The sequence below is a fragment of the Nocardioides sp. YIM 152315 genome, assembly GCF_029210375.1.
GTDB lineage: Bacteria > Actinomycetota > Actinomycetes > Propionibacteriales > Nocardioidaceae > Nocardioides.
The window spans coordinates 169292-226962 of the sequence record NZ_JARGER010000015.1 but is presented as its reverse complement, the minus strand read 5'-3'; the positions used below and the strand labels follow the sequence as shown (position 1 = coordinate 226962).

The following is a 57671-nucleotide window of genomic DNA, read 5'->3' as shown; positions in this document are numbered from 1 at the left end:
CGACGAGACCGACGTGTGGCCGGGCCACGAGTCGGCCGAGCCGTACACGCTGGCCCTGCCCCCGGAGGGCGCCACCGAGCTCGTCGACGACCAGTGGGGCCGGGCGCGTCCCGGCCCCGCCGAGCGCCTGCGTCGCGGCACCCTGCTGGCCGGGCTCGCCCTGGCCGCGGGCGCCGGCTGCGCGGCGTACCCGTGGCTCACCGCCGGCCTCCTCCTGCTGCTCACCTGGCTGCTGCGCAGCGTCTCGCTGGCCGCGTCGGCCCACGACCAGCGGCGGCAGTACCGCGGTCGCAAGTGGTACGACGGCGTGCAGCTGCTCGTCGCGGCACCCTGGCACCTCGTGCAGTCGATCCCCGGCGCCCTCCTGCTCGGGCTGTGGGCGCTCGGCCTGGCCGCGGCCGCCGCGCTGGTCTGCTACGCCGTCGCGACCGGGGTCGAGCTCGCGCTGTTCGTCTGCGGCGTGGTGCTGGCCGGCTCGCTGTGGTGGGGTCCGGGCGGCTCGCGCCTGCGCGGCCCGGTGAGCGCCGTCGTCAACCCGGTGGCCGCGCGACCGCGGCGCTGGGTCGTCGCGCTGGTCGTCGTGGTCGCGGCCGTCGCCGTCCTCGGCTTCCGTGCCGAGCTCTCGGGGGCCAGCTGGAGCCCGGCCGGCGGCCGCCCGCATGTCGAGATCCCTGGCCGCTGATCCGCGCACCGTGGCACGATGAGCCCGTGCACCACCAGCCGATCATCATTCCCTAGCGCGTCGCCGCGCCCCACGACCCGGGGCGACCGACGCGCCAACCTCTCGTTCCCGAGAGGTTTTTTTGTTGCCCGGACCAGCACGGAAGAGAGCCCGATGGACCTCCACGGCGCGTTCCACGTCTACGACACCACCCTGCGCGACGGCGCGCAGCAGGAGGGGCTCAACCTCACGGTCGCCGACAAGCTCGCGATCGCGCGCCAGCTCGACGGCCTCGGCGTCGGCTACATCGAGGGCGGCTGGCCGGGCGCGAACCCCAAGGACACGGAGTTCTTCCGCCGGGCCACCCAGGAGCTCGACCTCAGGCACGCGAGGCTCGCGGCCTTCGGCGCGACCCGCCGCGCCGGGGTGAAGGCGGCCGACGACCCGCTGGTCGCGGCACTGCGCGACAGCGGCGCCCCGGTCGTCACGCTGGTGGCGAAGTCGCACGACCGGCACGTCGAGCTCGCCCTGCGCACGACGCTCGAGGAGAACCTCGCGATGATCCGGGACACGGTCGCGCACCTGCGCGCCGAGGGGCAGGAGGTGTTCCTCGACGCCGAGCACTTCTTCAACGGCTACCGCGACAACCGCGACTACGCGCTCGAGGTGCTGCGCACGGCGTACGACGCGGGCGCCGCGGTCATCGCGCTCTGCGACACCAACGGCGGCATGCTCCCGAGCTGGGTGGCCGACACGGTGCACGACGTCGTCGAGTCGACCGGCGTACGGGTCGGCATCCACGCCCACAACGACACCGGCTGTGCGATCGCGAACTCGCTCGCCGCCGTCGACGCCGGAGCCACCCACGTGCAGGGCTGCCTCAACGGCTACGGCGAGCGCACCGGCAACGCCGATCTCGTCGCGGTCGTCGCCAACCTCGAGCTCAAGCTCGACCGCCAGGTGCTGCCGCAGGGGCTGCTCGGCGAGGCCACCCGGATCGCCCACGCGGTCGCCGAGGTCACGAACTTCCCGCCCGCGTCGCGCCAGCCCTACGTCGGCAGCTCGGCCTTCACGCACAAGGCCGGCCTGCACGCGAGCGCGATCAAGGTCGACCCGAACCTCTACCAGCACATGGACCCCGCCGGCGTCGGCAACGACATGCGCCTGCTGGTCTCCGACATGGCGGGCCGCGCGTCGATCGAGCTCAAGGGCCGCGAGCTCGGCTTCGACCTCTCGGGCGACCGCGAGCTGGTCACCCGGATCACCGACCGGGTCAAGGTGCTCGAGAACCGCGGCTTCACGTTCGAGGCCGCAGACGCGTCCTTCGAGCTGCTGCTCATCGAGGAGGTCGAGGGGCAGCGCCCGACGTACTTCGAGGTCGAGTCGTGGCGCGTCATCACCGAGACGATGCCGCACGGCGACGCCCTGTCGGAGGCGACCGTGAAGCTGCGCGCGGGCGGCGTCCGCTACGTCGTCACCGGCGAGGGCAACGGCCCCGTCAACGCGCTCGACCAGGCGCTGCGAGCGGCGATCGAGCAGGCCTACCCCGAGGTCGCGAAGTTCGAGCTCATCGACTACAAGGTGCGCATCCTCGACCAGGGCCACGGCACCGACGCGATCACCCGGGTGCTGATCGAGACCAGCGACGGCGAGACGTCCTGGCTGACCGTCGGCGTCGGCGCCAACGTCATCGAGGCGTCGTGGGGCGCGCTCGTCGACGGCGTCACGTTCGGGCTGCGGCGCCATCACCAAAGCTGACCCGTCAGAAACTTTCGGGCGGGTCGGCGTCCCGGCCGACGATCCGGCGCGCCAGGTCGACCCAGCCGGCGTAGACGCGCTCGAGCGGGAAGCCCTCGATCGTCACCTGCTGGTCGAGGATCGGCGCCTCGAGGGGCGCGAGCAGCGCGGTCGCGAGGATCGGCAGGTCACCGGTCACCCCGAGCTCGGCGAGCAGGTAGCGCGTGTGCATCGCGACGAAGGAGTACGCCGCGAACGAGCGCATGCCGGCCCGACCCGCCTCCCGGATCATCTCCGCGTGCAGCAGCGTCGTCTCGAGCCGCGACCTGCCGAACGCCAGCAGGCGGTCCCACGGGTCGGCGCCCGGCCCGAGCGGCGGCGCGCCGGACATGACCTGCGCCTGCCACTCGGTCTCGGAGTGGTTGAGGACCGCCGCCATCAGTCCCTCGCGGGACTCGAACCGCCGGAAGACGGTGCCCTTGCCGACGCCGGCCGCCGCCGCCACGGCGTCCATCGTCACCGAGTGCGGCCCGTGTCGCTCGACGAGGCCCTGCGCCGCGTCGAGCAGCAGCTCGCGGTTGCGCGCCGCGTCGCGGCGCTCCGTCGGGAGGGAGTCGAGGAGGGGCAGCAGCTCGGGCTCGGACATGTCGCGGCCACACTAGTGAGCGGTGTGACCCAGCGCTCGCGAAAATCCCCCGCCTCGCCGGAATACGAAACGGACCGCGGTCCGTTTAGGCTCGCATGACAGACACCACGATCGCCGTCCTCGTCGGCAGCCTGCGCACCGACTCCGTCAACCGCAAGCTCGCGGAGCTGCTGGCCGCCCAGGCGCCCGACGGCGTCGCCGTCGACATCGTCGACGGTCTCGGCGAGGTCCCGTTCTACAACGAGGACCTCGACAGCGAGACCGGCATCCCGGCCGCGGCCGCCGCCCTGCGCGAGCGCGTCCGTCGCGCCGACCGGGTGCTGGCCGTCACCCCCGAGTACAACGGCACCATGCCCGCCGTCCTGAACAACGCCATCGACTGGCTCTCGCGCCCCTACGGCGCCGGCGCGATGGTCGGCAAGCCGTTCGGCGTGATCGGCGCGACCCCGACGCCCTACGGCGGCAAGTGGGCCCACGAGGACGCCGCCCGCTCCGCGCGGATCGCCGGAGCGACCGTCGTCGAGGACGTCACCATCTCCCAGTCCGCGATCGAGGTCGACGTGCTCACTGACCCCGACGTGCTGGCCCGGCTGACCAACGCCGTCCGGCTGCTCGCCGACCACGACACCGAGGTCGCCGTCGCCTGACGGGTGCACGGTCTCCGTGCCCCGGCTAGTGGTCGTGCCCGTTGATACGTCGGGGGTATCCGTGCTCAGCGTGCGTGCATCGCAAGGCGGCGGCGCGACGGCATACCGGGTTGTCTACCGAGCGTCGCCAACGCAGCGAGGTGCGTGCGCTGGGTGCGTAGATCCCTGGTGAATCAACGGGGATGACCACTAGCGTCGGGTCGTGGCCGCACTCCATGACCTGACCGCGCTGGAGCAGGGCGCCCTGGTGCGTCGACGTGAGGTGACGCCGCTCGAGCTGACCGACCACTACCTCGAACGCGCCGACCGTCTCGACTCCGGGGCCGACACGGTCGGCGCGTTCGTCACGCTCACCCCCGACCTCGCTCGCGAGCGCGCCCGGCTGCTCGGCCCGGGCGACGACGCCGGCCCGCTCTTCGGCGTGCCGACCGCCATCAAGGACCTCAACCCGACGGCCGGGGTGCGCACGACGTTCGGCTCCGCGGCGTTCGCGGACTTCGTGCCGGAGGTCTCCGACGGCGTGACCCTCTCGATCGAGGCCGCGGGCCTGGTGAGCCTCGGGAAGACGAACACCCCCGAGTTCGGCTCGCCCTGCTACACCGAGCCCGACGTCGCTCCTGCGGCGGTCACGCCGTGGGACCGCACCCGCACCGCGGGCGGCTCGTCGGGTGGCGCGGCGGCCGCCGTGGCGGCGGGTCTGGTGCCGGTGGCGCAGGGATCCGACGGTGGTGGCTCCATCCGGATCCCGGCGTCGTGCTGCGGCCTGGTCGGCCTCAAGCCCACGCGTGGGCGGATCAGCGGTCACCCGATGTACGGCGACCCCGTGGGTTTGGCGACGGCCGGGTCGATCGCCCGGACGGTCGCCGACGCGGCGGCGATGCTCGACGTGCTCGCCGGTCGTCGGGTCGGGGATCCTTCCTGGGCGCCACCTCCCTCCGAGAGCTTCCTGGCCTCCTGCGGCCGCGACCCCGGGCGGCTGCGGGTCGCTCGCTTCATCACACCAGTCATCACCGACACTCCGGTCGACCCCGAGTGCGCGCGCGCCTGGGAGGACGCCTCGCGGCTCCTCGAGTCGCTCGGCCACGAGGTGGAGGACGTCGACGTGCCCCTGCCGGCCGAGGCGGTGCCGGTCTTCGAGGTCTGCTGGGCGGTGCTGACCGCGCTCTCCGTGGTGCCGCCCGAGCGGGAGCACCTGATCCGCCCGCTCACGCGGTGGCTCTCGGAGCGCGGCCGCGCGGTCAGCGGACCGGAGTTCGGGCTCGCGATCGGCGCCATGCGCCGCCACGCCGCGGCCGCGCTCACCGCGCTCGCGCCGTACGACGCCGTGCTGACCCCGACGCTCGCCACCCCGCCGCTGCCGGTGGGCGCGATGCGCGACGACGAGCGTCCCGAGCGTGACTTCGAGGCGCAGAAGGCGTTCACCCCATGGACGTCCGCGTGGAACGTCACCGGCATGCCCGCCGTGTCCCTCCCGCTGCACTGGACCCCCGGCGGCCTGCCGGTCGGTGTCATGCTGGCCGCGCGGCCGGCCGAGGAGGAGCTGTTGATCTCGCTCGCGGCGCAGGTCGAGTCGGCCGCGCCGTGGGCCGACCGGAAGGCACCTGGATGGTGAACGGGATGTCCGTACGTCGCTGCCACACCGGCGAGCTGAGCCCGCGGGACCTCGCCGAGTCCCGCGAGCTGTGCGCCGGGTCGTTCCGCGACTTCACCGACGCCGACTGGTCCCACGCGCTGGGCGGCACCCACGCCCTGGTGCACGAGGACGGCCGTCTGGTCGCGCACGGGTCGCTGGTGCTGCGCCGGCTCATGGTCGACGGCCGGTGGCTGCGGTGCGGGTACGTCGAGGCGGTGGCCGTCGCCGACGACGTACGACGTCGCGGCCGCGGATCGGCGGTCATGGAGTCGCTCGAGGAGCTGGCGCCGGGCTACGACCTGCTCGCGTTGAGCGCCTCGGACGCCGGGGCGCCGTTCTACGAGGCCCGGGGCTGGGACCGCTGGCGCGGCCCGTCGTCGGTCGCGACGACCGTCGGCGTCGTGCCCACGCCCGACGACGACGGTGCCATCTACGCGCGCGGCGAGCGCCTGGACCTCGACGCGCCGATCACCTGCGACTGGCGTGAGGGTGACGTGTGGTGAGCGAGCTGACGCCGTACCTCTGCGTCGCGGACGCCCGGACCGCGATCGAGTGGTACGTCGAGGTGCTCGGCGCCGAGGTCACCCACGAGCCGATCGTGATGGACGACGGCCGCATCGGGCACGTCGAGCTGGCCGTCGGCGGTGCGGGCTGGATGATGTCGGACGAGTTCGAGTCGGCGGGCGTCGCCGCTCCCGACCCCGCCCGTGGTGCCGCGGTCTCGCTGCACCTGACGGTCGCCGACGTCGATGCCGTCTGCGCACGGGTGACGGCGTGGGGGATCGCGCTCGACCGGGGGCCGGAGGACAGCCCGCCGGCCGGGCGCGTCGCGGTCTTCCGGGATCCCTTCGGGCACCGCTGGTTCCTCGACCAGCCGAGCTGACGCATCTCCGCCGGCGCCGCTGGCTACGGTGGCACCATGAGTCGTCCGGTCGTGGTGATCGTGGGAGCAGGTCCGGGGGTCAGCGGGTCGGTGGCGCGCCGCTACGCGCGTGAGGGGTATGACGTGGCGCTGCTCGGCATCGACGAGGAGCAGCTCGCCTCGCTGGCCGGCGAGCTGCAGCAGCTCGGTGTCGCGGTCGGGCACGCCGTCGCCGACGTCACCGACGGGGACGCCGCGACGGCCGCGATCCGCCGGTTCGGGGAGCACGCCGGCCGCATCGACGTGCTCCACTTCAACCCGAGCGCCTTCCGCGAGAAGGATCCGCTCGAGCTCGGGGTCGACGAGCTGCTCGCCGACGTCGCGCTCGGCGTCGGCGCGCTGCTCACGAGCGTGCAGGCCGCGCGGCCCTTCATGACGACGGGTGGCCGGATCACCGTCACCGGCAGCATGGCCGCCGACAGGCCGTGGCACCGGGCGGCGTCGCTGGGCGTGCAGAAGGCCGGCGTACGCAACCTCGTGCGCAGCCTCGACGCCACGCTCGAGCCCGACGGCATCCGCGCGGTGTCGGTGACCGTGCGCGGCACCCTCGGTCAGGAGGGCCCGTTCACCCCCGACCGCGTCGCCGAGGTGCTGTGGGACGCCGCGCACCAGGTCGAGGCCGACTGGCAGACCGAGGTGCCCTACTCGGGGTGACGCCGCGGCGATGAGCAGAGCACGGAAGGCGCGGGTCCAGGACGTCCACGAGATCGCCCTCGGGATGCCCCACGTCGAGATCGCCGACGGCACGACGGCCGAGCGGCCGGTCTACCAGGTCGGCCGGAAGTCGTTCGTCTTCTTCCGCACCCCGCGCCCCGACGCGTTCGACCCGCAGACCGGGGAGAGGTACGACGACGTCATCGTGCTCTGGGTGCCGTCCGAGGCCGACAAGCAGGCGATGGTGCTCGACGAGTCGACGCCCTACTTCACGACCCCGCACTTCAACGGACACCCCTCGGTGCTGCTGCGCGCCAGCCGGTTCGGCGAGCTCACCCGGGACGAGGTCGCCGAGGTCGTCCAGGACGCCTGGCTCGCGCGGGCCTCGAAGCGCCGCGCGACCGCGTGGCTCGCCGAGCACGGCCCGGCCTGACGGCTGCCGGCCCGAGTCGCGGGGCTCAGCGGCGGACGACCCGCACGCCGAGCCACAGCGCGGCCAGCACGACGACGCCGCCGATGAGCACGAGGCCGGGCGCGTCGTCCGCCTCGCCGTACGCGGCCGCCCCCACGCCGAGCAGCGCGACGAGGACGGCGAGGAGCAGCGGCGGGACCTTCGAGGCATCCATGCATCGAGGATCGCTGCTTATCTATCGAAAATCAATAGGTCATGCCGTCGTCGTCCCCGAGGCCACGTGCGTGGAGGGCGTCGCCGGTCTCGTGTGCCCGGGCGACCACGCGGATGACGAACGGCGTGAGGAACGCTCGCGGATGCCGTACGCCGCGGGCCCGGGCCGCGTCGCGGGTCTCGATCGCCAGGGCGACCGTGCCGGGCAGGGCCTGGATCGCGAGGCCGATCGTGAGCGCGACCCGGTCGGGATCGACGCCGACACGGCGCAGCGGCCCGATCCAGCGGATGAGGGCGTCGAGCATCGCATTGACCGGCGTGGTGGCCGAGACGACCACGGCCGCCACGGACAGCGCCACCAGGTCCACGAAGGTCTCGACCGCCTTGTCGCGGCCGTACCACCACCACTGCAGCGCGCCGACGAAGACCGCCAGCAGCAGCACGGTCCGGGCGGCCCGGGCCAGGGTGATGAGCCGGATCCGGGCGAGGAGGGCCAGCCCGAGTGCGGCCGCGAGGAAGACCCAGGCCGCCGGCATGCTGCGCACCAGCACGATCGCGAGGCTGAACGCCGCGAGACCACCGAGCTTGGCGCCCACGGGCAGGCGGTGCAGCAGGCTGGTGCCCGGTTGGTAGACGCCGACGAGCCCGGCGCCGCTCATCCGGTCCTCTTCACGACGTGCTCATCGGGCGACCGAGGCCAGGTAGTCGTCGACGGCGGCCTCCGCCGGTCCGTCGAAGCGGACCCGCGCGTCCTCGACCACCAGCACGCGGTCGCAACGACGGGCCAGGTCGAGGTCGTGGGTGACCAGGACGAGCTGCTGGTCGAGCCCGAGGAGGAGGTCCGCCACGCGGCGGGTGTTGGCCAGGTCGAGCAGGGTGGTGGGCTCGTCGGCGACGACGATCGCCGGGTCGACCGCCAGGACGCCGGCAAGGGCGAGCAGCTGCTTCTGGCCGCCCGAGAGCGTGTGCACGCTGGCGTCGGCGTGGTCGCCCAGGTCGTGGCGCTGCAGCACCGCGAGCGCGAGCTGGTGTCGACGGCGGGCGTCCTTCTCGCGGCGGCGCAGCGAGAGCTCGACGTCCTCGAGGCAGGTCGGCATCACGAGCTGGGCGGCCGGGTCGGTGAAGACGAACCCGACGGTGCGGCGCACGGCGGAGCCGTGGCGAGCCACGTCGACGCCGTCGACGAGCACGCGGCCGGTGGTCGCGGCCACGAGGCCGTTGACGAGGCGGGCGAGCGTGGACTTGCCGGACCCGTTGGCGCCGATGACGCCGATGCGCTGCTCGGTCAGCGTCAGCGTCGTGGGCTCTAGGATGACGCGGGTGCCGGCCGGTGTAGCGACGCCGACCCCGGCGGCGTCGAAGGTGATCGTGGGCAACGTCAGTCGATGCGCTGCATCCACGGGAACGCGCGGAACACCTCGGCGGCGATCAGCGCGACCAGCGTGGTCTTGAGCAGGTCGCCGATCCAGAACGGCGTGTCGTAGGTGAGCGCCTCGTGCCAGGACACGTCGAAGTACAGCTTCATGCCGACGATGCCGAGCGGGTGGATCACCAGGATGCTGCCCGCCAGCGAGCAGGCGAAGACCCAGACCGCACGGGTGCGGCGCTCGCGGGCGACGTACTTGACCAGGAAGCCGGCCAGCGCGGCCGCGATCGGGAACGCGTAGAGGTAGCCCGCGCTCGGGCCGGTGAAGACGCCCAGCCCCGACGAGTGCTCGGCGAAGACCGGCAGCCCGATCGCGCCCAGCAGCAGGTAGAGCGCGACGGCCAGGAAGCCGCGCACCGGGCCGAGCACGCAGCCGGCGAGCATCACGGCGAACGTCTGCAGGGTGATCGGCACCCCGGCGCCACCGACCGGGACCGCGCCGATGTAGGCGCAGGCCGAGACGAGCGCGGCGAACGCCGCGACCAGCGCGATGTCCGTGGTCGTCGAACGACGACGCACGCGAGGCGTCGCGCCGTCCGGGGGGCTCGCGGGGGAGGCGGGCGTCTCGGCCATGGTCATGCTCGGTTCCTTCTCTCCGCACCTGAACGCTGGTCAGGTGAACGCCGTTCAGGTTAGGGTTCGGGCGGCGCCGGGTCAACGGCTCCCGGCCGGGCAGGAGGATGTGACGTGCGCTACCACCGCGCCGACGTCGTCGACCGGGCACTCGCCGTCCTGGACGCCTACGGTCTCGCCGACCTGACCATGCGGCGCCTCGGCGCGGAGCTCGGCCTCCGGCCCAGTGCTCTCTACCACCACTTCGGCAACAAGCAGGAGCTGCTCGCCGCGGTCGCCGACGAGATCCTCGCGCGCGGGCGCCGCGGACCCCGGCCCGACGCCTGGGACGCGTGCGTCGAGACCGTCTGCACCGAGCTCCGCGATGCGATGCTCGCCTATCGCGACGGCGCCGAACTGGTCGCGACCGTGCGCTCCTTCGGGCTCGGCGCGGCCACGCCGTACGACGAGCTGGTGGTCGCCCTCGGTGAGGGCGGGCTCGCCCCGGCCCAGGTGCCGGTCGCGGCGCGGACCCTGCTGCACTTCGTCTTCGGGCACGTCGTCGACGAGCAGACCCACCTGCAGGCCGGCTCCGCCGGCGCCATCGACGGAGCGCCGCGCGAGGAGTCCGACTTCGCGCTCGGGCTCGGGCTGGTGCTCGACGGGATCCGTCAACGGTCCGGATCGACGTCGACCGTGCCGCCGCTGCGCCAGTAGACGCCGGCCTCGCGGGTGAGGAAGCCGTTGTCGACGAGGTAGCGACGCAGCGCGGCGTGGTCGTCGTGGAAGCCGCGCAGCACGAGGTCGACCTCCGCCTCCCGGTAGCGCTGGCCGGGCTCGAAGGACTGAGCCAGGTGGTCCAGGACGACGAGCAGCTTGGCGTGCTTCGACGGGATCGTGTGCAGGCGCCCGTCGGGGGCGAGGAAGTTGCGCAGCACCCGCTCGGTCATCGGTCCCGCGGGGTCAGGGCCAGCAGCCTGCGCGGGTGCACGGCGGTCGACAGTCCGCCCCGGACCGCCCGCCGCTCGAAGTGCAGGTGGCACCCGTCGGGCGCACCACTGTCACCGGCCCGGGCGAACATCCTCCCGCGCCGGACCACCTGCCCGACCTCCGCGTAGACGCGGCGGGTGTGCCCGATCACCAGGTCCCAGCCGAGCCGGCGGTTGCGCAGCAGCACGGGGTTCTCGCCGTACGCCGGACCGAGGGGGCGGTTCGAGACGACGCGGACCTTGCGCCCGGCGTACAACGGGGTGCCGCACGGCATGGCGACGTCGAGTCCGTGGTGGAAGCCGCGCCCGCCGCGACACCGCGAGTCCGGGGAGTAGTACGGCGCCGCGGTGCAGCCGAACGGGATCATGATCCGGTGCGCGCCGGCGAACCACGGCGACTCGTAGCGGGTCCGGTCCGAGGTGTAGAACTCCCACCGCGGGTCGGCGTGCGCCGCCGGCACGAGCGAGCCGACGAGCACGAGGCCGATCAGCACGGACAGCAGGCGCATGGCCCCAACCTAACCCGGGCCCGACCCGGCTCAGACCTCGAACTCGCCCGTCGCGAGGCTGCGCAGCACGCAGAACTCGTTGCCCTCCGGGTCCGCCATCACGACCCACGACTCCTCGCCGGTCTGGCCGACGTCGGCCGGGCGCGCACCCAGCTGCTCCAGACGCGCGACCTCGTCGGCCTGCGTGCCGTCGATCGGTGAGAGGTCGAGGTGCAGCCGGTTCTTGACGGTCTTGCCCTCCGGCACCAGGGCGAAGAAGAGCGACGGGGCGACGGGCCCGCGGCGCACCGCCTCGAGGAGCTCGGCGTCCGACCCGCGCCGGGGGCCGATCTCGACGAGGTCGTCGGTGGCGTCGAGCACGGCGTACCCGAGCGCCGCGCACCAGAAGTCCGCGAGCCGGGCCGGGTCGGCGCAGTCGACGTTGATCTCGGTCAGTCGGGAGGTCATGCGATCGGATTATCCAGCGTCCCGATCCCGGCCTGGGACCTGGGAGGCTCCTCGCAGGGGTCACGTTCCGGAGAGGTGGCGGCGGCGACCGCCAGCAGCCGGTCGCACTCCTCGACCAGCCGCGCCCGCAGCGGGGCGCCGCGCTCGGCGAACCCGCGCTGCGCCTCGGCGTACGCCGCCTTGCCGGCGGCCGTCTCGACCCGCACCGGCTCGAGGCCGAGCGAGGCGAGGTCGTACGGCGCGGCGCGCATGTCGAGCACGCGGATGTCCCAGGCGAGCTCGAAGCAGTCGGCGACCAGGTCGGAGCCGATCATCGGCGTCAGCCGGAAGGCGTGCTTGTAGAGGTCCATGCCTGCGTGCAGGCAGGCGGGCTGCTCGAAGTCGGGGCGGTCGTGCGCGGCGGGGGAGAGCGTGTTGAGCGGTGCGGCCGCGGGCGTGAAGAACCGGTAGGCGTCGAAATGGGAGCACGCGATCCGGTGCGACTCGACCACCGCGTCGGTGCCCGCCGGGCCGAGGCGCAGCGGCCAGCCGGCATGCCGGGTCTCGTCCTCGAAGAGCCGATAGACCATCGCCCACTCGTGCATCCCGAAGCACCCGAGGTTCGCCGGTCGGGCGGCCGTCGCGCGCAGCAGCCGCGACAGGGCGACCAGCAGCGGGCGCTGGGACCCGACGTACGCCGACGTGACCGCGCCGTCGTCGTACCCCTTGAGGCCCGCGTAGGACGGAGCGTCGAGCAGGCGCACGCCGTAGCCGGGGTGCCAGCGCCGCAGCTGGGCGGGGCGCTGCGAGTAGTAGGTGAAGAGGAAGTCGTGCACGGGGTGCGTGCGCCCGTCGCGCCGGCGCTCGAGGTGCGGCTCGACGAGGGCGTCGACGCGCCGGGCATGGGCCGCGGCGCGCCGCTCCCACGCCGTGCGACAGATGGACTCCACGGGCCCGAGGGTAGGCCGTCGGTGCATTAACAAGCGCTTGCTTGGGTTCGTTGCTAGCATCGCGTGCCGACAGCGGTCACGACTCCTCCATGAGCGGACCCCGACCCACCGGAGCTGCGCGATGCCTGTCAACACCGTCCTCGGCCCGGTCGCGGCCGACGCCCTCGGCCAGACGCTCGTCCACGAGCACGTGAGCGGAGCCGACTGGTCCCTGCGCGCAGCCTTCGGCACCCGCTTCTACGACCACGACGTGATCCTCGAGCGCGCGACGAAGCACCTCACGCGCGCCCGGGAGGCGGGGGTGCGCACCATCGTCGACGGCACGCCGATCAACCTGGGCCGTGACGTCGCGCTGCTCCGCGAGGTCGCCGAGCACACCGGACTCACTGTCGTCGCCTCGACCGGTTTCTACTACACCGAGCACCCCTACCTGCAGTGGCGCGCTGAGGCCGAAGTCGCGTCGTGGCTCGATCGGGAGTGCACCGACGGCATCGCAGACACGGGCATCCGCCCGGGCATCATGAAGGCGGCCTGCGCGGGAGCCGGGCTGACCCCTCAGCTGCACAACGTCTTCCGGGCCATCGGAGCGGTCGCCGCCTCGCACGACCTCCCGATCTTCGTGCACCACGAAGTGGAGGCGGCCAACGGCCAGGCGATCGTGGACCTCTTCGACGAGACGGGCGTCGCTCCCGGCCGACTCATCGTGGGGCACTGCGGCGACAGCAACGACCTCGACTACCTCCAGGCGCTGCTCGACCGCGGCGTCTACCTGGGCATGGACCGATTCGGCTACTGCTCGGTGGGTAACAGCCTGGAGAACCGTGTCGCGACGATCGTCGCCCTCGCGCAGCGGGGATACGCGGCGCAGTTGCTGCTCGCCCACGACCTGGCGGTCTACTTCGGCGTCTTCGGCTCCTGGGAGGACTTCGTCGAGCGGGACCCGTTGGAGGATGGCGTCGACTTCACCTTCATCCACACCCGGGTGATCCCTGCGCTGGTCGCCGCCGGTCTTGACCAGACGACCGCGCGGGCGATGCTCACCGACAACCCGCGTGCGCTGTTCGGCTGAGCTCGGACCCGGGGGTGCCGCGACCCGAGATCCCGCAGATCGCAGGCAAGCGCACCGCGATGCGGCACGCTCGCGACTGTGACGACCGTTACGGTGCACTCGTGCATCTGCGTCCGGCCGTGATCGGCCTCACCTCCCTCCTGCTCCTCGCCCCGGCCGCCCTCACCGGCGGGGGCCAGGCGATCGCCGTCCCCGCCAGGACCGCCGCTGCGTCGACCGCTGCGTCGACGGCTGCGTCGACGGCTGCGTCGGTGAAGGCCGAGCAGCCCCGGAAGCCCCGGAAGAAGTACGCGGCGAAGATCCGGATCACCAAGCACGGCATCCCGCACATCCGCGCCCGGAGCTTCGCCGGCCTCGGCTACGGCGCCGGCTGGGCGACGACGGCCGCCGCGACCTGCAACCTCATGGACACCGTGCTCACGGCTCGCGGCGAGCGCTCGCGTCGCCTCGGCGCGAAGGCGACGTACAACGACCGCGTCGGCGGTGTCGGCACCAATCTCCAGTGGGACACCCTCGTGACCGACCTCCACGACCGCCGGGTCGTCGAGAAGCTGCTCGCCGACGAGGTCGCCGGCCCGAGCAGGCGGGCCAAGGCGATGGTCCGCGCCGAGGCGGCCGGCATCAACAGGTGGCTCCGCACCCACGAGATCACCGATCCCGCCTGCGCCAAGGCCACGTGGATCCGGCCGAACGTGACGAGCAACGACATCTGGTACGCCATCTACCTGGCCCAGCTGATCGGATCGACCACGCGGTTCCTGCCCGCGATCACGCAGGCGAGGCCGCCCGCGGCGGGTCAGCGGGTGGCGGCGCCGTCGCTGAGCCGCGAGGAGCTGGCCCGCAACCTCGGCGCCGACCAGAGCACGTCGTTCGGCTCCAACGCCACCGCGGTCGGCGGCTCGGCCACGACCACCGGACGCGGGATGCTGCTCGGCAACCCGCACTTCCCGTGGCTGGGTCGCTACCGCTTCACGCAGATGCACCTGACGATCCCGGGCCGCTTCGACGTGGCGGGCGGCTCGCTGCTCGGCTTCCCGGCGATCAACATCGGCTTCAACGAGGACGTCGCCTGGAGCCACACCGTCTCGACCGGCTACCGGTTCACGCCGTACCAGTACACGACAGCCGGCAGCCCGACTCGCTACCAGACCGGGGACGGCACCCGCCGGCTCCAGCGCCGCCACGTCGAGGTCCGGGTGCGCACCGACGACGGCGTCAAGACCGTCACCCGCACGCTCTACCGCACCCCGCAGGGCTACGTCATCAACTCCCCGAGCCAGTTCATGACCTGGACGCCGTCGAGCTTCTGGGCGATGCGCGACGCCAACGCCGAGCACCTGCGCACGCTCGACACGTTCCTCTCGATGGCGCGGGCGTCCGGGGTGCGCGACCTGCTGCGTCGCCAGGACCGTGGCGGCGGGATGCCCTGGGTCAACACCATCGCGGCGGACCGCAGGGGCCACGTCCTCTACGCCGACCACTCGGTGATCCCGCACGTCACCGACAAGCTGGCCGACAAGTGCATGACCCCCAACGGCCGCCTGCTCTTCAAGGTCGCCGGCCTCCCCGGACTCGACGGCACCCGGGCCGGCGGCGCCTGCGCGTGGGGCACCGACCGGGACGCCCAGCGACCCGGCATCCTCGGCCCGAAGCACCTCCCCGAGGTCGTGACGGACTCGTGGGTGATGAACGCCAACGACTCCTACTGGGCACCCAACGACCGCAAGCGGCTCGAGGGATACCCGCGCATCATCGGCTGCGAGAGGTGTGAGAGGTCCATGCGCACCAAGGTCGTGATGTCCTACGTGCGCGACCAGCTCGCGAAGGGCAAGGAGTCGCCGGCGACCCTGCGCTCCCACGAGTACGCCAACCGCGTGTACGCGGCCGAGGTGGCGCGCGCCGGCGGGCGCCTCGACCGGGTCTGCGCCGCCACCGGCCGGACCGCGGCCTGCCAGGTCCTGCACGACTGGGACGGTCGCTCCGACACCACGTCGGTCGGGACCGCGATCTTCCAGGAGTTCATGCGCCTGGCCGGCGCGGACGGCGTCGACCTGTGGGAGGTCCCGTTCTCCGCGGCGGACCCGCTCACGACGCCGCACACCCTGTCGACCTCCCCGGCCGTCGTCGACACGCTGGCCGAGGCGATCAAGACGCTCACCGACCGCGGCATCGACCTGAGCGCGCCGTACGGCTCCATGCACCGGTCCGCCGACCGTGGCGACGCGGGCGAGGGCATCGCGATCGGTGGCGGCCTGGGCAGCGCCACGGGTGACGCCAACGCCACGTCGTCCTCCGGCACCGACGACCCGGTCGTCGGCGGCGTCAACACGGGGTCGTCGTACATCCAGGCGATCGCCTTCCGCGGCAAGCGCAGGATCGAGGCCCGCACGGTGCTCACCTACGGCCAGTACGAGGACCCCGCGTCGCGGTGGTCGGACGACCAGACCCGGATCTTCTCGCGCGAGCGATGGGTCGCGTTCCCGTGGACCGAGCGGCAGATCCGCAAGGACCTGGTGAGGACCGTCCGGATCCGCGGCTGACGGGCGGCCTCGATAGGCTCGCCACGTGACCACCCCCCGAAATCGCAGGCTCCCCCGCTACGCTCCTCCGCCCACGATTCCGCGGGGACCCCGGTAATGCGCATCGCGAGATTCACCACCGGCGAGGACCCGATGTACGGCGTGGTCACGGGCGAGCTCGACGAGCTCGGCCAGCCCGACCCCGACAGCGCGGTCGTGGCGCTGGCCGGCGACCCGTTGTACGTCGGCGTGAAGCTGCTCGACCAGGAGCACAGGCTCGAGGACGTGCGGCTGCTCGCTCCGGTCCTCCCGCGCAGCAAGGTCGTCGGCATCGGCCGCAACTACGCCGCGCACGCGGCGGAGATGGGCAACGACCTGCCGACCGAGCCGCTGATGTTCCTCAAGCCGAACACCAGCGTGGTCGGACCGGGCGACCCGATCTTCTACCCGCCGCAGACCCAGAACCTGCACTTCGAGGGCGAGCTCGCGGTCGTGATCGGCCGGATCTGCCGCGACGTGCCCCCCGAGCAGGCGACCGACGTCATCCACGGCTACACGATCGCCAACGACGTGACCGCGCGCGACCTGCAGCGGAGCGACGTCCAGTTCACCCGGGCCAAGGGCTTCGACTCGTTCTGCCCGCTCGGGCCGTGGATCGAGACCGACCTCGACCCCCACGACTTCGCCGAGGGCCGGCGGGTGCAGACGCACCTCAACGGCGACCTGCAGCAGGACGGCAGCACCAGCGACCTGATCTTCGACATCCCCACGCTGGTCGCGCACGTCTCCAGCGTGATGACGCTGCTGCCCGGTGACGTCGTCCTCACCGGCACCCCCGAGGGCGTCGGCCCCATGGAGGTCGGCGACGAGGTCGAGGTCTCGATCGCCGGTCTCGGCTCCCTCACGAACCCCGTCAAGGCAAGGTGACACCACCCGTGACCGTCCGCGTCCGCTTCTGCCCGTCCCCGACCGGCTCGCCGCACGTCGGCCTGGCCCGTACGGCGCTGTTCAACTGGGCCTTCGCGCGCCACCACGGCGGCACGATCGTCTTCCGGATGGAGGACACCGACAGGGAGCGCAGCACGCAGGAGTCCTACGACGCCATCCTCGACCTGTGGCGCTGGCTCGGTCTCACCTGGGACGAGGGCATCGAGGTCGGCGGCCCCCACGGCCCCTACCGGCAGAGCGAGCGCGGTGACATCTACCGCGACGTCCTCGCCCGGCTGCGCGACTCGTCGTACACCTACGACTGCTTCTGCACCAACGAGGAGGTCGACGCCCGACGCAAGGCGTCCGGCTCCAAGATGATGGGGTACGACGGCTTCTGCCGCGACCTGTCGGCCGACCAGCGGGCGGCCTTCGAGGCCGAGGGCCGTCGACCCGTGGTGCGGTTCCGGATGCCCGACGGCGCGATCACCTGGCGGGACCTGGTGCGCGGCGACATCACCTTCGAGACCGAGAACGTCCCCGACTACGCGCTCTCGCGCGCCAACGGCGATCCGCTCTACACGCTGGTCAACCCGATCGACGACGCCCTCATGGGGATCACCCACGTGCTGCGCGGCGAGGACCTGCTCTCGAGCACCCCGCGCCAGCTCGCGCTCTTCGACGCGCTCGTCGAGCTCGGGATCGCCACCGGCGTCCCGGCGTACGGCCACCTGCCCTACGTCATGGGCCAGGGCAACAAGAAGCTCTCGAAGCGCGACCCCGAGGCGCACGCCCTCGCCTACCGCGACCAGGGCTTCCTGCCCGAGGGGCTGATGAACTACCTCGCGCTGCTGGGGTGGGCGATCGCGGCCGACCGCGACGTCTTCTCGCTGGAGGAGATGGTCGAGGCGTTCGACATCGGCGACGTCAACCCCAACCCGGCGCGCTTCGACCTCAAGAAGGCCGAGGCGATCAACGCCTCCCACATGCGCCTGCTCTCGCTCGAGGAGATGACCGACCGGGTGCTGCCGTTCCTGAAGTCCGCCGGGGTGGTGTCCGACCCGGTCGGCGACGCCGATGCGCAGCTGCTCGAGCAGGCGATGCCCCTGGTCGCCGAGCGCATCAACAAGCTGGTCGAGGCCGTCGACATGCTCCGCTTCCTCTTCGTCGCCGAGGAGGCGTTCGCCGTCGACCCGGCCGACGCGGAGAAGCTCCTGAACGACGACGGGCGCGCCGTCGTACGCCGTGCGCTCGACCGGCTCGAGGTGCTGCCCACCTGGTCCACCGCCGAGATCCAGGAGGCGCTGCAGGCCGAGCTGGTCGAGGCGATGGGGCTCAAGCCGCGCAACGCCTTCGGCCCCGTGCGGGTGGCGGTCACCGGCCGCCGGGTCTCGCCCCCGCTCTTCGAGTCGATGGAGCTGCTCGGGCGCGAGCGCTCGCTCGCTCGACTCCAGAGCGCGCTCGGCTGACCGCCTTGGCCGAGATGACCGACCCGCCGGGCCTGCCCTACCACCTCGTGCAGCGCGGTGGCCGGCCCGGAGCGTGGCGCCCGATCGTGGGCGTGCTCGCGCTGGTCGCCTGCTTCATCGTCGTCGTGCCCGTGCTGGTGCAGGTCCCGTTCGCGATCGGCCTCGCGCTCGCCGGGCGCGACGTGACGGACGGGCTGACCCGGCTGCTGGATCTCGACGACCCGACGCCACTGGGCCTGGCCTACCTCAACGTCACGCTCGCCTGCGCGATCCTCGTGACGTGGCTGCTGACCCGGGTCCTCCACAGGCTGGCTCCGCGCTGGCTGGCGTCGGTCGCGCCCCGGATCCGGTGGCGCTGGATGGCGGTCTGCTTCGGGTTGTCGATCGTCGCCCTCGTCGCGACCCTGGTCGTCTCGGCCGTGGTGCCGTCGTCCGGCGGTGGCGCCGAGATCAGCGGCGAGCTCAACGAGTTCACCTCGACGACGCGCGCCTTCGTGCTCGTGGTCGTCTTCCTCACGCCGCTGCAGGCGGCGGGGGAGGAGTACGCGTTCCGCGGCTACCTCACGCAGGCGTTCGGCAACGTCTTCGGCAAGCCCTGGGCCGCCGTGCTGTTCCCGGCCCTGTTGTTCGCCCTCGCGCACGGCGCCCAGAGCGCGCCGATCTTCCTGGATCGCTTCGCGTTCGGAGTGGTGGCCGGCCTGGCCGTCGTCCTCACCGGCGGGCTCGAGGCCGGCATCGCCATGCACGTGCTGAACAACTGGCTCGCGTTCGGCATCGCGCTCGCCTTCAGCGACATGGCGTCGACGCTCAACCCCACCGGCGGCGACTGGTGGACGATCCCCGTCACCCTCACCCAGTCGCTCGTCTACCTCGGCCTCGTGGTCTGGGTCGCGCGCCGGATGCGGGTCCGGGAGACCACGCAAACCCCCGCAGAACCTGGCGTTTTGGTCGGCCGAACCGGACTTGTGTAAGGTTTCTCCTCGGCTCCACGGGCCGCCGTTCGGTGGCGTCGGAAGGGCCACAACACTGGACTCTACTGAATCACTAGTAGGGCAGTGGGATATGGTGTAATTGGCAGCACGACTGGTTCTGGTCCAGTTAGTCTAGGTTCGAGTCCTAGTATCCCAGCGAGATCGCCGCTCAACCGCGGCGATTTTGTGCGATCGAAGGCAGCCGATAGAGTTCCGCAGGTTGCTCGAGAGAGCGAAGCCCCCGTTGTGTAGCGGCCTAGCACGCCGCCCTCTCAAGGCGGTAGCGCCGGTTCGAATCCGGTCGGGGGTACCAACGAACAAGGGGTCTCTGGCCAGCGGAAACGCTGAGCCGGGGCCCCTTTGTCATGTCCGGCTGTGACCAAGCCGATCCGGGCGTTCGACGGACAGCTGTGCAGAATCGTGGCGACGCCGAAATCGCTCGCGGCAGTGGGCGTTCCCCAGCCCGGAGGCGAATCGAGCGGCACCCACAGTAGGTACTGGACAGGGTCAGACATCCTGAGTCTCGCGCCGGTCCACCGGGGCGTGGGTCAGCCGGGCATGCTGCGAGCTGCGGCCTGGAGCATGAGGTCGCGCATGGTGGCGTCAAGGCCGGCAGGCTCCAACGGCCCGCCTACCTCACGGAACGAGACCACGACCATTCGGCCCAGGTCGGAGAGGACGCCCATCCGCTCGAACCAGACGGCGTCGCAACCGGCGGTGCACATCTCCGGCGCCGGATGGACCCAAGCGCCGTAGGTGCCGGCTTCGGTCTCGCGGAGGCAGGTTGGGCTTCCTCCCACGGCGTGAGCCGTTCACGGGTCGGCAGCTGACCGGGTCTAGGCAGGAGCCTCGGGTGCAGCAGCGGGGCGCGCTGGTCGTCGTCGCTCGCGACGCCCGCAGGGGCGACGTCGACGACCAGACGGGTGGGCCGGGTGAGGGCGAGGACGCGGAAGGGTCGGCGATCTCCGTCGACCCCGGCGAACACCTGGGTGTCGCCCTCGAAGGTCCCACCGACGTAGGCCTCGGTGACTCCGTCGGGTCCACCGCCGTCTCCGGAGGTGACCCGTGTCGGTCCGTCGTAGTAGTCCTGCGCCGGCCACGTGGTGCCCGAGACAGAGATTCCCAGCACCGCGTCTCCCGTGAGGTCGACCGTCTCGCCGCTGCCGTCGAGCACGGCCCGGTCGACGTACTCGACGTCCCATCCGGGTGTGCCCGTGCCGCTGAAGCTCAGCACGACGCGGTCGAAGTTCCTTGCCTGCAAGACGCGGACGTCGACGAGCACCAGATCTGATCCGTTTGACCCGTCGCCGATCTGCCGGGTCGTGCCACCACCGAACCCCGGAGCGTCTGGCCCGGGGTCGCCATCGGCAGGCGGGCTCATCATCGGGGTCGCAGCTGGGGTCGCCGGCGCCCCGGCCACCCCAGCGCCGCTCTCGTTCGCGCAGCCCGGCCCGATCCCGATGACGGCGATGACGGTGACCAGGATGGACAGCGGGCGTCGCAGCGCTCCGCCTCTGTCGGAGCAGGCAGCCGGTGTGCTCACGCACGTGTGACGCGCCGTCGACGATCGTGGTTGCCTACCCGCGCTGGGCGCAGCGGCGAGGCGGGGCAGCGTGCCGACACCCGGATGCGCCGGTCAGGCCAGCAGGCGTTGCTTCGCGGCCGCGAACTCCTCGTCGCTCAGAAGTCCCTGCTGGTGGAGCTCGCCGAGGCGGGTGAGCTGGGCGATGAGGTCGTCGCCGGCATCGGCCGGCGCTGCCGCGGCCGGCGCGGGGGCAGGCGCTGCCGGCGGGTAGGCCTGGGCCGCCTGTTCCTGCTGGTACGCCGAGGCTTGCGCGCGCTCCTCGGCGCGAGCCATCTGGCGGCGGTTGACGGCGTTGCTGGTTGCCTGGGCGGTGCCGGCGATGACCGCGGTGCGCGCCACCGTGCCGATCAGCCCCGGTCGGCCTACTCGTCGTCCCATCATGGTGTGCCTCCTCGGATCTCAGCTCTGGGCCGCGGCGGCGGCAAACGCCCGGTCGACGTCTTCGCCGGGGATGTGGGCGAACAGCGCGACCTCGGCTCCGAGCTCACGCAGCGCGGTGACGGTGGTCCGTGCCCAGACCTCCTCGTAGACGAGGGCGACGCCGACCTCTCCTTCGCCGAGGGAGGCGACGAACACCTCGATGTCGAGGTCGCTGAGCAGGTCGTGGGGGTCGATGCCGAGTCCCGCGAGCTCGGGCGGCAGGTCGGTCTGCTCCTCGAGATCGACGACGGCGACGGTGCCGTCGTCGCCCGGGAGCATGAGGACGCAGTCGATGAACCGCACGAGCCCGTCGTCCGCGGGCTTGCGCAGGACGCCGACGACGTCGGCGAGGGCGTCGCCCAGCGATGCTCGCGCGGGCAGGGTCAGGAACAGCACTTTCACCGGGCCGTGGTCCATGCGTTCTCCTCGAGGCGTTGCAGGTCTCGGCTAAGGTCTGGTGGTCGCTCTCACGCTATGAAGCCGGGCGCCCGCTCTGGCTCACCCGGTCCGGGTGAGGTCCTGGACGCACGACCCGTCGAGCCTTGCCGCATGGACGAGAACTCGCACGACGCATCCAGCACCATCTCCCGTGCGCACGGCGACGCGCTGGGGTCACTGCCGTTCGCCGACGAGCGCGACTTCGAGGCCGCGCAGCGTGGGTACCTCGGGAGGCTCGAACCCGGCACGGTCACCGCCGCCGACGGACGCAGTCTGTGGGACAACGACTCGTACGCATTTCTCGACGGGGATGCCCCGGCCACGGTCCATCCGAGCCTGTGGCGCCAGTCCAGGCTCGTCGCCCAGCAAGGACTGTTCGAGGTGGTGGAGGGCATCTACCAGGTCCGCGGCCTGGATCTGTCGAACGTCACGTTCGTCGAGGGCGAGACCGGCGTCATCGTCATCGACCCCCTCATCTCGACCGAGACCGCCGCCGCCGCGCTCGGCCTCTACCGCGAGCATCGTGGCGACCGGCCGGTGACCGGCGTCATCTACACCCATTCGCACGTCGACCACTTCGGTGGCGTCAAGGGCGTCACGACCCAGGACGACGTCGACGCCGGCCGGGTGCCGGTGCTCGCCCCCGAGGGGTTCGTGGAGCACGCGATCTCCGAGAACGTCTACGCCGGCACCGCGATGGGACGACGGGCCGGCTACATGTACGGCGCCGCGCTCGCACGCGGCCCGCGCGGTCAGGTCGGCGCGGGTCTGGGTCAGACGACGTCGACCGGGACGGTCAGCCTCATCGTCCCGACCCTCGGCGTGACGACCACCGGGCAGGAGGAGGTCATCGACGGGGTCCGCATCGTGTTCCAGATGGCGCCCGGGACCGAGGCGCCCAGCGAGATGCACTTCTACTTCCCGGACCGGAAGGCCCTGTGCATGGCGGAGAACGCCACCCACACGCTCCACAACCTCCTCACCCTGCGCGGAGCGGTGGTCCGCGACCCGCACGGCTGGTCGAACTACCTGACCGAGGCCATCGACCTGTTCGGCGCCGACGCCGAGGTCGCGTTCGCCTCGCACCACTGGCCGACCTGGGGCACCGAGAACATCGTGGAGTTCCTCTCGTTGCAGCGTGACCTCTACGCGTACCTGCACGACCAGACGCTGCGGATGCTGAACCGCGGACTGACGGGCCCCGAGGTCGCCGAGGTCATCGAGCTGCCGCCGGCGCTGGAGGACGCGTGGCACGCCCGCGGCTACTACGGGTCGGTGAGCCACAACGTGAAGGCCATCTACCAGCGCTACCTCGGCTGGTTCGACGGCAACCCGGCCCACCTCTGGGAGCACACCCCGGTCGAGCGCGCCCGGCGCTACGTCGACCTCGCCGGCGGCGCGGACGCGGCCACCGAGGAGGCGCGGGCGGCCTTCGACGCCGGCGACTTCCGGTGGGCGGCCGAGCTCGCCAACCACGTGGTGTTCGCCCAGCCGGAGCACCGGGCCGCAAGGACGATTCTCGCCGACACCTACGAACAGCTGGGATACGGGTCAGAGAACGGCACGTGGCGCAACTTCTACCTGTCGGGGGCGACCGAGCTCCGGGCAGGATCGTTCGGCACCCCGACGCAGACGAACTCCCCGGACCTGGTGGCCCAGCTGACCCCGACGATGCTGTTCGACGCGCTCGCCATCCAGGTCGACGGCCCGCGAGCCTGGGACGAGCGCCTGACCATCGACGTCGTGCTCGTGGACGGACCCGGAGGCGAGGAACGGTATCGGCTGCGTCTGGAGCACGGTGCCCTGACCTACAGCAGCGCGCCCCAGCGCACCGAGGCCGACGCCGTCCTGAGGCTGCCGAGAGCCTCGCTCCCGGTGCTCGCCCAGGGCACGACCGACCCGAAGGCGCTCGCGGGGGCGGGTGTCGACGTGTCCGGAGACAGCGGAGCGCTGGGCCGACTGCTCGGCGTCCTCCAGCCCGGGGACCCCGACTTCGCCATCGTCACCCCCGAATGACGACCCGAATTGGTCTCTTTCGGGCGAGTCCTGTCCGCTGATCGAGGAGGTAGCGTCACTCCATGGCTCTCGGGAGCAGCGCTCCGACCGACGTCCAAGCCAGGCGCCGAACCGTTCGACGGCGGCGCTCGTGGATCGCCGCGGTCTTCGGGCTGCTGCTCCTCGCCGGGGTCCTGCAGGCGGGGCCGGCCTTCGCGCAGGGAGAGGGAGTCCTCTCGATCGACAAGACGGTCAGCGAGCCGGGGCCGTTCCAGCCGGGCGACACGTTCACGTACACGATCACCGTCAGCTGTTCGAACACCACCGCGCTGGGCTGCGACAACGCGCAGCTCACCGACACCCTCCCCGCGCCCCTCGTCCTCGACCCGGACGGCGCCCCCGTCACCGTGACGGGCGTCGTCCAGAGCGAGGTCACCGTCCAGGGCGACAACGCCTTCACCGTCGACTTCACCTCGCCGCTCGAGCCGGGCTTCGACGGCCTGCCCGCCGGGCGGGTCATCACGATCATCGTCGACGTGATGGTGCCGCTCGACGCGTCGGGCGACGACGCCGGCACCCTGACGAACACCGCGACGATCACGGCCGACAACGCCGAGACCATCAGCGACAGCGCCGACGTCGTGATCGAGGTGCCGGTCGAGCTGGCGTCGACGGTCACGAAGGACATCGCGCAGGCCGGACCGATCCCGGCGGTGCCCGGCGAACCGGTCGACTTCGCGATCGGCGGCGCCAACACCTCGAACGCGTCGGTCGACGCGCTGATGATCCAGGATCCCCAGGACGGCGGCGCCGATCCGTTCGAGTACCTCGCGTTCACCGGCATCGACAGCATCACCCCGCCCGACGGCGCGGACACCGTCCAGGTCGACTGGCTGGACTCGAACGGCGTGTGGCACACGGGTACGCCGACGTCCCCGATCCCGGCCGACCCGAACACCCTGCTCGCGGAGCCGGTCGACTTCGCGGACGTGCACGGCCTGCGCTTCACCTTCACCTCGTCGGACGGCACCGTGCCGGTCACCCCGGACGGCGGCGACGCGGCGATCGCCGTCGGCACCGAGACGCGCGACAACGTCACCGACATCCCGGCCGGCAGCACGGAGACCGTCACCAACACGGCGTCGTCGGTCGTCCAGCTGGACGACCAGTCGAGCCCGCCGGTGACCGCCGACGACGCGGTCGTCATCGAGCGCAACCCGCCCGAGGTGGCGATCGACAAGGCCTTCGCGCGCGACCAGCTGATCCCGGGCGACTCGACCACCGCGACCATCCTCGCGACCAACTCGAGCACCCCGGTCACCGAGATGGTGATCACCGAGCCCGCCGCGGGTACGCCGGACCTCGTCGCGCAGGGGCTGACCTTCGACGGCTTCACCGACGACGTGGCGTGGCCGGCGAACGCCACCGAGGTCGAGGTCGTCTATACGTACGAGGACGGCACGACCGAGACGCTGACGTCGACCGACGCCAACACGATCCCCGCACCCACCGGCGGTCGGGTCGCGGGCTTCACGATCACCTTCACCGGCCCGATCCAGGCGAACGCCCAGGCGAACCTGCCGTTCGACGTGACGGCCGATCCGCTCCCCGGCACCGACCCGGTCACCACGACGAACACCGCCTCCGCCCAGGTCACCGCCTCCACGGGCGAGGAGAGCGACGTCGTCACCGACCCCGCGGACATGACGCGCAACCCGGTGCGGGTCTCCACCAACGTCACCAAGGACATCCTCAACCCCGAGATCCCCGGCGTGCCGGGCGCGGGCAGCGTCGTCAGCATCACGGGAGACGTGGACGACCAGGGGCCTGACGCCTCCACGATCGGCTCGGAGTACCTGGTCATCTCCGACCCGCCGAACCCCCAGCCCGGAGATCCGCCGACGGACTTCTGGAACCACTTCGACGTCACGTCCCTCGGGCCGACGGACGTGCCGGCCAACGCCGACCTCGAGGTCGAGTACTGGAACGGGACCGAGTGGGTCGCCTTCCCCGGTGGGACCGTCACCGGTCCCGGCACCTTCACGGCCACCTTGCCGCCCCCGCCGCCGGAGGACGTCCAGGGCCTGCGCTTCACGTTCACGCCCAAGCCGGGCGAGCTGCTGCCCCCGGGGTTCAACGTCGTCGTCCACTTCAACGTCGAGCTGCGCGACCAGTTGCGCGACGGCAGCGGCCCGGCGACGCCGGACCCCGACGGCGACCCGGTCACGATCGACAACACCGCCGGCAGCGAGGTCCACAACGACGACGCGGTGGTGCCCACCGACAACGCCACCGACGACGACAGCATCGTCGTCGACCCGGTCTCGGGCGACGGCCCGGGCGACACCATCGAGAAGGGCTGGCTCGTCGACGGCACCCCGCAGGACACCGGGGCGACCGTAGTCGCGCTCACCGACGACCAGCGGACCGCGCGGATCTCATGGAGCACCAACCTCTTCCCGGCCGACAGCTACGTGATCCAGGACCACGACCCCGCCGAGCCCGTCGTCGGCTCGGTCTTCGATGCGTGGAACCTGGTCCGGATCGAGCCCATCACCGCTGACACCGATCCGTTGATGACCTTCGACGCGATCGAGTCGGTCGTGCTCCTGACCGAGGGCGGTGGCGAGGAGGACATCACCGCCGCGGCATGCGCCCTCGGGTGCGACGGCGAGTTCGGGGGCTACACCCTGACCGAGGACCAGCAGGACGACGCGATCGGCGTACGCATCACCTACGTCGAGTCCCCGACCCGGGCCTCCCGGATCGACTCGCCGGAGGACCCGCAGGTCGGGACCGGAGTCGCGCGATCGTCGGGCGACGACCGGCCGCTCGACCTGACCTTCCAGCTGCGCCAGCAGCTGCGCTCGGATCCCGACCAGGCCGTGCTCGGCGAGCTGCACGACTACACCTACAACACGGGGGAGCCGGGCCTGGTCGACAACGTCGCCAGCGGCACCCTGAACAACGGCGGCGACTCGTACACGGCGACCGACGACGCGCAGATCCAGATCCTCGACAGCCCGGTCGACGTCGAGACCACCAAGGAGTTCGACCAGGCCCAGCTGCCGGTCCCGCCGGCGGGCACCGAGCAGAGCGACTACCCGCTCCTCACGGCCGACCTCACGGCGACCAACGCCAGCGTCGCCAAGGTGCGCGAGCTCAGTATCCGGGACCCGCAGGGCCCCCAACCCACCAACCCGGAGCCCTTCCAGACGCTCGATCTCCACGAGATCGGCACCATCACCGTCCCCGACGGAGCGACCGACACCCAGGTCGTGCTCTATCGCAGCTTCAGCGGCACGCCTACCGACACCCTGACGATCGCGGAGGCCCAGGCGCTGACGCCCGACCAGCTCACCACGGTGACCGGGATCGAGGTCGTCCACACCGGGTTCATCGAGTCCGAGGCGACCACCGAGGTCGAACTCACTTTCCAGCTGCGTGCGACCAACCGGGTCACCGGCGACCCGCCGGCGGCGACCGACACCCCGATCCCGAACACGATCGTGGCGACCGCGAGCAACCCCAGCGAGACGGCCACCGGCACGGCGACCGACGACTTCACGCTCGTCGCGCCGACGTACGGCGTCGAGGCCGCGAAGTCGATCGATCCCGCCGAGCGGGTCGAGGACGAGCCGAACGACTACACGGTGACGCTCGCCGGCCAGCCGACCGGCACCGTGCGCACGGTCGAGCTCACCCTGGCCGACACGACGGCGACCTTCTGGAACGCCTTCGACTTCGTCGGGTTCACCCCGATCACCCTGCAGTCCCCGATCCGGCAGCTCAAGGTCGACGCGCTGGTCGGCATCACCTATGACGAGGTGGACGACGCACTGGTCCCGCTCTGCGGCGGGTCGCCCGACCTCGACGCCTGCTGGGAGGAGGGCGTGTACGTCGCCTCGGACGGCGCCGGCAACATCACGCCGGCGCTGCCGGACGGCGTCGCGGCCGGCGACGTCCGCGGACTGCGGATCTCGGCTCAGAACGCCGACGGCACCAACTGGGAACAGCCGATCAACCCCCAGCTGGTCGTGCCGTTCGACGCCGCAATGCGCGACTTCCTGATCTACGGACCCGACGGCGAGGCCGACACCGTCCCGGTGCCCTCGACCCAGCCGGGCCTCCCGACCGCGCCGGGTGAGACCGTCCAGGGCCAGACCACCGACACCGTCGACGTCCACGGGCTCGGCACCTGGGTCGCGCCGAACGACCTGCCCTGGGAGGCCGACGCCTCCGCGAGCGACACGACGATCCTGCGACACCTGACCAACGGCATCAGCGTGACCAAGGAGCCCGGCAACGGCAGCGCCACCGACCCGCCGAACTTCGCCCCGAGCCAGCGGATCCCCTACGTCCTGACCTACGAGAACACCGGCGACTGGCCGATGACCGGGCTCGAGCTCTTCGACCAGATCGAGACCGACGCCGACGGATCACTGCTGATCGAGCCGCGCAACGCCAACGGCCAGCCGGCGCCTGACTACTCGTTCGAGCTGGTCGGCGGTGACGGCACGGCCAAGCCGGTCGACGGCTTCGACGCGAGCCTCGACGAGGACACGGGGCTGCTGACGATCGACGTCCCCGCGGACTTCGTGTTCGAGCCCGACGACGTCCTGACCGTCAACGCGCCGCTCGTCTTCCGGCTCGGCCTGCCGCCTGGCACCGTGGTGGAGAACAGCACCACGGCGACCAGCGACCGCACGTTCGACACCTGCGAGTTCACGACCGACGAGACGCAGGGCGACACCACCGACCTCGTCGACGAGTGCACCGCCGTCACCCACGTCGAGCCCGACGCCGCCAGCCCGCTCGCCGTCGTCAAGTCCGTGCGCGGCGTCGGCGCAGGTGTCGAGGGCGCCGCCCCGGGTGACGCGAACTACGACGACCTCGGGCGCCTGGTCACCGGCGGCTCCGGGACCTCGGCGTGCGAGAGCCCGAACGCGCCGCGCGGCTACTACCGCACGCCCTGCGTCCCGATCACCCGGCCGGGCGGGATCGAGCGCTGGCAGTTCAGCGCCGCCAACGTCGGCAACATCCCGGCCCGGGTCATCGCCGGCATCGACACGTTCCCGCAGTACGGCGACGTCGGCGTGATCACCGGCACCGACCGCGGGTCGGAGTGGGCGACCACGCTCGTCGGCAACCCCACGAACAACCTCGACACGGTCGACAACCAGGACAAGTCGGTCCAGTGGTACTACTCCAACACGGTGCCCGGCTCGGACTGCAACGACGCCGACATCCTCGACGAGACCACGCCGGGCGGGCTGCCGGCCGACGACGAGTGCTTCGACGAGGTGAACGGCCGGGAGTGGATCCCCGCCGACGCGAGCACCCCCGAGTCGGAGCTCGCGGACGCCGTCGCGGTCAAGTTCGTCATCACGTACGCCGAGCCCGACGGTGGCCTGCAGCCCGGGTCGGTCATCCACCTGACCATGGACACCCGCACCGCGTGGACGGTCGACAACCCGGTCGGCGACGAGCTGCCGATCGCCTGGAACTCGGTGGCGTCCGGCACCCAGGGTGTCTTCGGCGACCAGACGGTCGTCACGCCGGTGACCGAGCCGACCCGCGTCGGCGTCGCGACCGCGACCGGCAAGTTCGAGCTGCAGAAGCTCGTGGACGCACCGGAGTTCGAGGACATCGACCTGCCGTCGTCGTACCCGTTCCGGGTCGAGTGCACCTCCGGGTCCGAGGACGTCACCCTGCTCTACTCGGCCGGGAACTCCGCGGAGCTCGTCCAGGTCGCGGCCGACGGCACCGTCCTGACCTACAACGCCGACGACAACGTCAACCTGCCGCTCTACGCCGACTGCACGGTCAGCGAGGACCCGGTCGCCCAGGGGGCCACGGTCACCTACGACCCCGCGGGCACCGGCAACACCTCGGGCCCGGTCACCGCGCTCAGCGACCAGTCGGCTCGTGACGACATCGCCGACCCGGCGTTCCCCGACGCGCTCGAGCTCGCCGAGATCGACGTGACCAACACCTACGCGGCCGGCGGGTTCGACGTCACGAAGGCCGTCGACGACGGCGGCGCGGTCGACCAGGACGGCGACGCGATCACCTACGACGAGACCTACACGTTCACCGCCTCCTGCATCTTCCAGGGTCAGGAGGCAGTGCCGGAGGGCCAGCGGGAGTTCACCCTCGCCGAGGGCGAGGTCGAGGAGTTCGACAACCTGCCGGCGGGGTCGGAGTGCACCGTCGAGGAGACCGACGCCGGCACCTCCGCGACCACGAGCGTCGTCGTCACCGAGGACGGCGACGAGGGCGCCCCCACCGACGGCACGACGGCCGAGTTCACCATCGGCGCCGACGACGCGGACGGCACCCACGTCAACGCGGTCGCGTTCACCAACCACTACACGGTCGGCGCGGTCGAGATCGCCAAGGACGTCGCCGGGGACGGCGCGGACGATTGGGGCGCGGGGCCGTTCGAGGTGGCGATGGTGTGCACGCTGGACAGCGCCACGCCGACGACGGTCTTCGACGACACGCAGACCCTGACGCCGCCCGACCTCACCTGGGAGGTGACGAACCTGCCCACCGGCGCCGAGTGCACCGTCACCGAGACGGCGACAGGCGGCGCGAACGACGTCGAGATCACCCCGTCGACGTTCACGGTCGGCGACGACACCGCCGACCCGGCACTCGTGACGGTCACCAACACCTTCACGCTCGGGTCGATCGAGCTGCGCAAGGTGCACCTGGGCGGCGGTGCCGATGCACGCGACGGCTCGATCACCTTCTCGCTGTCGTGCACGCGGGAGGTCGACGGCGAGACCGAGACGATCGCCGTCCCGGGCGGGCCGGACCGCGAGCTGGTCCAGGTCAACGGCGACCCGAACACGGTGTCGTGGACCGGCCTGCCGACGGGTGCGACGTGCGAGGTCGAGGAGACGGACAACACGGCGCCGACACCGGAGGAGACCATCATCACGCCGGACAGCATCGTCGTGCCGGAGGGGACGACGGCGCCGGTCGAGTTCGTCGCCCTCAACGTCTACGAGCGAGGCTCGCTCGCGATCGAGAAGCAGGTCGCCGGCGACGCGGCGGCGTTCGGGCCGGACGAGTTCCTCGTCGCCGTGCGGTGCACCGCCCCGGGTGGGACTCCCGTCCCACTCGGCCCCCCCGTGGGTCTCGACGGCACCGTGCTCGTGCCCGGCAACGGCACGGTCACGATCGACAACGTCCCCGCGGAGGCGACCTGCGAGGTCACCCAGGAGGCGCCGTCCGGCGCCACCGACACCGATCTCGGCGAGCCCGTCGTCATCGAGCCCGGCGAGACGGCGGAGATCGAGGTGACCAACACCTACGACGCCACCGGCTTCACGGTGCGCAAGCTGGTCGACGGCGCCACAGACGCCGACGGGAAGCCGATCCGCTACACCGACGACTTCACCTTCACCGCGTCGTGCACCTTCCTCGGCGAGGAGGTGCTGCCCGTGGCCGACCAGGCGTTCACCCTGCACAAGGGCGACTCACACACGGTCGCCGGCCTCCCGGTCGGAGCCGACTGCGTGGTCGAGGAGACCGGTGACGGGACCGCGTCGGGCACCTCCGTCGTGGTCACCCAGGGCGGCGACCCGGTGGAGACGGACGGCGGCACCGCCACGAGCAGTGGCGAGTTCACGCTGGTCGAGGGCGGCACCGACGCGACGCTGGTCGGCTACACCAACACGATGCCCGTCGGCGCCATCACCCTCACGAAGGCCGTCGCCGGTGACGGAGGCGCGCTCTGGGGCGACGGGGAGTTCCGGGTGCGGCTCACCTGCACCTTCGCCGGTGCCGACCCGACGACGGTGTACGACGCGACCCGGACGATGTCGCGCGCCGAGCCGACGTGGACCGTCAGGAGACTGCCGGTCGGCGCCTCGTGCGACGTCACCGAGCCCGCGACGGGCGGCGCGACCAGCACGACGATCACGCCCGCCAGCCCGGTGACGATCACGGCCGACGCGACGACGCCAGTCACCGTCACCGTGACCAACACCTTCGACGTCGGCTCCGTCAGCGTCGAGAAGCGGATCGTCGGCAGCGGCGCCGACGAGCGCGGCGGGGTGCGGTTCGTCGTCTCGCTCGCCTGCACCCATGACGTCGACGGCGTCACCGAGGACGTCGAGATCCCCGGCGGTGCGACGCGGACGCTCCGGCGACCCGACCGCCTGGTCGCGACGTACGACGGGCTGCCGGTCGGTGCCGACTGCGCGGTCACCGAGACGGAGACCGGCGACGCCGACGAGACGACGATCGAGCCCGGCACGCTGACCGTCGGTCCGGAGTCCGCCGACGAGCCGGTGCAGGTGATCGTGAAGAACCGGTTCGGCGCGCCCGCCGAGGGCGGCGGCCCCGGTGGCGCCGACGAGCCCCCGGGCGCCGGTCCCGACGACGACGACCAGCCCGACGGGGGCCTGATCCCCGACGGGGGGCTGCCCGGCACCGGCAGCTCGATCCCGATGGGATTGCTGTGGCTCGCTGTCGGCCTGCTCGCCGCCGGCGTGGGCTCCGTGACCGTCGCGCTCCGCCGCGGACGTGGCCGTTGACGCACGGCCCGAGGGACTCGATCCGTGCGACGTGGGTACCGAGGTGCCACGCCCGTGCGATCTGGAGGAGGGGGCCCTATGCCGGTCGACAGGCCCGCGTCTCGGCGGCGATTCCCGACGAGGTGGTCGGTGATCGCCTTCGTCGTCCTGGCGCTCGCCGTGTCCATCGCCGTCATGATCTGGCAGTCCCGAGGGGCGCCGCCGGAGCACACCGACACGGGGCTGGGGGAGCCGATGTCGGCGGCCACCCCCGTTACCAAGTTGTGACCGTTATTTGCGGACACTTGCGGTCCGGGCTAGCGTGCTGGACCGGTCCGGCGGGAGCGTCTGACGAAGACGCTCGGCGACTCGCGCAGTGCGGCTTCTCGGGTTCCGGCGCGGAGGAATCGCCTGGCCGACCGAGCGACGTCGGCGGGAGGCCGGCGTCCCTGGCAGCAATGAGGAGCCCTAGCGCGTGCCGTTGATCGAGGCCCACGAGATCCACAAGGTTTTCGGACGTCGACCGGAGCGAGCGGTCGAGCGTCTGCGACGAGGAGAGGACCGGGAGGCGCTCAGAGCCGACGGCTACACGGCTGCGGTCATCGACGCGTCGTTCGAGGTCGAGCAAGGTCAGATCTTCGTGGTCATGGGCCTGTCGGGATCCGGCAAGTCCACGCTGATCCGGATGGTCAACGGCCTGCTCGCGCCGACGGCGGGGCGGATCGAGGTCGCCGGCCGGTCGGTGGCCGACCTGGGTTCGGCGGGGCTGCGACAGCTGCGCCGCGAGCAGGTCAGCATGGTCTTCCAGCACTTCGCGCTGCTGCCGCACCGCACGGTCGGCGAGAACGCGGCGTACGGGCTGAAGGTCCAGGGGCTCAACCGGGCCGATCGCCAGCGGCGTGCCGAGGAGGCGCTCGAGCTCGTCGGTCTCGGCGGGTGGGGCGGATCGCTGCCCGGCGAGCTGTCCGGCGGCATGCGGCAGCGGGTCGGGCTGGCGCGGGCGCTCGCGGCCGGCACCGAGGTCCTGCTGATGGACGAGGCGTTCAGCGCCCTCGACCCGTTGATCCGCCGGGAGATGCAGGACCAGCTCGTCGAGCTCCAGCACCGCCTGGACAAGACGATCCTCTTCATCACCCACGACCTCAACGAGGCCATGCGCCTGGGCGACCGGGTGGCGATGATGCGCGACGGCCGCATCGTGCAGGTCGGCACCGCCGAGGAGATCCTCAACGACCCGGCCAACGACTACGTCGCGCAGTTCGTGCAGGACGTCGACCGCACCCGCGTGCTCACCGCCTCCTCGGTGATGGAGCCGCCCGTGGCCGTGCTCGGTCGGTCGCAGGGACCGCGCGCCGCGCACAAGCTCATGCGTGAGCACCAGGTCGGGTCGCTGATGGTGGTCGACCGGGACCGTCGGCTGCACGGAGTCGTGACCGAGGACGATGCGGCCGACGCCGTACGCCGTGGGGTCGACGACCTCGCCGACGTGACGCGCCCGGCGGTGTCGACGGGCCCGGACACCGCGGTGGCCGACCTGTTCGCGGCGGCGGCGGACTCGCCGGTGCCGATCGCCGTCATCGGCGACGGGGACCGGCTGCTCGGGGTGATCCCGCGCGTCACGCTGCTCAGCGCGCTCGGCGCCGGCACCTCCTCCGAGGTGGTCAACGTGCCCCCGGAGCCGGACGACCCGAGCAGCACCGAGCCGGTGGAGGTGGGGGCATGACCCGGACCGTGTGGGAGACCGTCGACGGGGTGCCGCGCATCCCCTTCGGCGACTGGATCGAGTCCGGCTTCGAGTGGGTCGAGGACAACCTCGGCGACTTCTTCGACCGGGTCTCGGACCTGATCGAGTCGACGGTCAACGGGCTGAGCGACCTGCTGAACTCGCCCGCGCCGCTGGTGATGGTGGTGATCCTGTCGCTGCTCGCCTGGCTGGGGCGGGACTGGAGGCTCGGGCTGGGGTCGCTGATCGGGTTGACGTTCGTCGTCGGCGTGGACCAGTGGGCGGCGACCATGGAGACCCTGGCGATGGTCTTCTTCGCCACGCTCGTCGCGCTGGTGATCGGCATCCCCCTCGGGATCTGTGCCGCCCGGTGGGACCGCTTCAGCAGGCTGGTGCGACCCGTGATGGACCTGATGCAGACGATGCCGGCCTTCGTCTGGCTGGTGCCCGTGGTGACGCTCTTCAGCATCGGCGTCCCGGCCGGGCTGGTCGCGACGGTGATCTTCGCGCTGCCGCCGGGCGTCCGGCTCACCGAGCTCGGCATCCGCCAGGTCGATCCGGAGGTGGTCGAGGCCGGGCACGCGTTCGGCGCCAAACCGCGTCAGATCCTGCGCGAGACCCAGCTCCCGCTGGCGCTCCCGACCGTGATGGCGGGCGTCAACCAGGTGATCATGCTCGCCCTGTCGATGGCGGTGATCGCCGGACTGGTCGGGGCGGGCGGGCTCGGCAGCCAGGTGACCACGTCGATCTCTCGGCTGGACATCGGCCTCGGCTTCGAGGCCGGGTTCTCGGTGGTGATCCTGGCGATCTACCTCGACCGGCTCACCGCCTCGCTGGGCGCCGATCGCACCCGGGCCGGGCTCCTGCGCCGGCTGCGGGACCGGGCCGCGGCGCGGTCCTTCGCCAAGGCGCCGGCCTTCTGAACCGGCCGACGACATCGACCCCCAGGTTTCTCGGGACGGCGCGCCGGTGCCAACGGCGCGCAGCACACAACTGAACCCAGAGTGAGTGAAAGAAGAGCGAGAGGACGACGAACGATGCGGACGACGAAGACGAGAAGAGTCGGAACGGTGCTGGCCGCGGTGCTGAGCCTCGGCCTGCTGGCGGCAGGGTGTGGCAGCGACGACGGCGACGAGGGTGGCACGGCGACGGACAGCGGCTCCAGCGCCGACAAGTCGATCACGCTGGGGATCATCCCGTCGTGGACCGACGGCCTGAGCACGGCGTACCTCTGGAAGGACGTCCTCGAGGAGGACGGCTACGAGGTGACGATCAAGGAGCTCGCGGACGCGGCGCCGCTCTACGCCGGACTCGCCAACGGTGACATCGACGTCTACCCGTCGGCGTGGCCCGAGGTCACGCACAAGTCCTACATGGAGCAGTACGAGGACGACATCGAGGACGTCGGCACCTACTACGACGGCGCGAAGCTGACCTTCGCGGTGCCGGAGTACACCGACATCGACTCGATCGCCGACCTGCCGGACCACGCCGACGACCTCGACGGCAAGATCATCGGCATCGAGCCGGGCGCCGGGCTCACGGAGACGACCAAGAACTCGGTGATGCCGGCCTACGGCCTCGAGGACGACTTCCAGCTCGTGGAGTCGTCGACGACGGCGATGCTGGCCCAGCTCAAGAAGGCGACCGACGCCCAGCAGGACATCGTCGTGACGCTGTGGCGTCCGTTCTGGGCCAACAACGAGTTCCCGGTGAAGGACCTCGAGGACCCGGAGGGCGCGCTCGGGGAGGCCGAGGGCCTGCACGAGCTGGCGCGCGACGGCTTCAGCGACGACTACCCCGAGGTCGCGGAGATGATGAGCAACCTCAAGCTCGACGACGCGCAGTACGGCAGCCTCGAGGACCTCGTCGTCAACGAGTACGGCCAGGGCAAGGAGGCCGAGGCCGTGACGGCGTGGAAGAAGGACCACCAGGACGTGCTGGACAGCCTCCAGGGCTGATCCCACACTCCCTACGACAGGGGCCGTCCCGACCGGGACGGCCCCTGCTGCGTCTTCGTTGACGACCCGCAGCCCCGAAGTTATCTTCGACAGAACTGCCCTCTCAGCTCCTCCGAGGTTGCCATGACGAAGTCGTCGTCCGTGAGCGCCGACGTCCGGCGACTGATCCACGTCTCGGCCTGGACCCGGGGTCGCGTGGCTCACGGCGTCTGACGCGCCGCTCCGCGAGAAGGCACCAGTCTGCGCTCCTCGCGGATCCGCCCGGCCGACCGATCCCGACGTACCGACCCGCGCTGGTGTGTCCCCGTCGGCCGTCGTCCGACCCCACCTTCGGTACCCACAGCGCTAGGAGACGAAGTGGCCGAGATCCTGGTCAACGGCACGCCGCACTCCCTCGACGGCGTGCCGCTGCACACCAACGCCCTCGACTTCGTCCGGGGGTCCGGCCTGACCGGCGCGAAGGAGGGGTGTGCGGAGGGCGAGTGCGGAGCGTGTGCGGTGCTGGTCGCCCGGCCCGCGCCCGACGGCACGGACGCGACGGAGTGGACCGCCGTGAACTCCTGCCTGGTCCCGGCCGCGGCGCTCGACGGACAGGAGGTGGTGACCGTCGAGGGCCTGGGCACCCCGGGTGACCTGCACCCGGTCCAGCGGGAGATGGCGGTCCGCGGCGGTTCGCAGTGCGGGTACTGCACTCCCGGGTTCGTGTGCAGCATGGCCGCCGAGTTCTATCGCCCGGCTCGCACGGCCGACGGCTACATCCACGACGACGGCGGCGCCCACGGGCCGAACGGGTTCGACCTCCACGCACTCAGCGGCAACCTGTGTCGCTGCACGGGCTACCGCCCCATCCGGGACGCCGCGTTCGCCCTGGGGACACCCACCGACGACGACGAGCTGAGGGCGCGATGCGGTCGGGCCGCTCCGGCACCCGTGCCCACCGATCTCCGGGTCGGCGCGAGCAGGTACGTGCGCCCGCGGGACCTCGCCGAGGCGACTCGGCTGCTGGCAGAGCACCCGGACGCCGTCGTCGTCGCGGGCAACACCGACTGGGGCGTCGAGGTCAACCTGCGCGGGCGCCGGGCTCCGATGCACGTGGCCGTCGACCGGCTGCCGGAGCTGCGCGCCTCGAGCGTCACCGACGACGAGCTGAGGCTCGGCGCCGCGCTGACCCTGAGCGAGGTCGCGCGACGCGTGGACGGACTGGTGCCGTTGCTCGCGGCCCTGATGCCCCAGTTCGCCTCCCCGCTGATCCGCAACAGCGCCACGCTCGGAGGCAACATCGGCACGGCGTCACCGATCGGCGACGGTGCGCCCGTGCTCCTCGCCCTCGACGCGTCGCTGGTGCTGGCCTCGACGGACCGGACGAGGACCGTCCCGCTCGCGGAGTACTTCACCGGCTACCGCCAGTCGATCCGCGAACCCGGTGAGCTGATCACCGAGCTCGTGGTCCCGTTGCCGGTCAGCACCACCTCCGCCTTCCACAAGATCGCCAAGCGTCGCTTCGACGACATCTCGTCCGTGGCGGCGGCCTTCGCCCTCGACGTGCGCGACGGGGTCGTCCGCAAGGCTCGCATCGGGCTGGGTGGGGTGGCCGCCACACCACTCCGCGCCACGCGCACCGAAGCCGCCCTCGAGGGAAGGTCCTGGAGCGCCGAGACGGTCGCGACGGCAGCCGACGTGATGGCGACGGAGGGCACCCCGATCTCGGATGCGAGATCGAGCGCCGACTACCGGATCGCGATGCTCGGGCAGGCGCTCCGGAAGCTCTTCGAGGAGGTCCCCGCATGACGCTCGACACCCGGTCGGCGACCGGACGGACCGACGCCGCCCTCGCCGGCCCGCACGCGGAGGTCGACGGATCCGTCGGGACCCCGCTCAGCCGACGCCCGGAGGGAGCCGTCGTCGGCGAGGTCCACGAGCACGAGAGCGCGACCCTCCACGTGACGGGAGCCGCCCTCTACACCGACGACCTCGTCGGCCGGATGCAGGACCTCCTGCACGCCCACCCCGTCCAGGTGCCGAAGGCACATGCCCGCGTCACGGGGCTCGACGTGTCGCCGGCGTACGACGTGCCGGGCGTCGTCCGGGTGCTGACCGCCGCCGACGTGCCGGGCGTGAACGACGCGGGGGTCAAGCACGACGAGCCCCTGTTCCCGACCGAGGTGATGTACCACGGTCACGCCGTCTGCTGGGTCCTGGCCGACACCTTGGAGTCGGCCCGTCTCGGCGCCGCCGCCGTCGTGGTCGAGTACGTCGAGCTGCCCGCCCTCGTCGGTGTCGAGGAGGCCGTCGCGGCCGAGAGCTTCCAGGGCGCCCGCCTGGCGATCCAGCGGGGCGACGCCGGTGCCGGGCTGGCGCGGGCGACCCACGTGTTCGAGGGCGTGACCACGTGTGCCGGGCAGGAGCACTTCTACCTGGAGACGCACTGCTCGATGGCGTCCGTCGACGAGTCGGGCCAGGTCTTCGTCCAGTCCAGCACCCAGCACCCGAGCGAGACCCAGGAGATCGTCGCCCACGTCCTCGGGCTGGCCGACCACGCCGTCACCGTGCAGTGCCTCCGGATGGGCGGCGCCTTCGGCGGCAAGGAGATGCAGCCGCACGGGCTCGCCGCCGTCGCGGCACTCGGCGCCACCCTGACCGGTCGACCGGTCCGGCTGCGGCTCAGCCGCGCGCAGGACATGTCCATGACCGGCAAGCGGCACGGCTTCCACGCCACGTGGAAGGTCGGCTTCGACGACGACGGGCTGTTCACGGGCCTGGCGGCGACCCTCACCTCGGACGGCGGGTGGAGCCTGGACCTCTCCGAGCCGGTTCTCTCCCGAGCGCTCTGTCACATCGACAACGCGTACTGGATCCCCGACGTCGCGGTCGAGGGCAGGATCGCGAGGACCCACAAGACCTCGCAGACGGCCTTCCGGGGATTCGGAGGCCCGCAGGGCATGCTCGTCATCGAGGACATCATCGGGCGCTGCGCGCCGCAGCTCGGCCTCGCGCCCGCGGAGCTGCGCCGACGCAACTTCTACGCCGAGGGACAGGCCACGCCGTACGGTCAGGAGGTCCGCCATCCCGGACGGCTGGTCACGGCCTGGGACCAGGTCCTCGCCGAGTCGTCGTACGCCGGCCGTCGAGCCGCGATCGAGGGATGGAACGCGGCGCACCCGCACCGCAAGCGGGGCCTCGCCGTCACGCCGGTCAAGTTCGGGATCTCGTTCAACTTCACCGCGTTCAACCAGGCCGGCGCACTCGTCCACGTCTACAAGGACGGGTCGGTGCTGATCAACCACGGCGGCACGGAGATGGGCCAGGGGCTCCACCTCAAGATGCAGCAGGTCGCGGCCACCGCCCTCGGGGTGCCGCTCCCGACGGTGCGACTGGCGCCGACGCGGACCGACAAGGTGCCCAACACCTCGGCGACGGCGGCGTCGTCCGGCGCAGACCTCAACGGCGGGGCGATCAAGGACGCCTGCGAGCAGATCTCGGCGCGGCTCGCGCCGCTGCGTGCGGCGATGCCGGACGCCTCGTGGGGGGAGCTGGTGTCGGCCGCCTACTTCCAGCGCGTCCAGCTCTGGGCCGCCGGCTTCTACCGCACCGAGGGGCTGAGCTGGGACTCCGCGACGATGACCGGCTCGCCGTTCAAGTACTTCGCGTACGGCGCCGCCGTCGCCGAGGTCGAGGTCGACGGGTTCACCGGTGCCTACAGCACCCGCCGGGTCGACATCGTCCACGACGTCGGCGACAGCCTCTCGCCCCTGGTCGACATCGGGCAGATCGAAGGGGGATTCGTCCAGGGCGCCGGCTGGCTCACCCTCGAGGACCTCCGGTGGGACGAGTCGTCGGGGGACACCCGGGGCCGGCTGACCACCAACGCCGCGTCGACGTACAAGATCCCGTCGCTCTCGGAGATGCCGGCGCAGTTCAACGTCTCGCTGCTGCAGGACGCCCACGAGGACGGCGCGGTCTACGGGTCGAAGGCGGTCGGCGAGCCGCCGCTCATGCTGGCCTTCAGCGTGCGCGAGGCCCTGCGCGACGCGTGCGCGGCGTTCGGGCCGCCGGGCGCGGTCGTCCAGCTGGCGTCGCCGGCCACCCCGGAGGCCGTCTACTGGGCGCTGTCCGCCGCCCGGGAGTCGAGCTCATGACCACGTGGCTGCACGGCGTGACCGTCCTCCGGGAGGCGCGTCAGCCCGGGGTTCTGGTGACGGTCACCGGTGTTCGCGGCCACGCGCCACGCGAGGCGGGGGCCAAGATGGTGGTCTCCGCGACCGCGACGTGGGCGTCGATCGGGGGCGGCAACCTCGAGGAGCGCGCCGTCCGGCGCGCCCGGGAGCTGATCGAGTCCGGACCCCGGGCGCCGGAGTCGTTCGTGGCCAACCTGACCGACCAGACGGCCGTCGAGCACGGAGTCCAGTGCTGCGGTGGCGAGGTGTCGGTGCTGCTGGAGCCCCTGCCCGTGGTGCCGGCAGTCGCGATCTTCGGGATGGGCCACGTCGGCATCGAGCTCGCCCGCATCCTCGCCCGTCATGACCTCGAGCTGCACCTGGTCGACTCGCGCGAGCCGCACGTGACGCCCGCGGCGCTCGCACCGCTCGCGGACGCCGTCGCCGACGTCCACGCCCACCACGTGCCGGTGATCCCCGAGCTCGTGCTCGGGAGCCTGCCGCCCGGCACCAGCATCCTGGTCCTGACGCACGACCACGCCGAGGACTACGCGATCGTCGACGCGGCCTTGCGCTGCGAGCATCTCGGATCGATCGGCCTCATCGGGTCGTCGGCCAAGTGGGCCAGGTTCCGGGGCCGGCTGCTCGCCGCCGGTCTGGATCCCGAACGCGTCGACACCGTGCGGACGCCGATCGGGCTCCCGGGCATCACCACGAGCAAGCACCCTGCCGCGATCGCCGTCGCGGTCGCTGCCGCCTGGCTGTCGGACCTGCAGCCGGCGAGCCGGTCGAGGCGCGCATGACGCCGCGCGACGGCGGAGGCCGGGCCGAAGGCGCGGACCCGACGGGCTCGGAGGCTGTCGCCGCCCGGCTGCTGGCAGCGCTCGACGAGCAGCTGGCCGCGGCCGACGCCGCGCTCGCGTCCCGCTACCCCGGCGACCGGCCTGGGCGGCAACCGGTCCACACGCTGTACGTGCCCGCGGACCGCTACGGGCCGGAGCTCGTGCCCGCGTCCGGAGCGGCCGCACTGCGAGCCCTCGAGGAGCAGCCGGACGGGTTCGCCGCGGTCGTCCGGGACGACGACATCGTCGCCCGGGTCCGCGCCAAGCTCGGCACCGAGCCCGTCGAGGACCTCCGCATCGACTTCGAGGACGGCTACCGCGGGAAGTCGGAGGCCGAGGAGGACGCGGACGCCGTGCGGACCGCGCAGGCTCTCGCCCGCAGCCAGCGAGCAGGAGACGCGGCGCCGTTCGGTGGGATCCGGATCAAGTGCCTCGAGGCCGCGACGCGCGCTCGTGGGGTCCGGACGATGACCTCCTTCCTGGCCACGTTGCTCGAGCACGGCGGATCCCTCGAGGGCTGGGTCGTCACGCTCCCGAAGGTGACGAGCGTCGACCAGGTCGAGGCGATGGTGTACGTGTGCGGGGAGCTCGAGCGCGGGTTCGGCCTTCCACGAGGGGCCGTTCGGTTCGAGATCCAGGTCGAGACACCGCAGTCGATCCTCGGCCCCGACGGCACCGCCCTCGTGGCCCGGATGATCCACGCGGCCGGCGACCGGCTGACCGGACTGCACTACGGCACCTACGACTACTCGGCGTTCTGCGGCATCGCCGCACCGCAGCAGTCGCTCGAGCACCCGGTGGCCGACCACGCGAAGGTCGTGATGCAGGCGGCGGCCGCGGGGACGGGGGTGCGGCTCTCCGACGGCTCGACGAACGTGCTGCCGGTCGGCACCGCGGACGACGTCAGGTCGGCGTGGGCCAACCACCATCGCCTCGTGCGACGCTCGCTCGAGCGCGGCTTCTACCAGGGGTGGGACCTCCACGCCGCGCAGCTGCCGACCCGCTACGCGGCCACCTACGGGTTCTACCGGCAGGGCACGCCCGACGCGCTGGAACGTCTCGTGAGCTACACGGGCGGCACCGCGGGGCGCATCGCCGACGAGCCCGCGACCGCACGGGCGCTCGCGTCGTTCCTGCTTCGCGGAGTCGACTGCGGGGCCGTCGACGCGGCCGAGGTCTCCGGCGCCTCCGGCTTCGACACCGAGCGCCTCGACATCGAGCGCCTCCACGCCCTCGCCCGGACCGGACGCTAGGAGGGCACCTCGATGGCACACAGGCTGGGACGCAACCAGTACGGCAAGGCGGAGACCCGTGTCGTGCGGATCGTCCGCGACTCCGACCGCCACGACATCCGGGACCTCAACGTCTCGACCTCGCTGCGCGGCGACTTCGCGGACGCGCACATCAGGGGCGACCAGGCCCAGGTCCTGCCCACCGACACCCAGAAGAACACCGCCTTCGCCTACGCGAAGCTGCACGGCGTCGACTCCATCGAGAGCTATGCGATCGCCCTCGGGCAGCGCCTGCTGGAGGCGTGTCCGGCCGCGACCTCGGCGCAGGTCAGCGTCGAGGAGTACGCCTGGGACCGCATCGGCGACCACTCCTTCGTGCGCCGGGGCGGCGGGGTGCGCACGGCCGTGGTGACCAGTGGCCGCGGGCGGAGGCACGTCCTGTCCGGGGTCAAGGACCTCGTGCTCCTCAACTCCACGGACTCGGAGTTCAAGGGGTTCCTGACCGACGAGTTCACGACCCTGCCCGAGACGGACGACCGCATCCTCGCCACGTCACTGGTGGCGACGTGGCGCCACACCGGCGCCGACAGCCGCACCGACGTCGACTGGAACGCGTCGTACGACGCCGCAGTGGCGACGCTGCTGGGCGCCTTCGCCGGCACCTACTCCCGGGCGCTGCAGGAGACGCTCTTCGCGATGGGCGACGCGCTGCTCGAGGCCCAGCCCGAGCTCGCCGAGGTCCGGCTCTCCGCGCCGAACCGGCACCATCACCTCGTGGACTTCAGCGGGTTCCGGGTCGACGGGCTGACGAACGACGGCGAGGTCTTCGTCGCGACGGACCGTCCCTACGGACTGATCGAGGCCGAGGTGACCCGGGACGGTGCGCCGCCCGCAGGTGATGCCTGGCTCGCCGTCCCGGGGTTCTGCTGATGCCGGCGGTCGAGGTCGGTCGGGAGACGCTGCTCGGGTGTCTGTCCGTCCCCCGATGGGCGGACGACGTGCTGGCGGGACAGCCCTACCCGAGCCGGGAGGCACTGCTCGACGCTGCGGACCGCGCCGCCGCCGAGCTCAGCGACGACGAGCTCGATCAGGCGCTGTCGGCACACCCCCGGATCGGCGAGCGCGGCGGCGCGCAGTCGCGGCGCGAGCAGGCGGGAGTCGATCCGGCGAGCCGAGACACGGCGGCGCGGCTGCGGGACGGCAACGCGGCGTACGAGGCGCGGTTCGACAGGGTCTTCCTGATCCGGGCTGCCGGCCGGAGCGGCGAGGAGATCCTGGCCGAGCTCGACCGTCGCCTCGGGAACGGCGACGCGGCCGAGCGCGCGGAGACGGTCGACAACCTCCGACAGATCGCGCTGCTGCGGCTCGAGGCGGCCCTGTGAGGCCGGAGCTGGTGGTGCGCGCCCGGCGCGCGATCATCGGCGACGCCGAGGTCGGCGCCGCCGTCGGCGTCGCCGCCGGGCGGATCGTCAGCATCACGGCGTACGACGCGCCGCCCGCCGCCGGGCGCACGGTCGACCTGGCGGACGACGAGGTGCTCCTGCCGGGCCTCGTCGACACCCACGTCCACGTCAACGAGCCGGGACGGACCGCGTGGGAGGGATTCGCGTCCGCGACGCGCGCGGCGGCGGCGGGCGGGGTGACGACGATCGTCGACATGCCGCTGAACTCGGTCCCGCCGACGACGACGCTCGACCACCTCCGCGCGAAGCAGCGTGCGGCGCAGGGTCAGGTCGCCGTCGACGTCGGGTTCTGGGGCGGCGCGGTCCCGGGCAACCTCCCCGACCTGGCGCAGCTGCACGACGCCGGGGTCCTCGGCTTCAAGTGCTTCCTGCTCGACTCCGGCGTCGACGAGTTCGGCCACCTCGACCCCGACGAGTTCGGTCGCGCGATGCGCGAGACGGCCAGGCTCGGAGCGTTGCTGGTCGTGCACGCCGAGGACGCCGGCGAGCTGCAGCCCGCGGCCCTCGACGGCCGGCGGTACGCCGGGTTCCTCGCCTCCCGGCCGCAGGCCGCCGAGCGGTCCGCGATTGCGCAGGTCGTCGCTCGGGCCGAGGCCACCGGTGGACGCGCTCACATCGTGCACCTCAGCGCCGCGGAGGCACTGCCCGTGCTGCGGGAGGCGCGGGCGGCGGGCGTGGACGTGAGCGTCGAGACCTGCCCGCACTACCTGACCTTCGACGCCGAGGACATCGAGGACGGCGCGACCGAGCTCAAGTGCTGTCCGCCCATCCGCGAGGCCGCCAACCGGGAAGCCCTCTGGACCGCCCTGGCCGCGCGCGAGATCGACCTCGTCGTCTCCGACCACTCGCCCTGCACGCCCGACCTGAAGCGTCGAGGCGACGGCGACTTCGCCCACGCGTGGGGCGGCATCGCCTCGATCCAGCTGGGACTGCCCGTCGTGTGGACCGAGGCGCGGGCACGAGGGCTGCCACTGTCCGACGTCGTCCGGTGGATGGCCACGGCACCCGCCGACCGCGTCGGGCTGCGGCGGAAGGGTCGGATCGCGGTCGGCGCCGACGCCGACCTGGTGCGGTTCGCACCCGCCGAGGAGTTCACGGTCGAGCCCGCGAGGCTGCATCACCGCAACCCGGTCTCGGCGTACGCCGGGCGCCGACTGGCGGGCGTGGTCCGCGAGACCTGGCTGCGAGGCGAGCCCGTCGGCGAGTCGCCGCGTGGACAGCTGCTGAGGAGAGGCACGTCATGACCTACCACGTCCCCCGCGGCGGGCTTCCCCCGCAGACGGCGCTGACCACCGACCGGGCCACGTTCACGGAGGCGTACGCCGTCATCCCCGGCCGCACGCTCAGCGACATCACCACGTCCTACCTCCCCGGCTGGGACGGGACGCGCCTGTGGGTGCTCGCCCGACCGCTGTCGGGCTTCGCCGAGACCTTCAGCCAGTACGTCGTCGAGGTCGCGCCGGGCGGCGGGGGGTCACACGACCCCGCGACGGACCCGGACGCGGAGGCGGTCCTCTTCGTCGTCGCCGGCACCGGCGCGCTCGACATCGAGGGCGCCGAGCACCCGCTCGGTCCCGGCAGCTACGCCTACCTGGCCGCCGGGGCCGCCTGGGCCCTCCGCAACCAGGGGCCTGACGTGCTCTGCTTCCACTGGATCCGCAAGGCCTACGAGCGAGCCGACGGACTCGAGGTCCCCGAGTCGTTCGTGACGCGGGAGCAGGACGTCGCGCCGGTCGACATGCCCGGGACCCACGGCGCCTGGTCGACGACACGGTTCGTCGACGTCGCGGACCTGCGTCACGACATGCACGTCAACGTCGTGAGCTTCGAGCCCGGCGGCTCGATCCCGTTCCCCGAGACGCACGTCATGGAGCACGGCCTCTATGTGCTCGAGGGCAAGGCGGTCTACCTGCTCAACCGGGACTGGGTCGAGGTCGAGGCCGGAGACTTCATGTGGCTGCGCGCCTTCTGCCCGCAGGCCTGCTACGCCGGCGGGCCCGGTCCCTTCCGCTACCTGCTCTACAAGGACGTCAACAGGCACGTGCGCCTCACGCTGCGGTGAGCCAGGTCGGTCAGGCGGGCACGCCCCGCACCGGGCGACCCGGATAGGCGTCGGCGTCGAGCACCCCGTCGCGGATCACGAAGGTGCCGCCGACGACCAGGTGCCGGACGCCGCCGGAGGGGCGGACCGGGTCGGTGACGGTCGCATGGTCGGTGAGCGTCTCCGGGTCGAGGACGACCAGGTCGGCGTCCGCGCCCGGTGAGAGCAGGCCCTTCGTACGCATCGACGGCGCGACCTCGTCGAGCACGCGCGCGGGCAGGTAGGAGCAGCGGCGGAAGGCCTCCGGCCAGGTCCAGACGCCGTGCTCGACCACCATCAGCCGGAGGCTGCGCGCGAACGTGCCCGCGGTCCGCGGATGGGTCGACGCGCCCGGCGGCAGCGGCCACTCGCGGGTGTCGTGGCGGTGGTCGGGCCACTCCAGCGGCATGGCGTCGCTCGCGACGATCGCGTCCGGGAAGGCCAGCGCGCGGCGCAGCAGCGCGCGGTCGGCCTCGTCGCGCTCGTCGAGGAACTCGATGACGCACGTCGCGCCCGGGTCGAGCTCGCGGAGCTCGGCCAGCCGGCGTACGTCGGCGACGCGCTCGCCGGTGCCGAGCATCACGACGCTGGACGGCGTCAGCCCCCAGGCCGGCAGCCGCTCGGGGGCGAGGAAGAAGGCGCCCACGCTCGTGCTGCCCATGGAGTAGGGGTAGGCCTCGACCGTGACCCGCGACCCGGCGCTGCGCGCCTGCTCGAGGGTGCGGAGCACCCGGTCGACGTGGCGGCGCGAGGTGCTGTTGACGTGGCAGTGATGCATGGCGGCGCCGGTCTCCGCGGCGGCGACGGCGACCTCGCTCGAGCCGTCGACCGGTGTGGTGGGGTCGGCTTCGACGAGCTCGCGGACGTGCGTGAAGGTCGGTGCGCCCGCGGTCGCCGCGAGCCGGGCGACGGCCAGGTACTCGGCCGGGTCCGAGCGCGGCGCGTAGCCCATGAGGACGCCGATGCCGAGCGCCCCGTCGGCGAGCTCGCGCTCCAGCAGGCCCAGCCAGGCGGTCAGCTCGGCGGGCGAGGACGTGCGCTGCCAGTCGAGGTTGCCGAGCAGGCCCGCCGAGGCGTCGAACCGCGCGGTCGGCCCGAGACCCGCGAGCACCTGCCCCCGCGCGTCGGTCCACGACGCGGAGAAGCCGTAGTTGAGCACCCTTCCCGCGGCGGCCGCCTCGGCGTACGCCCGCTCGAGCGGCATCAGGCCGGCCTCGAGGTCGAGGTTGGTCGTCACGCCGTCGAACGCCTGGAGGCGCTGCCCCGCGATCGAGTGGACGTGACTGTGGAGGTCGACGAACCCCGGGCCGACCACGAGGCCGCTCACGTCGACGACGGTCGCGTCCGTGGCCGGGACCGGCTCACGCGACACCGCGAGGACGGATCCGTCCCTGATCACGACGTCGGCCACGGCCTCGGTGCCGGCGGCCGGGTCCGCGACGCGTCCGCCGCGCAGTATGGTGGTAGTCACCCCGGCATTCTCCCGCGCGGTCTCAGCCGGCGGCGCACAGGCCGTTGGCGGCGGCGTTCTCCTTCGACCCGCTCGGGTTGCGTCCGCTGATCGCGCCGCGACCGAGCGAGCCGAGCGGCTCATCGTCCACGACCTTCTGCCACAGCTGGTCGGCCTCGGGGAGGAGCTGCAGGCGGCCCCAGTTCGGACTGTCGATCGGGAAGTCGGCCGTGGGCGCCGTGACGAACCGGATCTTGTCGAGGTCGGCCTTGCGCAGCGACGACGCCAGGTCGACGAGCTCGCCGACACTGGCGATCTCGGGGTTCGTCTGGATCGAGCCGGCCAGGGCGCTGGCGAACCGGAACAGCTTGTCGGGCCGGGTCAGCGTGTCGGCGGACATCACCCGGTTGAGCATCGAGGCGATGAAGGCCTGCTGGCGCTTCATTCGGCCCAGGTCGGCGTTGGGGGTGGACGTCCGCTGGCGCACGTACGCGAGCGAGTCCTCGCCGTAGAGCTTCCGGGTGCCGGCCTCGAGATGGATGTTGTGCTCGGTGTCGTCGATGTCGGCCGGGATGCAGACCTCGACGCCGCCGACGGCGTCGACCATGTCCTTGAAGCCGCCGAAGTCGATGACCATGTAGTCGTCGACGTAGACGCCGGTGACGGCCTCGACCTGGAGGGCCGCGCACGGCGCGCCGCCGAGGGCGAACGCCTCGTTCCACATCCGGTCGGCCGCGGCCGGGATCGTGCGACCGTCGACGCGGCACTCGGGCCGGTCGACGAGCGTGTCGCGCGGGATCGAGATGCCGTACGCCGTGCGCCGCCCGTCGGCCACGTGCAGCAGGATCGTCATGTCCGAGCCGCCGAGTCCGCCCTCGGTGTCGATCCCGCAGCCGTCGCAGTCGCGGGTGTCCGTGCCGAGGACGAGCATGTTGAACGCGCCCGTCGGCAGCTTCGGCTCCTGGCGCACGCTCCGGTGCTCGATCGAGCCCCCGACGTCGATCTTCCGGTCGACGTGGTTGTAGGCGAAGACGACTCCGGCACCGGTGAGCAGGGCGATCACCAGCTCGGCGACGACGATGACGACCAGCACCGTGCGTCGCTGCCGACGGGTCGCCTTGGCCACGGCGGATCCTCCCTCCCAGTCCCGAGATCCACGCTGTGCGCGGAGCCTACGCCCTGCCCGCCACGGGTATGGTTCCGAGGCGTGACGGCGGTGTCCGATTTCCGCCAGTAACCACCGGCCGCGTCGGGGAGGATATGAGGCATGAACCCGACTCCCGAGATGCGGCTCGATCCCGAGTCCTGCTACCGGGCGGTGAAGTCGCGGGACCGCCGCTTCGACGGCGTCTTCTACACCGCCGTCCGCACGACGGGCATCTACTGCCGACCATCGTGCCCGGCCCGCACGCCGGCGTTCCACCACGTCTCGTTCCACCCGAGCGCCGCCTCGGCGCAGGCGGCGGGCTACCGCGCCTGCAAGCGATGCCTTCCCGACGCCACCCCCGGCAGCCCCGACTGGGACGTCGCGGCCACCGCCGCGGGGCGGGCGATGCGGCTCATCGCCGATGGGGTGGTCGACCGCGAGGGCGTCGACGGCCTCGCCGACCGGGTCGGCTACACCGCGCGGCACCTCGGCCGGATCCTCTCCGCCGAGCTCGGCGCCGGTCCTCTGGCGCTCGCGCGGGCCCGCCGCGCGCAGACCGCGCGCGTGCTGATCGAGACCACCGACCTGACCTACGCCGACATCGCGTTCGCCGCCGGGTTCTCCAGCGTCCGCCAGTTCAACGAGACGATCCGCGAGGTCTACGCGTCCTCGCCGACCGACCTCCGCGGCCGACGCGGCGGCCGACCCGCGACCGGCACGGTCACGATGCGGCTCGCGGTGCGCACGCCGTACGCCGGCAGCGCGCTGCTCCGGTTCCTCGCGATCCGCGCGGTGCCGGGAGTCGAGGCGGCGGGGGAGGGTTGGTACGCCAGGACGCTGTCGCTGCCGCACGGCTCCGGCACCGTGCGCATGGAGATCCCCGACGAGCCGGAGCCCAACCGCACGGCGTTCGTGACGGCGACGTTCACGCTGGAGGACCTGCGCGACATGAGCGCCGCGACCGAGCGCGTGCGTCGGCTGCTCGATGCCGACTGCGATCCGGTGGCGGTCGCGGACGCGTTCGCCGGCGATCCGCTCGTCGGGCCGCTGGTGCGGACCTGGCCCGGGCTGCGCGTGCCCGGGCACGTCGACGGCCACGAGATCGCGGTGCGCGCCGTCCTCGGCCAGCAGGTGAGCGTCGCCGGGGCGCGCACGGTCGCCGCCCGGCTGGTCGCCGAGCACGGCCGGCCGCTCGCCCGGCCGGTCGACGGGCTCACGCACCTCTTCCCCGACGCCGCGACGCTCGCCGCGCTCGACGCCGAGGACCTGGCGATGCCGCGCTCCCGCGGCCGTGCGTTGATCGCGCTGTGCGCGGCGCTCGCCGACGAGTCGATCGCCCTCGACCGGGGACCCGATCGCGACCACGTTCGCCAGGCACTGCTGGCGATCCCCGGCATCGGACCGTGGACGGCCGACTACGTCGCGCTGCGCGCGCTCGGCCATCCCGACGTGTTCCTGCCGACCGACATCGGCATCCGCGACGCACTGCGCGGCCTGGGCCGGAACCCGGCCGAGGCCGCCGCGCTCGCCGAGGCGTGGAGCCCCTGGCGCTCCTACGCCCAGCTCTACCTCTGGCAGACACTCACCACCCCGAAGGAGCACTGACATGTGGACCGTGATGGAGTCCCCGATCGGACCGCTGCGGCTCGTCGAGCAGGGCGGCGCGATCACCGCGATCGAGTTCTCGCCCTTCCGCGACGCCGACGGTCGGCCGCGCGGCGACCAGGAGGACGACCACCCACTGCTCGTCGAGGCCGCCCGCCAGCTCCGGGCCTACTTCGACCGCGACCTCAAGGAGTTCGACCTCCCGCTCGCGCCGCAGGGCAGCGACTTCCAGCAGCGGGTGTGGGCGCAGCTCCTCGGCGTCGGCTGGGGCGAGACCGCGTCGTACGGCGAGATCGCGCACCGCCTCGGCATGACCAACGCGGCGTCGCGGGCGGTCGGCCTGGCCAACGGCCGCAACCCGATCCCGATCGTGATCCCGTGCCACCGCGTCATCGGCGCCAACGGCACGCTCACCGGATACGCCGGCGGCCTCGACCGCAAGCAGCTGCTCCTCGAGCTCGAGCAGGATGCGTTGTTCTGAGCGGATCGCGAAACGATCCGCTCGGCTGGCCAAGGCGGCGGTGGCTCCGGCTCGGTTCCGAGGCGCAGAAACGGTGCCTCTCCCACCGCCGGTTCGTCCGGGGGCAAGCGGGTCCGAGTCTCAGGCCGCCAGCAGCTCCAGCAGCTCGTCGCGGCTCCAGGCCGGCGTCGCGCCGGGGCACTCGAGCAGGTAGTCGGCGAGCGCACCGTCGTCGAGGTCGTGCGTGTGTCGCAGGCCGCGGGCCATGGTGGCGACGTAGGCCGGCGCCGGGGCGCGCAGCCCCAGCGGCTCGACGTCGGAGGTGCTGAAGGTCAGCACCGGCCGGCCGTCGAGCTCGCCGGCGAGGTGCACGGTCTCGTAGTGACCGGGGCCGACGGCGTGGCGACCACCGAAGAGCACCTCGTCGAGGTCGTGGTCGACTCCGGGCTCGCGCCCCATCTCCTGCTCGAGCACGTCGGCGAACTGGTCGGCCGTCACGAGGTACGCACGAGCGAGCGTCTCGGCGTCGGCATCGGGGTCGTGGAACGCGACCCCGCCGCCCCACGTCGGCGACCGCCAGGCGAAGCGCACCTGTCCGGGCATCCGGAACGGTCGGTCGTCGAGGGCGTCCGTCGGCTCCCGCGCGCCCGGATAGGTGCGTGCGGCGCCCGGTGGGCAGCCGCCGAGGAGGTAGCAGCGGAAGCGCTCGGCGTCCAGGTTGGAGCCGTACGCGGCGTACCAGAGGGTGTCGAGGGGCACGAGTGCCCAACGATCACTCGGCCGCCGCGCGACGCAGGGACTCCGAGAGTCGCTCGGCGGCGGCGATGACGGCGGGGGCGTGCATCCGGCCCGGCTGTCGGGAGAGCCGCTCGAACGGCCCGGACACCGAGACGGCGGCGATGATCTTGCCGCCGGGGGAGCGCACGGGTGCGGAGACCGACGCGACCCCCTGCTCGCGCTCGCCGACCGACTGCGCCCAGCCGCGGCGGCGTACGCCGGAGAGCGCGGCCGCCGAGAACGCGGAGTTCTGCAGCCCCCGGTGCATCCGCTCGGGGTCCTCCCACGCGAGCAGGACCTGGGCGGCGGAGCCGGCACGCATCGTCAGCTGCGAACCGACCGGGATCGTGTCGCGCAGGCCGCTGGGCCGTTCGGCGGCAGCGACGCAGACTCGGTGGTCGCCCTGGCGGCGCCACAGTTGGGCGGACTCTCCGGTGATGTCGCGCAGCCGCGCGAGCACCGGCCCCGCAGTGGCGAGCAGCCGGTCCTCGCCCGCGGCCGCCGACAGCTCGGCGAGCCGGGGGCCGAGCACGAACCGGCCCTGCATGTCGCGCGCGACGAGTCGATGGTGCTCCAGGGCGACCGCCAGCCGGTGCGCGGTCGGCCGGGCCAGGCCGGTGCCGGCGACGAGGCCGGCGAGCGTCGCCGGCCCGGACTCGAGTGCGGTGAGCACGAGGGCGGCCTTGTCGAGGACGCCGACGCCACTGGAGTTGTCCATATGGCAATACTGCCGTCTCAGATCATGGGATGCAAGCGGTAGGGTGCGCGGACACGGGAAATCCGTGGGCGTCGACAGCGGTGTCGACGGCGAGCCGAGACGAAGGGGAGCGAAGTCATGGGCAAGACCCTGGCGGAGAAGGTGTGGGACGAGCATGTCGTCCGCTCGGTCGACGGGGAGCCGGATCTCCTCTTCATCGACCTCCACCTCATCCACGAGGTGACCTCGCCCCAGGCCTTCGACGGCCTCCGGCTCGCCGGGCGCCCCGTACGCCGCCCCGACCTCACCCTCGCGACCGAGGACCACAACGTCCCGACCGTCGACTGGGACAAGCCCATCGCCGACCCGGTCTCGCGCACCCAGGTCGAGACGCTGCGCACCAACTGCGAGGAGTTCGGCGTCCGCCTGCACCCGCTGGGCGACGTCGAGCAGGGCATCGTGCACGTCGTCGGACCGCAGCTGGGCCTCACCCAGCCCGGCATGACGATCGTCTGCGGCGACTCCCACACGGCGACCCACGGAGCCTTCGGCGCGATCGCCTTCGGCATCGGGACCTCGGAGGTCGAGCACGTGCTCGCGACGCAGACGCTGCCGCAGGCCCGCCCCAGGACGATGTCGGTCACCGTCGACGGCGACCTGCCCGAGGGCGTCACCGCGAAGGACCTGATCCTCTACCTGATCACGCAGACCGGCACCGGCGGCGGCCAGGGCTACATCGTCGAGTACCGCGGCGACGCGATCCGCGCACTCTCGATGGAGGGGCGGATGACCGTCTGCAACATGAGCATCGAGTGGGGCGCGAAGGCCGGCATGATCGCGCCGGACGAGACGACGTTCGCCTACCTCGAGGATCGCCCGGAGGCCCCGAAGGGAGCCGAGTGGGACGCCGCGCTCGAGCACTGGAGGAGCCTGGCCACCGACGACGATGCCGTGTTCGACAAGGAGATCGCGATCGACGCGGCCGACGTCACGCCGTGGGTCACCTGGGGCACCAACCCGGGTCAGGGCGCACCCCTCGGCGGCACGATCCCGGCGCCTGGCGACTTCGACGAGGAGATCGACCGGGTCGCGGCCGAGAACGCCCTTCGCTACATGGCCCTCGACGCCGGCACGCCCCTGCGCGACGTCCACGTCGACACCGTGTTCGTGGGCTCGTGCACCAACGGCCGCCTCGAGGACCTGCGCCTGGCGGCCGAGGTCATCAAGGGCCACAAGGTCGCCGACGGCACCCGGATGCTCGTCGTACCGGGATCCGCGCGCGTGCGTCTCGAGGCCGAGGCCGAGGGCCTCGACCTGGTCTTCAAGGAGGCAGGGGCCGAGTGGCGCGGTGCCGGCTGCTCGATGTGCCTGGGCATGAACCCCGACACGCTGTCGCCCGGCGAGCGCAGCGCCTCGACGTCCAACCGCAACTTCGAGGGCCGGCAGGGCAAGGGCGGACGCACCCACCTGGTGTCGGTGCCGGTCGCTGCCGCGACGGCCGTGCGCGGCACGCTGTCCTCGCCCGCCGACCTGCGGCCCGTCGCGGCCCGCTGATCCGATCCGACGAGAGGGAGAGCGTCATGGAGAAGTTCACGACCCACACCGGCGTCGGGGTGCCGCTGCGCCGCAGCGACGTCGACACCGACCAGATCATTCCGGCCGAGTACCTCAAGCGCGTCACGCGGACCGGCTTCGAGGACGGGCTCTTCGCCGCGTGGCGCAACGATCCGTCGTTCGTGCTGAACCGGCCGGCGTACGACGCGGGCACGGTGCTCGTGGCCGGCCCCAACTTCGGCACCGGGTCGTCGCGCGAGCACGCCGTCTGGGCGCTGCAGAACTACGGGTTCAGGGTCGTGATCTCGCCGCGCTTCGGCGACATCTTCCGGGGCAACTCCGGCAAGGCCGGGCTCCTCACGGCGCGCGTCGACGACAAGGTCGTGCTGCGACTGTGGGAGCACCTCGAGGCGGAGCCGGGTGCCACGGTCACCGTTGACCTGGAGGCTCGCACCGTGCGCGCGGGCGAGGGGCACGACGCGATCGAGGACTCCTTCGACATCGACGACTACACGCGGTGGCGGTTGCTCGAGGGACTCGACGACATCGGCATCACCCTGAGCCACGATGACGACATCGCCGCCTTCGAGTCGAGTCGCCCGAGCTGGAAGCCGGCCACGCTCCACGCGGGTTGACCGCAGACCCACGATCCGGCCGATGCCGAGATTTCCCTGTCCTGGTTGGGAAATCTCGGCATCGGTTCATTTGGGCAGCGCCCGCCGCGCAGGTCCCGAACGGAGGAAATTGCCCGCCGCTGAGCGGATCTGAGTGCGCTTCGGGCGTTCGTCCGCCATCGCAAGCGCGGAGGACGCCGACGAAAAACACGTCGCAAAACACCCTCTGGTGATTGTGAGTATCGCCCCGTTTACCTAGCGTGCATTGAAGAAAGTCGAGCATGGGCTCGACCACAAGCGTTCATTGGAAGGGAAGACAGTGAACAAGTCAGAGTTCATCGAGGCTCTCTCGTCCCGTTTCGACGGGAACAAGAAGGCCGCCGCCCACGCCCTCGAGTCCGTGCTCGACACGATCACGCGCGAGGTCACGAGGGGCGAGAAGGTCGCGATCACCGGCTTCGGCTCGTTCGAGAAGCGGATCCGCGAGGCACGCTGGGTCCGCAACCCGCAGACGGGTGCGCGCATCAAGGCGAAGAAGACGGCGGTGCCGAAGTTCACCGCCGGCGCCGACCTCAAGAACGTCGTCTCGGGAGCCAAGAAGCTGCCGAAGCTGACGCTGGCCGCAGCGCCCGCCGCGGCCAAGAAGGCGTCGGCGGCGAAGAAGGCCGCGCCCGCCAAGAAGGCGGCTCCGGCCAAGAAGGCGTCGACCGCCAAGAAGTCCTCGACCGCGAAGAAGGCGGCACCGGCCAAGAAGGCGTCGGCAGCGAAGAAGGCCACCCCCGCCAAGAAGACCGCGAAGAAGGCTCCGGCCAAGAAGGCACCGGCCAAGAAGACCGCTCCGGCCAAGAAGGCGCCGGCCAAGAAGACCTCGACGGCGAAGAAGGCACCTGCGAAGAAGGCGCCCGCCAAGAAGGCTCCGGCCAAGAAGGCTCCGGCCAAGAAGACCACGGCCAAGAAGACGGCCAAGAAGACGGCCAAGAAGGCCTGACGCCAACGGCTCCCCGGACGGGCCGTCACCCCTCGGGGTGGCGGCCCGTTCGTCATGTGGTGAGCATCGCGACCGACGTGGCCGGTCCGAGCCCGAGGCCGGTCGCGTCGGCCAGGTCGTCGGCGTCGTCGACGTCGCGGCGCACGGACGCGGGCGCGTCCGTCACCTCCAGCGCCCCGGACTCGAGGTGGGCGGCGCGGGACTCGTGACCGAACCGGGGATCGAAGAGATCGTGCGCCGCGGCGTACATGGTGGTGCCGACGGCAGCGGCGTCGGGGACGAAGCGTGGCCGGTCGCGGACCGTCGCCCCCATCCGGTCGAGCACGGCGTCGAGATCGTCCGGCCGGAGCGCGGGCAGGTCGGCGCAGATCGCGACTGGCACCAGGCCGGCCCAGCGCCGGCGTGCCTCGGCCGCGGCCTGGCGCAGCGACCCGTTGAGGTCACCGGAGACCCCGTCGGGGATCGCGTCGCAACCCAGCGCCGAGAGCACCGTCGAGAAGTGGGCGTCGTCGGTCACGACCAGCACCTCGGCCACGCGCTCGGCGCGTAGGCACGCCCGCACGGTGTCCTGCGCGAACGCCTCGGCGAGCCGACGGCGGGCGTCGCCGTCGAGTCCGGCGAGGCGCGACTTGCCGACGGCCGGCGGCTTGACCGGGACCAGGACGGCGTACGTCGCGACGAGCTGGGACGGGGGCATCGACCCGATCCTGTCAGGTGCGCAGGAGGACGGCGGCACGGCGTCCGCGGCGCAGACGGGCACCGGGCATCCGACCGAGTAGCCTGCGCACGTGGTCGTTCGCAAGATGCAGGAGAGACGCAACTGGGCATGGCACCTCGCCGTGCCCATCGTCCGCAGCGCTCTGGTCGCCACGACCACCCACGAGTGGATCGGAGGGGAGCGGATCCCCGAGGCCGGCGGCTGCATCATCGTGCTCAACCACGTGTCGCACGTCGACCCGCTCACGGCGGCGCACCTGGTCTACGACCACGGCCGGCTGCCGCACTACCTCGCCAAGTCCGGGCTGTTCCGGAACAAGGCACTCGCGTCGTTCCTCACCGCCGCCGGGCAGATCCCCGTCGAGCGCCTCAGCAGGAACGCCGCGGGCGCGTTCGACGCCGCGGTCGCCGCCGTGCGCGGCGGCAAGTGCGTCGTGGTCTACCCCGAGGGCACGATCACCCGCGATCCGGAGGGCTGGCCGATGACGGGCAAGTCGGGCGCGGCGCGGATCGCGCTCGAGACCGGCTGCCCGGTGATCCCGGTGGGGCAGTGGGGGGCGCAGCAGCTGCTGGCGCCGTACGCGAAGATGCCCGACCTGTTCCCGCGCAAGCTGGTCACCATGCTCGTGGGGGAGCCGGTCGACCTGTCCGACCTCGCCGCCCAGCCGCGCTCGGTCGCGGTGATCCAGCAGACGACCGACCGGATCATGGCCGCGATCACCGCGCTGGTCGAGGAGGTGCGGGGGGAGACGGCTCCCATCGAGCGCTTCGACATGAGGCGGGCGGGGGTGCGCCAGACCGGCAACCCGAACAAGCCCGAGCCCGAGAACAAGATCCCCGGGGAGGACCCGTCGTGACCGCTTCGCACGGCAAGGTCGCCGTCTTCGGCGCCGGCTCCTGGGGCACGGCCTTCTCGATCGTGCTGGCCGACGCCGGCAACGACGTCACGCTGTGGGCGCGCCGCGAGGAGGTCGCCGCGACGGTCAACGACAAACGCGAGAACAGCGAGTACCTCCCGGGCGTCGAGCTCCCGCCGGCCGTCCAGGCGACCCACGACGTCGAGAAGGCGCTGCACGGCGCCGACGTCGTCGTGCTCGCCACGCCGTCGCAGTCCCTGCGCGCGAACCTCACCGAGTGGGCGCCGTACGTCGAGCCCGGGGCGGTGCTCGTGTCGCTGATGAAGGGCGTGGAGCTCGGCACGCTCGAGCGGATGAGCCAGGTGATCGCCGAGGTCACCGGCGCCGGTCCGGAGCGGATCGCGGCCGTCAGCGGACCCAACCTCGCCAAGGAGATCGCGCGCCGCGAGCCCGCCGCGTCGGTCGTGGCGTGCGCGGACGAGGAGGTCGCGAAGCGCATCCAGGCGCGCGTGCACTCGCCGGCGTTCCGCCCCTACACGAGCGTCGACGTGCTGGGCTGCGAGCTGGGCGGCGCCTACAAGAACGTCGTGGCGCTCTCGGTCGGCATGGCCGTGGGACTGGGGTTCGGCGACAACACCACTGCCTCCGTCATCACCCGCGGCCTCGCCGAGACCGCACGGCTGGCGATGGCCCTGGGCGCCAACCCGCTGACGCTGATGGGCCTCGCCGGCCTCGGCGACCTGGTCGCGACGTGCTCGTCGCCGCTGTCGCGCAACCGCACGTTCGGGGAGAAGCTGGGGCAGGGCATGACGACCGAGGAGATCGTCGCGTCCACGCGTCAGGTCGCCGAGGGCGCGAAGTCCTGCTCGTCCCTGCGGGCGCTCGCCGAGCGCACCGGGGTCGACGCACCGGTCGCGCAGTACGTCGACGAGGTCATCGCCGGCCGGATGACCGCGCAGCAGACCATGGACGCCTTCCTCACCCGCGACACCAAGGCCGAAACCGACTGACCCCGCGGCCCGAGCGCCGACCCGCCCGAAAGTTTCGGG

General features: G+C 72.1%; 53 protein-coding genes and 2 tRNA genes (1 of these 55 cut by a window edge). 38 read left to right on the top strand and 17 right to left on the bottom strand.

The window, feature by feature from the left end; genetic code table 11:
* Positions 1-682, top strand: the end of a protein-coding gene (locus tag PZ894_RS04950) for a serine/threonine-protein kinase (RefSeq protein ID WP_275742996.1). It extends 917 nt beyond the left edge of the window; only the last 682 of its 1599 coding nucleotides appear in the window; its start codon lies off the left edge, out of view; the stop codon is at positions 680-682.
* Between the two features lie 153 nt (positions 683-835).
* Positions 836-2419, top strand: a complete 1584-nt coding sequence (cimA, locus tag PZ894_RS04945) for a citramalate synthase (RefSeq protein ID WP_275742994.1) — start codon at positions 836-838, stop codon at positions 2417-2419.
* A 4-nt stretch (positions 2420-2423) separates the two neighbouring features.
* Here cimA and PZ894_RS04940 read toward each other — a convergent pair whose 3' ends face one another.
* Positions 2424-3044: a TetR/AcrR family transcriptional regulator gene (locus PZ894_RS04940; RefSeq protein WP_275742992.1), complete on the bottom strand. Its 621-nt coding sequence runs from the start codon at positions 3042-3044 to the stop codon at positions 2424-2426.
* Between the two features lie 95 nt (positions 3045-3139).
* Between PZ894_RS04940 and PZ894_RS04935 the strand changes: the two genes are divergently transcribed.
* From PZ894_RS04935 to PZ894_RS04910, 6 genes are all read left to right on the top strand, one after another.
* Entirely contained in the window at positions 3140-3691 is a 552-nt protein-coding gene (locus tag PZ894_RS04935) for an NAD(P)H-dependent oxidoreductase (protein ID WP_275742991.1), read from the top strand.
* A gap of 202 nt (positions 3692-3893) precedes the next feature.
* A complete protein-coding gene (locus PZ894_RS04930; protein WP_275742989.1) occupies positions 3894-5303 on the top strand; it encodes an amidase in 1410 nt (469 codons plus the stop codon).
* A 5-nt stretch (positions 5304-5308) separates the two neighbouring features.
* Positions 5309-5827 (top strand): GNAT family N-acetyltransferase, encoded by a 519-nt coding sequence (locus tag PZ894_RS04925; RefSeq protein ID WP_275742987.1) that lies wholly within the window; start codon positions 5309-5311, stop codon positions 5825-5827.
* Entirely contained in the window at positions 5824-6207 is a 384-nt protein-coding gene (locus PZ894_RS04920) for a VOC family protein (protein WP_275742984.1), read from the top strand. The genes PZ894_RS04925 and PZ894_RS04920 overlap by 4 nt, the downstream gene beginning before the upstream one ends.
* Positions 6208-6243: 36 nt before the next feature.
* Positions 6244-6900: an SDR family oxidoreductase gene (locus PZ894_RS04915; protein WP_275742983.1), complete on the top strand. Its 657-nt coding sequence runs from the start codon at positions 6244-6246 to the stop codon at positions 6898-6900.
* A 10-nt stretch (positions 6901-6910) separates the two neighbouring features.
* Positions 6911-7333, top strand: coding sequence for a hypothetical protein (locus PZ894_RS04910; RefSeq protein ID WP_275742981.1), 423 nt, complete (start codon positions 6911-6913; stop codon positions 7331-7333).
* Positions 7334-7358: 25 nt separating this feature from the next.
* Here the strand turns inward: PZ894_RS04910 and PZ894_RS04905 are convergent, their stop codons facing one another.
* From PZ894_RS04905 to PZ894_RS04890, 4 genes are read right to left on the bottom strand one after another with little or no spacing between them, the layout of a single operon-like run.
* Positions 7359-7526 carry a hypothetical protein gene (locus PZ894_RS04905; protein WP_275742979.1) on the bottom strand — a complete coding sequence of 56 codons (168 nt, stop codon included), beginning with the start codon at positions 7524-7526 and terminating at the stop codon, positions 7359-7361.
* A 31-nt stretch (positions 7527-7557) separates the two neighbouring features.
* Positions 7558-8184 carry an energy-coupling factor transporter transmembrane protein EcfT gene (locus PZ894_RS04900; RefSeq protein ID WP_275742976.1) on the bottom strand — a complete coding sequence of 209 codons (627 nt, stop codon included), beginning with the start codon at positions 8182-8184 and terminating at the stop codon, positions 7558-7560.
* 21 nt (positions 8185-8205) lie between these two features.
* Positions 8206-8901: an ABC transporter ATP-binding protein gene (locus PZ894_RS04895; protein WP_275742974.1), complete on the bottom strand. Its 696-nt coding sequence runs from the start codon at positions 8899-8901 to the stop codon at positions 8206-8208.
* 2 nt (positions 8902-8903) lie between these two features.
* On the bottom strand, positions 8904-9530 hold the full coding sequence (locus PZ894_RS04890) for a biotin transporter BioY (protein ID WP_275742972.1): 627 nt from the start codon (positions 9528-9530) through the stop codon (positions 8904-8906).
* Between the two features lie 108 nt (positions 9531-9638).
* On the opposite strand from PZ894_RS04890, the gene PZ894_RS04885 reads away from it, so the two are divergent.
* Positions 9639-10220, top strand: a complete 582-nt coding sequence (locus PZ894_RS04885) for a TetR/AcrR family transcriptional regulator C-terminal domain-containing protein (protein ID WP_275742970.1) — start codon at positions 9639-9641, stop codon at positions 10218-10220.
* Here the strand turns inward: PZ894_RS04885 and PZ894_RS04880 are convergent.
* From PZ894_RS04880 to PZ894_RS04865, 4 genes are read right to left on the bottom strand one after another with little or no spacing between them, the layout of a single operon-like run.
* Positions 10175-10453 (bottom strand): DUF2087 domain-containing protein, encoded by a 279-nt coding sequence (locus tag PZ894_RS04880; protein WP_275742968.1) that lies wholly within the window; start codon positions 10451-10453, stop codon positions 10175-10177. The genes PZ894_RS04885 and PZ894_RS04880 overlap by 46 nt on opposite strands.
* Positions 10450-11001, bottom strand: coding sequence for a M23 family metallopeptidase (locus PZ894_RS04875; RefSeq protein WP_275742967.1), 552 nt, complete (start codon positions 10999-11001; stop codon positions 10450-10452). Before PZ894_RS04875 ends, PZ894_RS04880 begins: the two co-directional genes overlap by 4 nt.
* A gap of 30 nt (positions 11002-11031) precedes the next feature.
* Positions 11032-11448, bottom strand: coding sequence for a VOC family protein (locus PZ894_RS04870; RefSeq protein ID WP_275742965.1), 417 nt, complete (start codon positions 11446-11448; stop codon positions 11032-11034).
* Positions 11445-12377 carry a 3-methyladenine DNA glycosylase gene (locus PZ894_RS04865; RefSeq protein WP_275742963.1) on the bottom strand — a complete coding sequence of 311 codons (933 nt, stop codon included), beginning with the start codon at positions 12375-12377 and terminating at the stop codon, positions 11445-11447. Before PZ894_RS04865 ends, PZ894_RS04870 begins: the two co-directional genes overlap by 4 nt.
* Before the next feature lie 121 nt (positions 12378-12498).
* On the opposite strand from PZ894_RS04865, the gene PZ894_RS04860 reads away from it, so the two are divergent.
* The 7 genes from PZ894_RS04860 to PZ894_RS04830 all read left to right on the top strand — a co-directional run bounded on the left by PZ894_RS04860 (position 12499) and on the right by PZ894_RS04830 (position 19645).
* Positions 12499-13446, top strand: coding sequence for a TatD family hydrolase (locus PZ894_RS04860; protein ID WP_275742961.1), 948 nt, complete (start codon positions 12499-12501; stop codon positions 13444-13446).
* A 101-nt stretch (positions 13447-13547) separates the two neighbouring features.
* Positions 13548-15986, top strand: coding sequence for a penicillin acylase family protein (locus tag PZ894_RS04855; RefSeq protein ID WP_275742959.1), 2439 nt, complete (start codon positions 13548-13550; stop codon positions 15984-15986).
* A gap of 96 nt (positions 15987-16082) precedes the next feature.
* Entirely contained in the window at positions 16083-16892 is an 810-nt protein-coding gene (locus tag PZ894_RS04850) for a fumarylacetoacetate hydrolase family protein (RefSeq protein WP_275742957.1), read from the top strand.
* Positions 16893-16900: 8 nt separating this feature from the next.
* Entirely contained in the window at positions 16901-18361 is a 1461-nt protein-coding gene (gene gltX, locus PZ894_RS04845) for a glutamate--tRNA ligase (RefSeq protein WP_275742955.1), read from the top strand.
* A gap of 14 nt (positions 18362-18375) precedes the next feature.
* Positions 18376-19332: a CPBP family intramembrane glutamic endopeptidase gene (locus tag PZ894_RS04840; protein WP_275743033.1), complete on the top strand. Its 957-nt coding sequence runs from the start codon at positions 18376-18378 to the stop codon at positions 19330-19332.
* Between the two features lie 85 nt (positions 19333-19417).
* Positions 19418-19489, top strand: a tRNA-Gln gene (locus tag PZ894_RS04835).
* A gap of 80 nt (positions 19490-19569) precedes the next feature.
* Positions 19570-19645: transfer RNA gene (locus PZ894_RS04830), tRNA-Glu, on the top strand.
* A gap of 235 nt (positions 19646-19880) precedes the next feature.
* On the opposite strand, the gene PZ894_RS04825 is transcribed toward PZ894_RS04830, so the two are convergent.
* Positions 19881-20132, bottom strand: coding sequence for a hypothetical protein (locus PZ894_RS04825; protein ID WP_275742953.1), 252 nt, complete (start codon positions 20130-20132; stop codon positions 19881-19883).
* 53 nt (positions 20133-20185) lie between these two features.
* Here PZ894_RS04825 and PZ894_RS04820 point away from each other — a divergent pair, with 53 nt between their 5' ends.
* Complete coding sequence (locus PZ894_RS04820; protein WP_275742951.1) at positions 20186-20623, top strand: hypothetical protein; 438 nt, start codon at positions 20186-20188, stop codon at positions 20621-20623.
* 345 nt (positions 20624-20968) lie between these two features.
* On the opposite strand, the gene PZ894_RS04815 is transcribed toward PZ894_RS04820, so the two are convergent.
* On the bottom strand, positions 20969-21298 hold the full coding sequence (locus PZ894_RS04815) for an SHOCT domain-containing protein (RefSeq protein WP_275742949.1): 330 nt from the start codon (positions 21296-21298) through the stop codon (positions 20969-20971).
* An 18-nt stretch (positions 21299-21316) separates the two neighbouring features.
* Positions 21317-21754, bottom strand: a complete 438-nt coding sequence (locus PZ894_RS04810) for a DUF6325 family protein (protein WP_275742947.1) — start codon at positions 21752-21754, stop codon at positions 21317-21319.
* A gap of 132 nt (positions 21755-21886) precedes the next feature.
* Between PZ894_RS04810 and PZ894_RS04805 the strand changes: the two genes are divergently transcribed.
* From PZ894_RS04805 to PZ894_RS04740, 14 genes are all read left to right on the top strand, one after another.
* Entirely contained in the window at positions 21887-23791 is a 1905-nt protein-coding gene (locus PZ894_RS04805; protein ID WP_275742945.1) for an alkyl sulfatase dimerization domain-containing protein, read from the top strand.
* Positions 23792-23853: 62 nt separating this feature from the next.
* Entirely contained in the window at positions 23854-32322 is an 8469-nt protein-coding gene (locus PZ894_RS04800; RefSeq protein WP_275742944.1) for a DUF5979 domain-containing protein, read from the top strand.
* A gap of 129 nt (positions 32323-32451) precedes the next feature.
* Positions 32452-32589, top strand: a complete 138-nt coding sequence (locus PZ894_RS04795) for a hypothetical protein (protein WP_275742943.1) — start codon at positions 32452-32454, stop codon at positions 32587-32589.
* Positions 32590-32776: 187 nt separating this feature from the next.
* Positions 32777-34024, top strand: a complete 1248-nt coding sequence (locus tag PZ894_RS04790; RefSeq protein WP_275742942.1) for a glycine betaine/L-proline ABC transporter ATP-binding protein — start codon at positions 32777-32779, stop codon at positions 34022-34024.
* Positions 34021-34947: an ABC transporter permease subunit gene (locus PZ894_RS04785; protein ID WP_275742941.1), complete on the top strand. Its 927-nt coding sequence runs from the start codon at positions 34021-34023 to the stop codon at positions 34945-34947. Before PZ894_RS04790 ends, PZ894_RS04785 begins: the two co-directional genes overlap by 4 nt.
* 114 nt (positions 34948-35061) lie before the next feature.
* Positions 35062-35985 (top strand): glycine betaine ABC transporter substrate-binding protein, encoded by a 924-nt coding sequence (locus PZ894_RS04780; RefSeq protein WP_275742940.1) that lies wholly within the window; start codon positions 35062-35064, stop codon positions 35983-35985.
* Positions 35986-36342: 357 nt separating this feature from the next.
* Entirely contained in the window at positions 36343-37773 is a 1431-nt protein-coding gene (locus tag PZ894_RS04775; protein ID WP_275742939.1) for an FAD binding domain-containing protein, read from the top strand.
* A complete protein-coding gene (xdhB, locus tag PZ894_RS04770) occupies positions 37770-40121 on the top strand; it encodes a xanthine dehydrogenase molybdopterin binding subunit (RefSeq protein WP_275742938.1) in 2352 nt (783 codons plus the stop codon). Before PZ894_RS04775 ends, xdhB begins: the two co-directional genes overlap by 4 nt.
* Positions 40118-40942 carry a xanthine dehydrogenase accessory protein XdhC gene (xdhC, locus tag PZ894_RS04765; RefSeq protein ID WP_275742937.1) on the top strand — a complete coding sequence of 275 codons (825 nt, stop codon included), beginning with the start codon at positions 40118-40120 and terminating at the stop codon, positions 40940-40942. Before xdhB ends, xdhC begins: the two co-directional genes overlap by 4 nt.
* Complete coding sequence (locus PZ894_RS04760; RefSeq protein WP_275742936.1) at positions 40939-42234, top strand: aldolase/citrate lyase family protein; 1296 nt, start codon at positions 40939-40941, stop codon at positions 42232-42234. Before xdhC ends, PZ894_RS04760 begins: the two co-directional genes overlap by 4 nt.
* Positions 42235-42246: 12 nt before the next feature.
* Positions 42247-43143, top strand: coding sequence for a factor-independent urate hydroxylase (gene pucL / locus PZ894_RS04755; RefSeq protein WP_275742935.1), 897 nt, complete (start codon positions 42247-42249; stop codon positions 43141-43143).
* Complete coding sequence (gene uraD / locus PZ894_RS04750; RefSeq protein ID WP_275742934.1) at positions 43143-43595, top strand: 2-oxo-4-hydroxy-4-carboxy-5-ureidoimidazoline decarboxylase; 453 nt, start codon at positions 43143-43145, stop codon at positions 43593-43595. The genes pucL and uraD overlap by 1 nt, the downstream gene beginning before the upstream one ends.
* Positions 43592-44920 carry an allantoinase AllB gene (gene allB / locus PZ894_RS04745; protein ID WP_275742933.1) on the top strand — a complete coding sequence of 443 codons (1329 nt, stop codon included), beginning with the start codon at positions 43592-43594 and terminating at the stop codon, positions 44918-44920. The genes uraD and allB overlap by 4 nt, the downstream gene beginning before the upstream one ends.
* Positions 44917-45738 carry a bifunctional allantoicase/(S)-ureidoglycine aminohydrolase gene (locus PZ894_RS04740; protein ID WP_275742932.1) on the top strand — a complete coding sequence of 274 codons (822 nt, stop codon included), beginning with the start codon at positions 44917-44919 and terminating at the stop codon, positions 45736-45738. The genes allB and PZ894_RS04740 overlap by 4 nt, the downstream gene beginning before the upstream one ends.
* A 10-nt stretch (positions 45739-45748) precedes the next feature.
* Here the strand turns inward: PZ894_RS04740 and PZ894_RS04735 are convergent, their stop codons facing one another.
* Both PZ894_RS04735 and PZ894_RS04730 read right to left on the bottom strand, forming a co-directional pair.
* Positions 45749-47227: an amidohydrolase family protein gene (locus PZ894_RS04735; protein ID WP_275742931.1), complete on the bottom strand. Its 1479-nt coding sequence runs from the start codon at positions 47225-47227 to the stop codon at positions 45749-45751.
* Positions 47228-47249: 22 nt separating this feature from the next.
* Positions 47250-48332: an LCP family protein gene (locus PZ894_RS04730; RefSeq protein ID WP_275742930.1), complete on the bottom strand. Its 1083-nt coding sequence runs from the start codon at positions 48330-48332 to the stop codon at positions 47250-47252.
* Positions 48333-48473: 141 nt separating this feature from the next.
* Here PZ894_RS04730 and PZ894_RS04725 point away from each other — a divergent pair, with 141 nt between their 5' ends.
* Both PZ894_RS04725 and PZ894_RS04720 read left to right on the top strand, forming a co-directional pair.
* A complete protein-coding gene (locus PZ894_RS04725; protein WP_275742929.1) occupies positions 48474-49958 on the top strand; it encodes an AlkA N-terminal domain-containing protein in 1485 nt (494 codons plus the stop codon).
* A 1-nt stretch (position 49959) separates the two neighbouring features.
* Positions 49960-50439 (top strand): methylated-DNA--[protein]-cysteine S-methyltransferase, encoded by a 480-nt coding sequence (locus tag PZ894_RS04720; RefSeq protein ID WP_275742928.1) that lies wholly within the window; start codon positions 49960-49962, stop codon positions 50437-50439.
* Positions 50440-50559: 120 nt separating this feature from the next.
* Here the strand turns inward: PZ894_RS04720 and PZ894_RS04715 are convergent, their stop codons facing one another.
* A complete protein-coding gene (locus tag PZ894_RS04715) occupies positions 50560-51177 on the bottom strand; it encodes a histone deacetylase (protein WP_275742927.1) in 618 nt (205 codons plus the stop codon).
* 13 nt (positions 51178-51190) lie between these two features.
* Positions 51191-51913 carry an IclR family transcriptional regulator gene (locus PZ894_RS04710; RefSeq protein ID WP_275742926.1) on the bottom strand — a complete coding sequence of 241 codons (723 nt, stop codon included), beginning with the start codon at positions 51911-51913 and terminating at the stop codon, positions 51191-51193.
* 117 nt (positions 51914-52030) lie between these two features.
* Between PZ894_RS04710 and leuC the strand changes: the two genes are divergently transcribed.
* The 3 genes from leuC (at position 52031) to PZ894_RS04695 (ending at position 55048) form a co-directional block, all read left to right on the top strand.
* Complete coding sequence (gene leuC / locus PZ894_RS04705) at positions 52031-53446, top strand: 3-isopropylmalate dehydratase large subunit (RefSeq protein ID WP_275742925.1); 1416 nt, start codon at positions 52031-52033, stop codon at positions 53444-53446.
* A 26-nt stretch (positions 53447-53472) separates the two neighbouring features.
* Positions 53473-54081, top strand: a complete 609-nt coding sequence (gene leuD / locus PZ894_RS04700; protein ID WP_275742924.1) for a 3-isopropylmalate dehydratase small subunit — start codon at positions 53473-53475, stop codon at positions 54079-54081.
* A gap of 298 nt (positions 54082-54379) precedes the next feature.
* Positions 54380-55048, top strand: coding sequence for an HU family DNA-binding protein (locus PZ894_RS04695; RefSeq protein WP_275742923.1), 669 nt, complete (start codon positions 54380-54382; stop codon positions 55046-55048).
* 52 nt (positions 55049-55100) lie between these two features.
* Here the strand turns inward: PZ894_RS04695 and cofC are convergent, their stop codons facing one another.
* Positions 55101-55745 carry a 2-phospho-L-lactate guanylyltransferase gene (gene cofC, locus PZ894_RS04690; RefSeq protein WP_275742922.1) on the bottom strand — a complete coding sequence of 215 codons (645 nt, stop codon included), beginning with the start codon at positions 55743-55745 and terminating at the stop codon, positions 55101-55103.
* Between the two features lie 91 nt (positions 55746-55836).
* On the opposite strand from cofC, the gene PZ894_RS04685 reads away from it, so the two are divergent.
* Together PZ894_RS04685 and PZ894_RS04680 are read left to right on the top strand one after the other, a co-directional pair.
* On the top strand, positions 55837-56622 hold the full coding sequence (locus PZ894_RS04685; RefSeq protein WP_275742921.1) for a lysophospholipid acyltransferase family protein: 786 nt from the start codon (positions 55837-55839) through the stop codon (positions 56620-56622).
* Positions 56619-57632, top strand: coding sequence for an NAD(P)H-dependent glycerol-3-phosphate dehydrogenase (locus PZ894_RS04680; protein WP_275742920.1), 1014 nt, complete (start codon positions 56619-56621; stop codon positions 57630-57632). The genes PZ894_RS04685 and PZ894_RS04680 overlap by 4 nt, the downstream gene beginning before the upstream one ends.
* Positions 57633-57671 lie beyond the last annotated feature (39 nt).

What these genes read in the sequence shown, in the direction of transcription:
- leuD (WP_275742924.1), top strand. Translation starts at nt 53,473, where the DNA reads ATGGAGAAGTTCACGACCCACACCGGCGTCGGGGTGCCGCTGCGCCGC.
- PZ894_RS04815 (WP_275742949.1), bottom strand. Translation starts at nt 21,298, where the DNA reads ATGATGGGACGACGAGTAGGCCGACCGGGGCTGATCGGCACGGTGGCG.
- xdhB (WP_275742938.1), top strand. Translation starts at nt 37,770, where the DNA reads ATGACGCTCGACACCCGGTCGGCGACCGGACGGACCGACGCCGCCCTC.
- PZ894_RS04850 (WP_275742957.1), top strand. Translation starts at nt 16,083, where the DNA reads ATGCGCATCGCGAGATTCACCACCGGCGAGGACCCGATGTACGGCGTG.
- PZ894_RS04740 (WP_275742932.1), top strand. Translation starts at nt 44,917, where the DNA reads ATGACCTACCACGTCCCCCGCGGCGGGCTTCCCCCGCAGACGGCGCTG.
- PZ894_RS04925 (WP_275742987.1), top strand. Translation starts at nt 5,309, where the DNA reads ATGTCCGTACGTCGCTGCCACACCGGCGAGCTGAGCCCGCGGGACCTC.
- PZ894_RS04710 (WP_275742926.1), bottom strand. Translation starts at nt 51,913, where the DNA reads ATGGACAACTCCAGTGGCGTCGGCGTCCTCGACAAGGCCGCCCTCGTG.
- xdhC (WP_275742937.1), top strand. Translation starts at nt 40,118, where the DNA reads ATGACCACGTGGCTGCACGGCGTGACCGTCCTCCGGGAGGCGCGTCAG.
- PZ894_RS04890 (WP_275742972.1), bottom strand. Translation starts at nt 9,530, where the DNA reads ATGACCATGGCCGAGACGCCCGCCTCCCCCGCGAGCCCCCCGGACGGC.
- cimA (WP_275742994.1), top strand. Translation starts at nt 836, where the DNA reads ATGGACCTCCACGGCGCGTTCCACGTCTACGACACCACCCTGCGCGAC.
- PZ894_RS04870 (WP_275742965.1), bottom strand. Translation starts at nt 11,448, where the DNA reads ATGACCTCCCGACTGACCGAGATCAACGTCGACTGCGCCGACCCGGCC.
- PZ894_RS04915 (WP_275742983.1), top strand. Translation starts at nt 6,244, where the DNA reads ATGAGTCGTCCGGTCGTGGTGATCGTGGGAGCAGGTCCGGGGGTCAGC.
- pucL (WP_275742935.1), top strand. Translation starts at nt 42,247, where the DNA reads ATGGCACACAGGCTGGGACGCAACCAGTACGGCAAGGCGGAGACCCGT.
- PZ894_RS04910 (WP_275742981.1), top strand. Translation starts at nt 6,911, where the DNA reads ATGAGCAGAGCACGGAAGGCGCGGGTCCAGGACGTCCACGAGATCGCC.
- PZ894_RS04810 (WP_275742947.1), bottom strand. Translation starts at nt 21,754, where the DNA reads ATGGACCACGGCCCGGTGAAAGTGCTGTTCCTGACCCTGCCCGCGCGA.
- PZ894_RS04785 (WP_275742941.1), top strand. Translation starts at nt 34,021, where the DNA reads ATGACCCGGACCGTGTGGGAGACCGTCGACGGGGTGCCGCGCATCCCC.
- PZ894_RS04860 (WP_275742961.1), top strand. Translation starts at nt 12,499, where the DNA reads ATGCCTGTCAACACCGTCCTCGGCCCGGTCGCGGCCGACGCCCTCGGC.
- cofC (WP_275742922.1), bottom strand. Translation starts at nt 55,745, where the DNA reads ATGCCCCCGTCCCAGCTCGTCGCGACGTACGCCGTCCTGGTCCCGGTC.
- PZ894_RS04720 (WP_275742928.1), top strand. Translation starts at nt 49,960, where the DNA reads ATGTGGACCGTGATGGAGTCCCCGATCGGACCGCTGCGGCTCGTCGAG.
- PZ894_RS04780 (WP_275742940.1), top strand. Translation starts at nt 35,062, where the DNA reads ATGCGGACGACGAAGACGAGAAGAGTCGGAACGGTGCTGGCCGCGGTG.
- PZ894_RS04805 (WP_275742945.1), top strand. Translation starts at nt 21,887, where the DNA reads ATGGACGAGAACTCGCACGACGCATCCAGCACCATCTCCCGTGCGCAC.
- PZ894_RS04940 (WP_275742992.1), bottom strand. Translation starts at nt 3,044, where the DNA reads ATGTCCGAGCCCGAGCTGCTGCCCCTCCTCGACTCCCTCCCGACGGAG.
- PZ894_RS04725 (WP_275742929.1), top strand. Translation starts at nt 48,474, where the DNA reads ATGAACCCGACTCCCGAGATGCGGCTCGATCCCGAGTCCTGCTACCGG.
- uraD (WP_275742934.1), top strand. Translation starts at nt 43,143, where the DNA reads ATGCCGGCGGTCGAGGTCGGTCGGGAGACGCTGCTCGGGTGTCTGTCC.
- PZ894_RS04900 (WP_275742976.1), bottom strand. Translation starts at nt 8,184, where the DNA reads ATGAGCGGCGCCGGGCTCGTCGGCGTCTACCAACCGGGCACCAGCCTG.
- PZ894_RS04880 (WP_275742968.1), bottom strand. Translation starts at nt 10,453, where the DNA reads ATGACCGAGCGGGTGCTGCGCAACTTCCTCGCCCCCGACGGGCGCCTG.
- PZ894_RS04875 (WP_275742967.1), bottom strand. Translation starts at nt 11,001, where the DNA reads ATGCGCCTGCTGTCCGTGCTGATCGGCCTCGTGCTCGTCGGCTCGCTC.
- PZ894_RS04935 (WP_275742991.1), top strand. Translation starts at nt 3,140, where the DNA reads ATGACAGACACCACGATCGCCGTCCTCGTCGGCAGCCTGCGCACCGAC.
- PZ894_RS04905 (WP_275742979.1), bottom strand. Translation starts at nt 7,526, where the DNA reads ATGGATGCCTCGAAGGTCCCGCCGCTGCTCCTCGCCGTCCTCGTCGCG.
- PZ894_RS04840 (WP_275743033.1), top strand. Translation starts at nt 18,376, where the DNA reads ATGACCGACCCGCCGGGCCTGCCCTACCACCTCGTGCAGCGCGGTGGC.
- leuC (WP_275742925.1), top strand. Translation starts at nt 52,031, where the DNA reads ATGGGCAAGACCCTGGCGGAGAAGGTGTGGGACGAGCATGTCGTCCGC.
- PZ894_RS04760 (WP_275742936.1), top strand. Translation starts at nt 40,939, where the DNA reads ATGACGCCGCGCGACGGCGGAGGCCGGGCCGAAGGCGCGGACCCGACG.
- PZ894_RS04800 (WP_275742944.1), top strand. Translation starts at nt 23,854, where the DNA reads ATGGCTCTCGGGAGCAGCGCTCCGACCGACGTCCAAGCCAGGCGCCGA.